The organism is Sunxiuqinia elliptica (genome assembly GCF_900113005.1).
GTDB lineage: Bacteria > Bacteroidota > Bacteroidia > Bacteroidales > Prolixibacteraceae > Sunxiuqinia > Sunxiuqinia elliptica.
This window is the reverse complement of the sequence record NZ_FONW01000005.1, coordinates 1-57,671: the sequence shown is the minus strand read 5'-3', so window position 1 is coordinate 57,671 and position 57,671 is coordinate 1. Positions and strand designations below refer to the sequence as shown.

Here is a 57,671-nt window from a genome sequence, read left to right as displayed (position 1 = left end):
TTTTTGCTTGGTGGCTTCCTCTGTGCTTTGCCATTCCTGAAAAAGAGGACAAAAACCTTTGGAAAAAATCAGGTTTCCTGAGGCAACATCAAACAGTCGATAACGGTAAGTTCCCCGATCGTATTCATCAATCAATTTGGTCTGAGAACCACCATACTGCTTTTCTTTTTTTAGCTGATGCATCACGACCTCCACCGTATCATGATTCCCAACAAGCAAATAATCAACCCTTAACGAATGATTTTCAAAATAGTTACTAAACTCATTATCGCCCCATGTCAAACAAGGCAAAAGCATAAATAAGACCCCCAATAATTGCCATTTCCCAATCATAACAAATTCATTAATTTTAGCCTTTAAATTTAACAACAAAAAAGTAGAATCAATTTGACATTTGTCCTATGAAACGAATAGAAGTCTTTCTTCTTCAGATTCACAAAAAAGAAGCATAAAGATTTATTGGAAATTTCAGCAAATGTAAACGACATAAATAATTATAGACGAATGAAATATTTACTACAACTCTTTGAAACAATTTTGAGGGATCTGAATGTCCCCGATGGCATTGGCACCCCTATTGCCATTTTTGCCGGCCTGATCGTTTTATTTTTAGTTTCGTTTGGAGCTCACTGGCTAACCCGGCAAATAATGGCCCGGATTGTTCATCAATTTGTTGAAAAAACGAAAACCCAATGGGACGACTTTCTGATTCAACGACGCGTATTTCGGGCACTGGCCCATATCAGCCCAGCCCTGATTATCTATTACACTTACGATTTTTCAGGAAACGAGTTCATCAGCAACCTTCTTTTAGGCTCCGTTCGAATCTACTTTGTCGGTATTTTCACCCTGTTTGCCGTCCGGTTTGCCAATGCTGCCAACGACATTTACCAAACCACTCCCTATGCTGTCAACCGCCCCATTAAAGGCTATATTCAGCTGCTCCAAATCCTGATCATCTGCATCGGTGTTATTTTTGTTATCGCTGTGCTCATTAATAAATCTCCACTTTATCTTATTGGAGGTTTAGGTGCAATTGCCGCTGTTTTGCTGTTGGTATTTAAAGATACCATTTTAAGTTTGGTTGCCAGCATCCAGCTATCAGCCAACAAAATGCTAAAACCTGGCGACTGGATTGCCATGCCAAGCCACAATGCCGATGGAACAGTTATCGACATCAGCCTGAACACCGTAAAAGTTCAGAACTGGGACAAAACGATTACCACCATTCCTACGTATGCCTTGGTTTCGGAGTCGTTTAACAACTGGGTTGGAATGGAAGAATCAGGCGGACGCCGAATTAAGCGCTCAGTAAATCTGGATATGCGCAGTGTTCGATTTTGTGACAAGCAAATGCTTGAAAGACTAAGTCATTTCTACATACTAAAAGATTATATTACCGAACGCGAAAAAGAAATTGAAGCACATAATAAGAAACTGAAAGTTGAAGAGGGCGATATTTTTAATGGCCGACGGCAAACCAACTTGGGAGTTTTCCGTCACTACCTGGAAAATTATCTCAAACAGCATCCAAAGATTCATCAGCATATGACCTTTTTGGTACGCCACCTTCAACCTTCAGAAAAAGGCTTACCTCTTGAATTTTATGTTTTCAGCAAAGATCAGGAATGGGCTAATTATGAATCCATTCAAGCAGACATAATGGATCATGTATTAGCAATTTTGCCGGAATTTGGCTTGCGGGTTTTCCAAAATCCAAGTGGTAATGACATCACTGAATTTATACAGCAAACATCTTTGGATTCAAAAAATAATCAATAACATATCGATTTTCAAATAGTATGTCATCCAATCATTGAGAATATTAAAAAAATAGCTTACTTTTGCCGATCAAAATTTTAAGACAACTATTTATAACCTTTTTAGATTGTTTACTTACAAATCATCACGAAAAACATGTTATTAAATACGGTTAATTAATAATTGTCGTTTTTTTGTATCTTTAACTTTTGATTTTAAAGTTGAAAAAAATTAACAAAAATGAATCAAGAACATACAGATCCGCTTCCACAGATCGACGAGTTGGATGAAAAAATCCTACGGTTGATTACTAAAAATGCACGAATTCCATTTCTGGAAGTAGCCCGGGAATGTGGCGTTTCGGGGGCAGCCATTCACCAACGAGTACAGCGACTTTTAAATTTAGGCGTTGTATCCGGAAGTGAATTTATTGTTAGCCCATCAAAATTGGGATACAATACTTGTGCTTACATGGGGTTATTCCTGGAAAAAGCCACGTACCACGTTCAGGTAGTCGAAGCTTTAAAAAAGATTCCGGAAATTGTAGAGTGTCATTACACTACTGGGTCGTATGCCATTTTTATCAAAATTCAAACCAAAACCAACAAGCATTTAAAACACATCATTGATGTGGATATGCAAGAGGTAGAGGGCATTGCCCGGACTGAAACTTTCATTTCTTTGGAGATGGAATTCAAACGCCAGGTTCCGATAAAATAATGTAATACCCAATAGCATAAATGCCTCCTTTTTGGGAGGCATTTTTTACACAAAAAAATGCGATCTGGAAAACCAAACCGCATTTTACCTCTAAAACAGTAAGCGAACGAGTCGCTATTCTTTATTTGATTAAATCAACACTTCGGCGAACAAATTTATCAAGCGCTTCGCCTTTTAGCATGCCGTTAGCCAGTAAAGCCAAATCGACAAGTTGCTTGGTTAGCTTGTTTTCTTTTCCAAACTCACCTAATCTTTCGCGCTTCTGTTGCTCCAACTCAGCAATTGACTTACTTAAATCTTCCAATTTCTCCTTGTCTGCTGCAGGAACTTCTTCTTCTTTTTTACCTTCTTTGGCTTTTTCCAAAGCTTCACGCTCTTGCTTTTGAGCATCCAAGTCAGTTTTGATTGTGGTCAAGGCATCACCCAACTTTTGGTCTTTGTCCTCAAGTACCTTTTTCACTAATGGATGCGCCGTATTAACCACCATATTCAAGCTGTCAGGCAGGTCGCCATACATGTTCATACCGCCTTGCAACTGGCCCATATCTTTCATCCGGCGCATAAACTCATTGCGAGTGATGACAATCGGCTGGCCGTTCTCTCCCAGGTTTTTGAAATCAACGATGTAGTTAATTCCATTCGTGTCTGGACAAACAGCTTGGAAAACCGGACTTAGTTCATCTTTTTCCTCCCAAGACATTTCATCTTGTTCGTCCTCTTTCTGAATCAGGTTTTCAATCACATCCGAGTCCACACGAACAAAGCGCTTATCAGTATACTTTTGCTCAAATTTGTTTAACAGCGGAGTAGCCAAAACATCATCCAAGATCAAGACATCATAGCCTTTATCCTTGGCTGTTTGTACAAAAGAGTATTGCTCATCCAAGTTGCTGGTGTATAAATAAACCAGGTTATTCTCCTTATTCGTCTGATTTTCTTTAATCAGTGTTTCATATTCCTCGAAAGTAAAATACTTACCATCAGTATTCTTAAACAAGAAGAAGTTCATGGCACGTTCTGCAAACTTTTCATCAGTAAGCATTCCGTACTCGATAAAAATCTTGAGATCATCCCACTTGCTCTCAAAGTCCTCACGGCTGTCTTTGAAAAGCTGATGCAAACGATCGGCCACTTTCTTCGTGACGTGGCTGCTGATCTTTTTCACATTTGAATCGCTTTGCAAGTAAGAACGAGAAACGTTCAATGGAATATCCGGTGAATCAATTACCCCATGCAACAAAGTCAAAAACTCAGGCACAATTCCCTCAACCGAGTCCGTAACAAAAACTTGGTTAGAATAAAGCTGAATCTTATTCTTTTGAACTTCAATACTGTTTTTCAATTTTGGAAAATACAGAATTCCAGTCAGGTTGAATGGATAATCAACGTTCAGGTGAATATTAAACAATGGCTCTTCGCTCATTGGATACAACTTCCGGTAAAATTCGGCGTAGTCTTCATCTTTCAAATCAACCGGTGTTTTCGTCCAAGCTGGATTGATATCGTTGATTTGATTCTCTTTTTCTGTTTCAACTTCCTGACCATCCTTCCACTCGGTTTCTTTCCCAAATACAACCGGAACAGGCAAGAACTTACAGTACTTATTCAAAATTTCAGCAATTCGTTCTTTATTCAAAAACTCTGCTGAATCTTCATTCACATGCATAATAATGTCTGTTCCAACACCATCACGCTCTGCATCTTCAATGCTGTATTCCGGACTTCCATCGCAAGACCACTTAACCGCCTGGGCTCCATCCTTGTGCGACTTAGTCACAATCTCAACCTTGCTTGAGATCATGAATGAAGAATAGAATCCTAAACCAAAATGGCCAATAATCGCATTGGCATCGTTTTCATATTTTTCCAGAAACTCGTTAGCTCCTGAGAAAGCAATCTGGTTAATGTATTTTTCAATTTCATCGGCTGTCATCCCGATTCCATTATCCGAAACAGTAATGGTCTTCTGATCCTCATCCAGAGTCACCCGAACTTTAGCATTCTCTGTAGAAGCCGAAGTTTCGCCACGACCAGCCAAAGTCTTCAGTTTTTGAGTTGCATCAACAGCATTGGAAACAATTTCACGAAGAAAGATATCGTGATCTGAGTATAAAAACTTTTTGATGATTGGGAATAAATTGTCACTGGAAACGCCAATTTTACCTTTTTGCATCGTACTTATATTTTTTAGTTTAACATCAATTTGATGTAGGCTTTTTTTCAAACCGCATGCCATTTCAGAACAATGACGAATTGTCATTCCACCTTCCATGCCTCCCCCCTTACGACACTAAAAAATGATTTTTTTCTGTTCTTATGTCAGTCGAATACTCTATTTTTACCATCGAAGTTGAAAATAGGAAAGAACTATGAGGCAGTTGGAAAATTACTTTAAAGCGTTTCGCGATCAAATTATCGGGATCGATCAGTCTTTTACCAGTCCGTTTGGGAAGAAAAAAATTGTCTATGGCGACTGGATTGCCAGTGGAAGGCTCTATCGCCCGATTGAGCAAAAACTACAGGACGAGTTTGGACCTTTTGTTGCCAATACACATACCGAAACCAGCGAAACCGGCGCCCTGATGACCACCGCCTACCAACTATCTCACCGAATCATTAAAGACCATGTTCATGCTGGACCTAATGACGTAATCATTACCGCAGGATTTGGGATGACCGCCGTGATTAATAAGTTTCAGCGTATTTTAGGGCTAAAGACCTATGGAAAATTATTGGACAAAAGCTGCCTTGAAGAACGAGAAAAGCCGGTTGTTTTCATCACCCATATGGAGCACCACTCCAACCACACCAGTTGGTACGAAACAATCGCTGATGTGGTCATTATTGAACCTGATGAGAACCTGCTTGTGAAGCCTGAAAACCTGCGCAAGAAGCTCGAAGACTATAAAGATCGTCCGTTCAAAATTGGCGCATTCACAGCTTGCTCCAATGTAACAGGAATACGAACACCATTCTACGAACTGGCCAAGATTATGCACGAATATGGTGGAGTTGCTTTCATTGACTTTGCAGCGTCTGCTCCCTATGACGAGATCAATATGCACCCCAAAGATCCAATGATGAAACTGGATGCAATTCTATTTTCACCTCACAAGTTTTTAGGAGGCCCCGGTTCTTCTGGAGTTTTGGTGTTTGATAAGTCGATGTATCACAACACCGTGCCCGACCATCCGGGAGGTGGAACCGTTGACTGGACCAATCCTTGGGGAAAATACAAATACGTTGATAATATCGAGGCTCGTGAAGATGGAGGGACTCCTGGATTTCTTCAATCGATAAAAACAGCTCTTTGCTTCCAATTAAAAGACCAAATGGGAATTGAAAATATCCGCAAACGCGAAGAGGAGCTACTCACTCTTGCGTTTGAAGGACTTGACACCATCCCGGAAGTCCAAATTCTGGCAAACAATGAACGCGATCGGCTTGGCGTAATCTCTTTTTACGTACCGGGCATTCACTACAACCTCTTGGTGCAATTGCTCAACGACTTATACGGCATTCAAGTTCGCGGGGGATGTGCCTGCGCCGGCACTTACGGGCACTTTCTACTGGAAGTAACCGCCGAACGATCCGATGAGATTACGGACCAAATCAGTCACGGAGACCTGTCGGAAAAACCAGGTTGGGTGCGTTGGTCGCTTCATCCAACCATGACTGACGAAGAAGTGCAGCTCTTTATCGATGCCCTCAAAGATATTATTGAACACTTTGAGACTTACTCAGCAGATTATGCTCCGGTTCCTCGAACCAATACCTTTAGCCATAAAGATGAAAAGAGTTTTCATATAAAAGCTCAGGAATGGTTTAAGTTATAAGCCAAGCAATACTCACCGAGTCTCCAGATAAGACGGGCTAATTCGCTATTCGGTGTAAGCTAGCTGATAAGCCATCATCAAAAGCATCCGGTGCATTTACATAGCGAACCACAAACTCTTGTAGTTCCTGAGGTTTTGCTGTCAGTAAAATGTGGTCCCCATTGTTTTCATATCGAATGTGGGTTCGATTTTGCTCAATAAGTTCCTCCAGCCAAGCACTGGAAAACCAACTTATTTTAGCATCGTCTCCATCCAATTCCAACTTGGCAAAAGTATGAACAGGCATAAGGTGTAAATCAAAAAAAGTCAAGTCATTCTCTTTTAAATACTCTTCCATGTAGAAGTCAAGAAAATAATGTCCTCCTAATTCGATTACACGAACTAAAAACTCTTGCTTGCTGAATTCCTGGCTATCCTTTTCTTTCATTCTTAAAATAAAAGCAGTGCTGTCTCGATTCTCCAAAACAGGTTTCCCGAAATAGTTAAAATCAAATTCCCAAGTTGTTGAGTCAGCATCTATCCACTCACCAACGAGCAGATCATTGGGGAATAAGTCTTCTTCCGTATACAGCGGATAAAATGAGAAGACTATACAACCAGATAAGAATAAAACCAGCAAACTAACGAGTACTACGCTTTTAGATTTCATGATTAATGATTTTTGGAATTACGATTTATACGATCAGAGTCTCCATATCAACCGAACTCAAGGAGAAATACTTCTCAAAACACGATCATCTTTGTCATTCGTTTTGATTAACGATTAGAAATCATCATTTTTATCGGTCAAATAAATTCAACATCACATGCAATTAAAATGGACTGCCTTAATTCTGGCAAGCGGGCTTCTAATGGCTTGTCAAAACCAATCGAACAAGCCAAACACAAAGCCAGAGACTACCAAGTCAACCACTAGCGAAGTTACCACCGAAAACACGAAAACACAAGCCCCCGACTATGAACACATGGTCCATTTTGCTGGAGGTAGTTATTTGATTGGAAGCGAAACCGGCCTTCCAAATGAAAAGCCGGTTCATGAGGTGACACTTAAGGCTTTTTACATCGATCAGTCTCCGGTAACGGTTGCTGCATTTCGCAAATTCATAAAATCAACGGGCTACAAAACCGAAGCAGAGAAATTTGGAGATTCCGGCGTATTTAACTTCAAAACGCAACAATGGGAACTGAAACCGGGAACAACTTGGGAATATCCCTTGGGCCCGGGAGAAGCTGCTGCAAATGACGAGCACCCCGTTACCCATGTTAGCTGGAACGATGCTCAGGCTTACGCCAAATGGGCTGGAAAACGGTTGCCAACCGAAGCAGAATGGGAAGTAGCTGCCCGCAGTGGAAAAAACAATGGTCAGCGCTTTAGTTGGGGCAACCAGCTATTAATTGACGGCGCCTACCAAGCCAATGTTTGGCAAGGCGAATCAATTGAGACCAACACCACTGAAGATGGATACCAGTTTACGTCTCCAGTTGGTGCTTTTGGTAAAAATGAAGCCGGATTGACTGATATGGGAGGTAATGTTTGGAATTGGTGCGAAGATACCTACGCCCCCTACCCGGGAAATCCAACTCCCTACAAACGCAACGAGCAAATCAAAGTTATACGCGGAGGCTCTTTCTTCTTCGATCAGAATAGGGAAAACAGCTACACCGTTTCCGGCCGCTCATTCAACTCACTCGAGACCTCACTCTTCAACACTGGGTTTCGCTGTGCGGCAGATGCCCCAGAGAAATAGCCACAACTAGCAAATCAACTGTTACCAAAAGAATTTGCTCTAAAATCTGATCATGATTTTCTCGCTTTTTCCTCAGCTAAGAAGGACGAGAGCGAGAAAATTTTGACGCCAGTAAGTCTGATCACCCCTTGAACTGTACAAGCCTATAAAAGGCTTCATTTTCATTTAGTTCAAAACAAATCTTTCGTTAGGCTGTTTTACTGAAATTGGAAAATATTTACCAAACAATTGATAAAAATACCTTTCTAACAAAATAATTACCAACACTTCACCAAAGCTGTATCATTTATTTTATAACTTAATAGCATTAATTTTAAAATTCTACTTATGAAAAGTTTTAAACCTTACCTAAGCTTAGCTAAAACGACTGTCGATTTCACTTTAGATGTTGTTCTATCGGGTAACAAAGACCAAACAATCACCAGTATTGAACAGCAAGAAGTAAAAAAGAACGAACAAGCTTACTGGGGAGTAATCATCACCTTATCTTCCGAAACACAAGTAGTCAATGGGCCAGATCTCCCCATCTTTTCGACAACTGTCGGAATTCCATTGGAAAAAGCTGACAAATATAAAACCATAAAATGTATCGTTCAGCAGAAAATGCAAGAAGAGAGACTTGGGCCTCCTGCAGATGAAGAAACTGATATTGACTTTATTGATGCAGATAATTGATAAAAACTAATTCCAACAGAAGTCGTTGTCTCAAGAGTCAATGACTTCTCCTTCTTTTTTGAGTTTTCTTGAGCTTTTTTGTACCTTTCATTGCGCTTAAACTTTATCTTAATCATCTGGTGTTATGCTTAAGAACTTGCAGTTTCTTTTGCTTATCTTACTTAGTTTATACTTTCAACCGAATAGAGCACAGCAACCGAGCAAAGCTGACTCCGTTGAAGTGAATCTGCTTTTGGAGCAAATCAACCACCTCCTGGAACGTAACTTAGACAGTGCACTGCTGCTAAGTAAACAAGTTCAAGCCCGAACTGCAAGCCTCCATCATCAAGAAGGATTATGGGAAACACAATTTTTACAAGGAAAAGCCTTTTTCAAACTAGGACAAAAAGACACGGCTTATTTCATACTCAATCAAGTTCTGCAAGAAAGCCAACAACAGAACAACCGATTGATTACCATTAAATCACATTCTGCCCTCGCTTATTCTTTTGAAAACGATTATAATTTTGAAGAAGCAATCAAACATCTACTTAAAGCTGAACGATTGCTAGACGACTTCGATCCTATTGATCTTAGATTCGGAATATTAAATACCTTGGGTACGCTTCATCGAAAAATGAAGAACTATTCCAGCTCACTAGCGTATTTTAACCAACTCGACAGCAACTACTTTTATCAACTAACCGACAAACAACACTTCATGCTTTCCATGAATAAAGGAAATGTATATGCCACCCAACGAAATTACTCGGAAGCGGAAGTCTTCTTCAATAAGGCCTATAACGAAATACAACTAATCAATAGTCCAAGGGATCACGCAACAATAACCTATAATCTTGGTGCTTTATATTATCGACAAAAACGTTACAAACAAGCAGAAGAATACATCACAAAATCGTTGGAGGCAAACATAAAGCTTGGTGACCAAATAAAAATTGAACGGTGCTACAGGGTTTTAGGAGCAATTAACTTAGATCAAGATAACTACAAGCAAGCTGAAGCCTATTTCTTACAAGCATTAGGAATCGCCCGCAAAGCCCAAAATTCGAAATCAGTACTTGGTAACTACAAAAATCTCTATTTGAACTATTGGCACATGGGCTACCAAGAACGAAGCGTCGACCATATGGAAAAAGCGCTACAATATTTCGAAAAATGGGCTCATCTTAACGACAGTATTTACCAACTGGAGACCGCTGAAAAAATTCTGGAGCTGGAAAAACAATACGAAACCGAAAAGAAAAACAACCAGATTACACTATTAGAAAAAGAGAATCAACTAAAAGAAGATCAAATCTACATTCAGCGAACACAGCGCAACTACCTGATTGTTTTTACGATTTTGGTCGTTGGTATTCTGGCCGTTTTCATTTATTTCTATTATTACTATAAAAAGGTCAATCGACTTCTACAGCTGCAGGGACAACGAATTTTGAGCCAGCGAAACAAGATTTCGACACAAAATGAGAAATTGCAAAAGTCAATCCATACCCAGAATAAGCTTTTCAGTATTATCGCGCACGATTTGCGAAGTCCGCTTGTTTCCATTTCCAATGTTTCCAAGCTTATCGGTTTTTACCTAGCTGATAACCGGATGGATGATTTGAAGCAAGTTACCCGAATGATGGATCAGAAAAATGACCAGGTGTTAGAACTGACAGACAACTTACTCAGTTGGGCCAAAAGCCAAACCGCAGGACTCAAGCCTTTTTATGAGTCGGTGAGCATCCGAGAAATTATTGAAGAGTGTTTTGACTTGTATATTTCCATTGCTGAATCGAAAGAAATCCACCTTAGCTGTCCTACCGAAGAAGATCAACAACTATGGGGAGACCGCAACATGGTCAAAACCATTTGCCGAAATTTGATAAACAATGCCATTAAGTTTACCCCCCGAGAAGGTTCGATCCAAGTAGAATTCAGGCAGATTGAAAATGAAGTTACCGTTTGTGTTAAAGACTCGGGCATTGGTGTTCCGAAAGACAAACAACACATTCTATTTTCGATTAACCGCGATAAGGTAACGCCCGGAACCGAAGGAGAAAAAAGTTCAGGCTTGGGCTTAACTGTCTGCCAGGAATTTGTTCATGCCATGGGAGGAACCATTTGGGTTGAAAGCAATTTGAAACAAGGAAGCACATTTTGCTTCAAACTACCTTCCGCTAATTCTCACCAAAATATCAGCAAGCAAGAACGTAAAACCCAAACATTGATTCCATCAATTAATTAGCGACTGTTCCAAGCACCAGACTACAGGAAGCTAAATTTTTCAGCATATTGAAGCATTTGAGAGCTTAAGTCTTTTGCATAAGCATACTCAACATCAACTACTTCGCCCTGATCATTTGTTTTTAAAGAGAAATCCGGATTTAAGAAGCCAGCATATGGCGCAATGTTCAATCGTTTAAAACGCTCAAGAATTTCCTGATGAAGATCAGCATCAACCTTTACGCCATAATTCTCAACCAAGGCGGCGGCTCCCTCCAAATCTCCTTCTGATTTGATTCGTTGCACTTCGGCCAACAATTGTCCAAATAAATCCCGCAACTTCACGTAATCATTGATTTTAATATAGGTTTTACCATCCTGCTCATTCCAATCAACAACCTGTTCTTCTTTTCCATGTTCCAAAGCCCAACGAGCAATCAATTGGCGATTGCGCATGTGCGATTCTTCAATCTCTTTTCCTGGCTCAATCCGTGTTAGCTGGGTCATCAAGCCATTGCGCATGTACGCATCATACTCTGCTTTTCCGGCCTCCATAGATGGCACCAGTCCTAAGTCTAACAACCGTTCATCCATCACATAATAAAGCGCAAATAAATCGGCGCGGGTTTCTTCAATGGTTGAATAGTAATTTTTCAGATCTTCCGGTTTTACGCCGGGCATCATTTTTCCGGAACCATGCCCTAAGCACTCATGCAAATCGGTATGTAAATTACCAGCCAGGTAACCATATTTACGGGCCCGTTCAACTTCCTCCTCTGAGGCGGCAAATTCTTCCAATAGGCCGTTCCCCAATGAATCCAGAAAGTATGATTTGGTTATATTTTCGATAGTCACTGATTTTGAGCCATACTCCTCCCGAATCCATTCAGCATTGGGCAAGTTAATTCCGATTGGTGTGTGCGGAAAGCAATCGCCGCCAAGCATCGCCACGTGAATCACTTTGGCACTAACTCCCTTCACTGTCTCTTTCTTGAAATTTTCAGCTACCGGCGAATGCTTTTCAAACCAGGCTGCATTTTCAGATAACACCGCAGCCCGCTGACTTCCTTCTTCATCTTTATAGTTCACGATTGACTCCCAGCTCCCTTTTATTCCAAGGGGGTCGCCATACACTTCAATAAAGCCATTGACAAAATCGACTGTTCCGTCTAATTCTTTCACCCAAGCAATGCTGTATTCATCAAAGGTTGCCAAATCACCACTTTGATAGTAAGCAATCAGCTTTTGAATACACTCTTGCTGCAACTCATTCTCGGCAAAGGGGTACGCTTTTTCCAACCAGAAAACGATTTGCCGAATTGCTTTTCCATACATTCCATCAGCATGCCACACCTTCTCTTTCAGCCTCCCATTTTCGCACACCAGCTGCGAATTCAAACCAAAAGAAGGTGCATTTTCGCCTGCTTCCTGATGCTTTTGCTTATAATAAGCTTCAGCCTGCTCCTGCTCAACTCCCTGGTAGTAATTCATTGCTGAAGCCTTTAGCAAATCAGATTGACTATCCAAGCTTACTCTTTTCAACTCCCGCTCCGGATTTGTAATCACATCAATCCAATCGTTCAAAGCTTCCTCTTCGTAATTCAGTCCGGTCAAGTCTGATTGCTCCATCAATTCCTTCAACTCTTCGGCAGAAAAGCCCGGAGCTATTTTGTCCATCGAATAATGATGGTGCAACCCGTTGGAGAACCAAACCCGCCTTAAGTAAACATGAAACTGCTGAAACAATTCGGACTCCCGGTTTCCGGAAAACGTTTTATAAATGGTTTCCAGAAAACGTCGGATTGGCAGGTTATAACGATTATTCTGATCCCAAAGAATGTCTCGTCCACAAAGTGCAGCCTGAGACAAATAGTAGATATATTGTTTCTGCTTCAGATCCAGTTTTTCAAAATCAGGCAGTTCGTATCGCAATATTTTTAGATCGGCAAATTTTTCAACAAATACTTCCATCATATTCCTTTCTTTTGTAGTTCATGATAGCGCTTTTCCAACAGTTCTGACCGCTTCAGCGATCGCCGGATCCAAGCCAACTTAATGGCTGCTTTTTCCTCCTCCGACAATTGCCAGTTAATCGTCTCCTCATTACGCATTTTCAGTGTCAGGTAGTGCAAAATAATTGCTGCGGAAACAGAAATATTAAAACTCTCCGTGAAGCCATACATCGGAATCTTCAAAAACTCATCGGCTTCCTCTTTAACAACATCGGAAATACCGGTCAGCTCTGTTCCGAAAAACAGGGCTGTCTTCCCTTTTGTCAGGTCAAAAGCTTCCAAGTCAGTATCGCCTTCATGCGGAGTGGTTGCAACAATTCGATACCCCTGATTTTTCAGGTGTTTGATTGCATCCAGCGAATTGCTTTCATTCTCGGTGTATTTATGCACATTCAACCACTTTGAAGCGCCCATAGCCACTTCGCGGTCCACTGTAAAGCTATTCCGGTTTTCAATAACATGCACATCCTGAACACCAAAGCAATCAACTGACCGCAACACAGCGCTCGCATTCTGTGGCTGGTAAATATCTTCCAGAACCACTGTTAAATAGCGAGTCCTCAAGTCCAGTACCCGATCAAAAAGATCATTTCGTTCAGGGGTCAAAAAATCAGCGAGGTATTCAATCAATGCATAATCCATAGTATCTCAAGCTAAAATCAGAACAGGTTTTGAAAAGCAGTGGGTAAAAATAGCGATTTTTTACCGAAAGTCGCTGAAAACCTTAGACTGACCTATGGATGAAAAGCTTACGAAGATGGCAGTCGATCGGCATGTTGCCAAACCTTCAAATCAATACAATCAATGCGGGTTTGCCCATCAACCATCTGAACCACAATTCCGGAATGCACCTTCCCCATCATACAATGTGCGGGTAAAAATTTAACGGTTTGTCCAATTGCCGGCAACTGTCCTTCAATCCGCCCTTGAAAAGACAAGATCATGCAAATTCCCAACTCAACCGGCTCTTCTCCTTTATTGATAAACTGACAAGGCCCAATTACCCAAACATCGAGTAATCCATTGGTCAATTCGAGAACACGGCCAAAGTGAATGATCGGACAGCCCAAAGGACGGTACCTGATTAGTTGGCCTTTTTCTAAATGGACTCCGGCAAAGTTGACCAAAGTCTCGCGACACGAAGGTTCCCCTCGAAGCGGATGCAAAACAAAGTCGGCCAGAGCCTGATCAATCAATCCTACTTTGGGAACTGCCCCTTTACAAATCCCATCTTGGTGATTTAGCATTTGTTCCAGCACTGCTCGCTTTGAGCGAAAACGCTCCTGCTTCAACACGGGACAATCCTGCACTCCTGCCTGGCTCATCTTTAATGCTTCGGCAAAATGAGCACAGTCTTTTTTGCCACAAGCTCCACAATTAAATCCAGGCAATAACTCCACAATACGCTTTTGTGTTTTCATCGTTACTCTCCTAAATATTCCTGAACTCCGTTTAAATGACGTATCACTCCGCGATGGAACTGCTGATGAACACGCGTTTCGCCAACACACAAGGTACAAATTGAGAATGGGGCATTATGCCTTAGGCGTTCTTCGTCATAACTAAATTCAGCCGCATCTTCGAAACAAGCTGCAAGCTCAGTTGCTCCTTTCCCCGTTAGGCCGTTGGCTTCAATAATCCGGCAAGAAGGATTCATCTCCAACACCCGCTCGCGAAAAATTTCACGCTCTGCCTGCGAAATCACGTCTCCTTTTGTAATAACAACTGTATTGGCAGTGCTCAAGAATGGCCCCACTTTTAAAGGCGTATTTGGGCCGGTTGTCGCATCAATAACACAGACTCCAAGGCTGTTACTTGTATATGGGGCACAACGATGACATAATCCGGCCGTTTCAATCACTAACATTTCCGCTTTATGTTTCTCTGCAAATTCAATCATTTCTCCGGTATTGAAAATTGTGTAGTGATCGGGACACATGTCTTTGGACAAACCCAACAAAGCGGGCACTCCGATGGAGAAAAAACGAATATGATCTTCTGTATATAAGCAGTCTATTTTTACGACTGCTACTTGATGCTGTTTTCGAACTTGCTTTATCGTGTTTAATAAGACAGCTGTTTTGCCAGCTCCGGGTGTGCCGGCTGCAATAATTACTTTCATGAAAAATAGTTCAGTTGATTAAAAAAAAGAAGATTGTCTATCCGATGATATTTTCGGTTACTGAAGCGACACTGCTTGCTTCAAGAGAAATTTCCTCACCATGCCGGACCTGTTCCCGAATGGTAAAAAGCTCCCGATCAACCTGATTTAAGTATACCGACAACCGTTTTTCATCTTCCGTTGTCGTTAAGATCTTCTCAACGCCACCTTTTCGCATTACCAACCGACGTTGCGTTAGCAAGGCTAAAACAGGATCGTGCGTAACAACCAAAATGATCTTCCCGTTTCCGGAAAGCAATTCCAATGCTTCATGCTTTTTGATTCCGGCATTCTCGATTTCATCAATTAGCACTACGGGCGAATCACTGATAAAAGCCACATCGGCCACCATCAATGAGCGACTTTGCCCACCACTCAGAACAGTCAAATTCATGTCTTTTCGGATAGGTTCGCCAGTTAATGAGTTGGCGTAATAGATCACCTTTTCACTCAATAGTGAATCTTTTCCCCGGCATTTTGCATGAAGCCTTAAAAACTCATCGACCGTCATATCGGCCAGAAAGTTCATGTTCTGTGACAACTGAGCTACCAACTTCTTCTTGGGATCGAATCGCAGGTCGGCATCTGGCACCTTGCCATTTAAAAGAATCTGCCGTGAGCTTGTTGTATCGCGTTGAGCCAACTGCTCAATATCCTCGATTAATGCACTTTTACCACTTCCGGTTGGTCCAACAATACCTATAATTTCCCCTGCGTCAATATGTATTTCCGAAAATCGTTCTGCAAGTCCGACCTTGTTTTTACCGGCCAGAATACTGATTGATTGTATCATGATTTTTTATTCTCAAAGGTATGGGGCACACCATTCGAGAAAAACCGCTGAAACACCTAAATGGGCACCTACGTCAAAACACGTAAGCTCTAAGTCTAAATGCTGAAATAGCCTTGCTTAATGGCATAAATCACGAGGTTAGCCGTATTTTTTGATTGTGTTTTTTGAAGCAAATTTTCCCGGTGCTTGTCAACCGTGCGCTTGCTAATTCCCAATTCTTCGGCAATCTGAGTATTGGAAAGTCCCTGACAAATATGAAAAAGAACTTCATTTTCCCGCTCGGTTAGCTCTTGCGCTTCTTTCTGCTCTTTGGGACGATTCAGCCGATTCAGGATGGCCTGTAGAATTTCCAGAGAAAAGTAGTTCTTCCCATTCATGACCTCTTCAATCGCCCTTTTCACTTCCGAAAAACTGGAATTTTTGAGTAGAAAGCCATCCGCCCCTGCTTCAATCATGCTCGCATAATAATTATCATCGGCATACATCGATAAGGCTATGATTTTCATATCCGGTCTGATTTTTAAAGCTCGCTCAGCGGTTTCAATGCCATTCATAACCGGCATTTCAATATCCAATAAAATCAAATTGACATCATACTGCTCCAAGCCCTGAAGCAGTTCCGCTCCATTTTCGGCCTCATAAATCATCGAAACCCCATCCATATTTTGAAGTAAGAAACGTAAGCCCTCACGAAAGAGGGCATGATCGTCAACCAAATAAATATTCCATTTCTTCATGATACGGGAATTAAAATATTGGCAAAGAAACCGTTCCCCGGACTGGTTTCAATCAACAGATAGCCATTTAACATTTTCACTCTGGACCGAATATTTTCAAGTCCCATTCCATTCTGGCTTCTTTCTATCGAGATTGATTTTTCATCAGCCCCCTTCCCGTCATCGCGATACCTTAGCTGAAAAAATTGATCAGTTTGCTGTAAGGAAATTTTCACCTTCGAAGCATTGGCATGTTTTACCGTGTTATTCATCAATTCTGAAGTAATCCGGTAAAGACTTATTTCAATCGTATCAGGATAACGTTTGCTGCCAATATTCGAATTGACCTGGCAGTCAATTTTTGAAGTCTGAAACAACTGGGTAGCCACCGTTTCAACCGCTTTTACCAAACCGTAATTTTTCAGCAAGTGTGGACTTAGATGATCGGAGATTTCACGCAGCGAAACAACGGCCTCGTCTGCCAACATGCATGAACGTTCAACAAACGTTCGATTTTGTCCATCAAGCTGGTTGGGATCAACAGCACTCATCGTCATTTTCACAGAAGAAAGAATGGGACCTAAACCATCGTGTAACTCGCGGGCAAAATTAGCCCGAGCCTTTTCTTCTCCCTGAATTACTGCTGAAAGCACTCTTTTTTCGCTCTCCTGCCTCAGTTGATCTATTTGGTCCTGCAGGTTAAAAATCTGCCGAATAAATATCACCCCGATAAATACCAATACCGAAATAAGAATTCCCAACCATGTATTCATGCTCTCCCGATCGAAAAGTTGAGACTCCCAAAACAAGGTTGAAAACTCAAAAAGGCGACGCACAGCCATAAGTACAAAGCCTGCAGAAATAAGGATCCAGGCTATATTGTATCGCGTACGTCGAATTAAACTCACCGCCAGAATGGTTGCCCCCAATTGGATGAGCATCGACAGTAATAAGGCGAATTTAAGCAGCATTGGTTTTTTGTGTAAAGTTAATCGATAAACAAACTCTTTTACAAACCAAAGTTCAAAACAAATTTTATAGAAACTAAAAAAACGGGGTATCTGCATGCTTTGCAAATACCCCGTCAAATAAAAGAAATTTGTAAAAACTAATTATTTATTCACATGAGACTCAATCAATTTTTTCCATTTTAAATAACCTTCTCCCATCAAATGTAGCCCATCATTTGTATAGTCGGGATTCAATTTAGCCCCGGAAGCATCGGTAAAATGACTAAAAAGGTCAATGTAAATAAGCTGCTTTTCGGAGGCAAGCTTTTTCAACTCCACATTTATTTCGGGAACCATCGCCCACCGCGAAGCATGTTTCTTAAAATTGTCAAAGGCATCGTTCACTGGCAATACACTTTGCAAATAAATCCGGGTTTTGGGGCTTTCAAGCTGAATTCGTTCAAGGATTAGACGAATGTTGCCAACAATTGAGTCAACTGAAATCCCTCGTGAAACATCATTAATTCCGATCAAAAGAAAAAGCTTGGCTGGTTTTCCTTTCACAATGGGATCCAGACGATCCAAAATTCCGCTTGTAATGTCGCCACTAATCCCCCTGTTTTTCACCCGGGGATTATCAAAAAGCTCAGCCCATTCGGCTCCATCAGTAATGCTGTTTCCCAGGAAAATAATATCTTTCTTGCTGGTTGGCAGGTTTTCAAACAAACTAGCCCGGCGCTCCCAGTAAATTGAATACTTTCGCTCTTGTGCCTGCGCTGTTTTCACCCAGGCAAAAACCATAAAAATGATTACTAATCGAATAACTCCTTGCTTCATTATTGTTTCGTTTTTAAGTAATGACATCAGATCAACTGGCCTTCTCTTCGATGTAACCAGAGTTCCAGGTAAAAGCGAAAAAAATGGTCGCTGCAATTCCAGAGGCCACCAAAATCAGGAAGCCCAAAGACCAACCATAGTGTGTGACCAGATAGCCAAGTCCCCATCCGGACAAGACGGTACTTAAGTAGGCAAACAAGCCCGTAAGCCCGATGGCAGTAGCCGCAGCTTTCTTCGTTGCCAGGTTTGCAGCAATGATTCCGACCAGTGCCTGAGGCCCGTAAATAAAGAAGCCCACAATGCAAAGTAGAATGCCATAAAAGAATGGACTTTCATGAGGCAATTTCCAGAAAAAGAAAACGGCTATTGAGCAGATCAACATGTAAATCAGTGCGGCACGTCCTCCGCGACCTTTAAACACTTTATCCATCATCCATCCACTAGAAAGCATTCCCAGAATCCCAAATCCTTCGTAACCAGCAACCAGCCAACCTGCTTTTTGCAAATCAACGCCTTTCATTTCTGTCAGGAAAGTTGGGCCCCAATCCAAAATAGCATACCGAATGGTGTATAAGAAAAAGTTCGCCAAACAAAGGAACCAAATAGCTGGATTACCAAAAACATGCTTGCGCACAAAACGTTTGAAATCGCCTTTCTTTTTCTCACCTTCCTCTTTCACTTCTGCTTCCTCATTCTTATATACATCAACAGAGGGTAAACCCAATGATTCTGGTTTGTCGCGATGCCGGTTCAGAATAAAAAGCACGCCCACAAAAGCCAAGGCTGCAGGAACAATAAAACAGTAACGCCAGTCATACACCACTAAAAAGCTGTTTAGCACCAACACCAAAGCTGCACCGATGGAGTGTGAAGTGTTCCATAAAGCAAATTTGACACCCCGTTCAGAGGGCGAAAACCAATTGGTTAAACTGTTGGCACAAGGAGGAAACCCCATTCCTTGAAACCAGCCATTCAGCAACCAGAAAACGCCAAAAGCCACCACACCACTGCTCAAGCCAAAAAGCAAACTCATGGAAGCGGAGAAGAACAAGCCCAACGCCATAAAATAGCGCGGATTGGTTTGATCTCCGAAAAAGCCATTTACAAACTTGGAAATTCCATACACCACACCATGCAAGGTCAGAAAAAGCCCTAAGTCGGCCTTCGAAATTCCCAAATCGGCTTCAATTGCAGGCATCGCAATTGAGATGTTCTTCCTAACGAAATAAAACATCACATAGCCAATCATCGTGGTGTACAACACCCGTGTCCGCCAATATTTGTATTTGGCATTCAACTCACTTTTATTCGTAATGGTTTGCTCTTTTTCAGGAGCAGGTTTAAGAAAACTCAATATATTCGTCATCGTCTTAATTTTAGTTTAATCTGGTTTAGTTGCTTTTGATCAGACAGCTGCATTACTGCATGGCCTCTGTTTCTGGCTCTTCCACGCAGGCCAGTAATTTTTTCACTTGCTGATATACATTTTGACCGGTAAAGCCAAATTTTTTATCCAACACCTGGTAAGGCGCAGAGTAGCCAAAAGAATTCAAGCCCCAAATGGTTCCCCGGTTTTTGACCAAGCCTTCCAGCGTAGTTGGCAAGCCGGCTGTTAAGCCGAATACCGGGCAATCGTCCAACATCACCGCTTGCTGATATTCTTTGGGTTGATTGCGAAAAATCCCTTCCGAAATAGCCGATACAATCCGAACCTTCACTCCATCTTTGCGCAACAGCTGAGCACCTTCAACCAAAGTTGCGACCTCAGAACCTGAAGCCACCAGCACCACCTCCGGATTCTCATCTTCATTAACAGTGTAAGCTCCCTTTTCAGCCTGACGGGCTTCTTTCTGACGGCTTGTTTTAGCCGGTAAGTCCACAATATTTTGACGCGACAACAAAAGGCCTGTTGGTGTTGAATTATTTTTCAGGGCCATTTCCCAAGCTACTGTTGTTTCCACTGCATCAGCCGGACGTAGCACCATCATGGAGTTTGCTCCATGGTGATTCTTCAGCTTTTCCAGCAAACGAATCTGCATTTCCTGCTCAACAGGCTCATGCGTTGGCCCATCTTCGCCAACCCGAAATGAATCATGAGTCCAGATAAACTTAACGGGCAGCTCCATCAAAGCAGCCATACGCAAAGCGGGTTTCATGTAATCGGAGAAAACAAAGAAAGTTCCGCACACGGGAATAACGCCGCCATGCAAAGCCATCCCAATGCACAAGCAAGCCATCGTTAACTCTGAAACTCCAGCCTCCAGAAAGGCTCCGCTAAAATCTTTTTTACTGAAACGATGTGTTTGTTTCAAAAAGCCATCGGTTTTATCCGAGTTGGATAAATCAGCCGATGAACAAATCATATTTTCAATATTTTGGGCAAAAGCACTCAATACAACAGATGAAGCCGCACGGGTAGATTGATTTGGTTTTTGCTGAACGGCCGCCCAATCCATGTTCGGCACATCACCTGAAAAGAAACGTTCCAATTTCGCGGCAAGCTCTGGATTTTCCTGAGCCCATTTGGCCTTATTGGCGTAACGTTCGGCCACTACTTCTTCCAATTCAATGTGACTTTGAGCATACAATTCCTGCACCTCAGGGAAAATGACAAATGGATTTTCCGGATCACCGCCCAAGTCCCGAATGGTCTCATCAAATGAAGCACCAGAAGCCGACAAAGGTTGTCCGTGCGTTGACACCTGGTTACCAAAATCTTTGCGTTCGGAAGTAACGGCGCCTTTCCCCATCACCGTCTTCCCAATGATCAGTGTTGGACGTTCGGTTTCAAACATCGCGTCTTTTAAAGCTTCGCGAATCGCTTTGACATCGTGCCCATCAATTTCAACAACAGCCCATCCCCAGGCTCGGTATTTCATCGCTACATTTTCAGTAGAAACCGTGTCAACCGTAGTTGAAAGCTGTACATTATTTGAATCGTAGAACATGACCAGATTATCCAACCCTAAATGTCCGGCAATCCGGCCTGCCCCTTGTGAAATTTCTTCTTGTATGCCGCCATCGGAGATGTAAGCATAAATGGTTTGGTCCATCACCTCGCCAAAGCGAGCCTTTAAAAACTTGGCAGCAATGGCAGCCCCTACAGCATAAGTATGTCCCTGCCCCAATGGACCCGAGGTATTTTCTACTCCACGGGCGATATCCAACTCCGGATGACCGGAAGTAACACTTCCCCACTGACGGAATGCCGCCAGTTCATCCATCGTATATTTTCCTGTTAATGCCAACACCGAATACAACATGGGAGACATATGACCAGGATCAAGAAAAAAACGATCCCGACCTTCCCATTCGGGATTATTAGGATCATAAATCAGAAATTCTGAAAACAAAACATTAATAAAATCAGCTCCTCCCATGGCACCCCCAGGATGTCCCGACTTGGCTTTTTCAACCATGGCAGCCGACAAAATACGGATATTATCCGCTGCTCTCTTCATTGTTTCAATCTCGTTCATTGTTGTTCCTATTTTCTTCTGTCCTTGCTTATTTTTCAATTCTTTTTGCATACTCCCTGCCGTTTGATCCATCTTATTCTCCTATTTCTTGTATTTCAAATACTCCTGATACCTTATCTGGTGAATGGCAGCATATTCTTTCCGCGGATAATACGTTTTTGAGAATCCCTGTCCCATGGTTTCCTGCGCCTCGTCAATGCTCACATGCACACCTGAAGCGACAGCTGCGAACATGGCAGCACCCAAGGCACACGACTCTTTGGCTTTCGTAATTTTCACCGGCAAGCCTAGTACATCAGCCATTGTCTGCATGACAAAGGCTGACTTTTGAGCAATTCCGCCTGCTCCAATCACCTCGTTAACGGCCATCCCATTTTCGACATAGCGCTCAACGATCGCTTTCAACCCATAAGTTGAAGCCTCTACCAAGGCTTTAAAAATGGCCGGAGCATTACTTCCCAAGTGTAAACCTGTCACACTTGCTTTCACCGACTCATCCGCATCCGGCGAGCGACGCCCGTTAATCCAGTCTGTCGCTAAAACCGTATGAGCATCAACTGGGAGCTTTTCAGCTTCAGCTGTCAGCCAGGGAATCATTTGTTCGCTCATTTCTTTCACCAAGCGCTCCCGCAATGGCTGATCCAACCAATCAGCCTGAGGCAATAACTGCTCAAAAGGCCCTATCAACAGGTCCTTAAACCATGCATACAAATCGCCAAAAGCAGGCTGTCCGGCTTCAAAACCAATCAGCCCAGGCACCACCGAACCATCCACCTGACCGCAAATTCCAGGGACGACCGAAGCGTCCACCTGATCCTTCTCGGCTACCAAAATATCGCAGGTTGATGTTCCCACAACGCTCACCATAACGCCGGGCTTTATTTGAGCGCCAACAGCTCCGACATGGCAATCGACAGCTCCAACAGCAACCTTTACATCCGTGGAAAGTCCAAGCCGTAATGCCCACTCCTCCGTTAAAGTTCCAATCGGAGTATCGCTGGTGTAAGTCTCCTGATAAGGGCGAAATAAAAACCCGGAGAAGTCGGGAGCCAATTTTCGCATAAATTCTTCGGAAGGAAGCCCTCCCCACTCTTTGTGCCACATGGCTTTATGCCCTCCGGCACAGCGACTATATCTTCGCTCGTTCGGATTACTGATTCCGCATAGCAAATTGGGCACCCAGTCACAATGTTCAACCCATGAAAAAGCCCGTTTGCGCACGCTTTCATCTTTGCGCAATAAATGGAGCACCTTTGACCAAACCCACTCCGAAGAGTAGCGCCCTCCACTGTATTTGTTGTAGTCAACCGGCCATTGTCGAACCAAGTCATTAATTTCGTCGGCTTCCTGCACGGCGGTATGATCTTTCCACAGTGCAAACATCGCATTGGGATTTTCACCAAACTCAGGCAGCAAAGCCAATGGGGTTCCGTCAACATTGGTCAAACAGACGGTGGAGCTTGTTGTAGCAAATGCAATTCCAACAACAGCAGCTCTTTGACTAGGCGTCGCTGCTTGCAACATCTCAACCACAGCCTCCTCGAAAGCGTCCAGGTAATCAGCAGGATGTTGGCGATACTGATTTATTTCCGAATCGCAATACTTTCCGTCCATCCATCGCGGATAAAACCGAGTGGCCGTTGCTTGAATTTCTCCGGAATGTGTATCAACCAAGACCACCCGGCAGGAATCAGATCCAAAGTCAGCTCCAATAACCCCTTTCATAACTTCTATTTATTATTTCGCGAAAGCTTTAACAGCTCTCCAAATGTTTCAATCGTTGGTGTCACCAAATTGGGTTTTGGGACTGCTTTTACGGCATCTTCTTCGGTTGCTTCACCCGACAATACAAGCACTCCAAAACTATTAGCCCGGTGTGCCATCAAGATATCGGTATAAATCCGGTCGCCAATCATGGCAACTTCTTCACTTTTTAAGTTGTGTAGTTCTAAAATACCATTGAGCATTTCAGGCTGAGGTTTGCCTAAGACAACATCCGGATCGCGCCCAACTGATTTTTCGATCGCTGCACAAATAGAGCCGCAATCAACCAAAACCACAGGTTCATCGGTCGGGCAAACATAGTCCGGATTGGTTGCCACATACAGTTTTTTCTGCGAAACCCACCAAGCTGCACGCGACAAACGATCGTACGCCAGGGTTAAATCGAAACCAACCACAACAGCATCCGGCTCTTCCTTCGGATCATTCGGAACGGACTCAAATCCGGCCAGTTCAAATTCCTCAATCATACTTGGTGTTCCTAAAATAAACAGGCGTTTCACTTCAGGATGATGCTTTTTCAGATAAGCAATGGTAGCTTGCGCTGTGGTGTACAATTCTTCCTTGGTAGCCACAACTCCCATCTTTCGCAAATGCTCCAAATAGTCAGCTGTACTTTTCGACGGATTATTCGTCAAAAATGAATAACCGATTCCCATCGCCCTCAGGTCAGCCAAAAATTGTTTGGTATAGGAAAACAGTGTATTCCCCTTATAAATAGTGCCATCCATGTCCAGAGCAACATGCTTGATCTTTTGCAAATGGGTGTACAAAGCCTGCTCATCCGGAAAGGATGATAAAAATACTTTATCGTCTAACATAGTTTTTATTCAAATATTTCGTTCAACCACTGATCCAGGGAACCCGTTCTTACGGCAATATCCAGAATCGTAAAACGGGACCGAATGTGTGATGCCCGGATAAATGAATTTTTCATGCGTTTGCGGGAAATACCAATTTGCTCAGGCTCTACCGGAGCACCAACAGCCAATAGTCTTTTTTTGACCTCTTCTGAAGGAACCAGTTGTTCAGTCAGACGTGCTTTTAACACCGGCCAGTTTGTTTTAAGCTTTTGCAGCTGATCGCTCAAAGCGTCTTTATCGATGTATTTATTCTGAGTTTGCGTCAAGGCTGTTTCCAGAAAGTCAGTATTTTCAAACTGCTCTTTTATCTTTTGCTCCCATTCCGGCCATTCACCCCATTGTTTGCAACAGGCTTCTACATCCAATAAATCCAATGGGGTTTGAAGCATTTTTTCGTACAAACGAGTAACAGCCAAAGTGGCAATTCCAACTTGGAACCCGTGCGATGGCGTTTCCCCTTCATGGGTATGATGCTCCATGTTCCACAAGTGACTGAACTGATGCTCAGCGCCGGATGCAGGGCGACTGGTTTGCGACCACTGCATGGCAAAACCACCTAAAATCAATCCTTCAACCAACGGTGTAATTGCTGTTAGCTGACCATTTTTAGCTCCTTCCGGATCGGCCAGTGCCTCTTTCAATCCATCCTGTACAATTGACCAAGCCCGTGGATCAATCGGTTCCACCCCCAACGCATCAGCAATAATCCAGTCGGCACCAGCGGTTACTTTTGCAAAAAGATCGGCATATCCTGAAGCGGTCATCAACGAAGGAGCCTGCCTGATGATTTCAACATCTGCCAAAACAGCCTGAGGAGCCGGACATGAAAAGGTTTGTTTAGCTCCCTGAAATGTAATGGAAGCACCAAAAGCTGTGTATCCATCCATAGACGCAGCTGTTGCCACACACATATATGGTCTGTCGGCGCGGGCTGCAGCCAGCTTGGTCAAGTCATTCAATGTGCCTGATCCAACCGCTACAGGAATAGCATCATGCTTTTTTAAAGACGCTTCCAGCTTCTCTACATTTCCAAATTCAGCATACGGCTTTGGCTCGTCATAAACGAATGGCTCCACTTCGGTCATTCCCTCTTTCTTCAGGCATTTAAATACCTTTTCGCCTGCAATCTTCCATGTGGTTTGATCGCATACCACAACAGCTCTCCGCCCGTCAAAATTGGTTTTGAATAAATCAGAAACCTGTTCTATTATCTTCTCGTCTATGATCAAAGCTCGCGTATCCCGAGCTGAATCCAGCGCTTCTTTTACATTCAGTTTCATTTGAAATATCTAATTTTTATTACATTGTTTTTGCATTGTTCGGAAGAGTAATAAAGCGGGTGAGGAAGGCACTTAGCAGATAAAGTCCGGCAAGCAGCCAAATCACTCCTTCACTTCCGATTAACTGATAAAAAACACCAACCAGCAATGGGCCTACAAACACCGGAAGTCCAGCCCCCAGGTTTAAAACAGCCATTGCGGCGCCTTTATCTTCTTTCACCAGCGATGGCACCAAAGCAGACAAGGGCACATAACCCGCCAGTAAGGCTCCCCACAAGGTTCCGGCAGCCATGACAATCCAGAAATTACTGTTGCCAAACACCGGGGAATAATAAAACAGCAGCGTACTTATTGCACAACCAACACCTCCAAACCAGATTACTGTATTGCGCCATCCAACGCGGTCGCCAACAAATCCGAAAATCAGGTTGAAAACAATATTACCTGTAAAAATGGTTCCCCAGATCTGCAACCATTCGGTTGTATTAAATCCATGTTCGGCCATGTACAAAGGCAAAAAGACCGGAAACGCAAATTGTGCGGTGGTATTAATCACCCGAACGATCCCTCCCAACAAAACTTTGGGTTCATCGCGCATGATGGTAATTCCCTTCATCAGGTCTTTCATTTTTGAATCAGCCCCCTTGCGCTCCAGTTTCGTGTACTTATTCAGCACCAAAGCAAATAGTGCCCCAATCAAAGCCCAGAACACGCTGGTCCATAAGGTAGAAATGTGACCAAATTCAATGATGGCCCAACTTGAGTAATAAGCCCCGAGGACATTCAGACCACCGGTAAAGACAAACCAGAACCATCCAACCGCTCGTCCCAGCTGTTCTTTCGGCGTGCTGTAGGTTATCCACACCAAAAAGGCGTAAGCAAACAAAGGATAGCCGAAACCACGAACAGCGTAAGTGACCAGCATCACAGGATAATTCAAATCAGGCATTCCCATCCCAACAAATCCAACGGTTCCTAACAGGTAAAGCAGCAGCCCGTAAAACATTGTTTTTCGGGCGCCATAGGTTTCTGCCAGCACACCTGAAAACCAGGACGAAATGGCAATTGTAATTCCGTATACTGTAAATAAAGCGGCTGAGGCTTCCAGGCTAAGTCCCCGATCAATTAAATAAGGACTCAGCCATCCCTGCTCAATCCCATCTCCCATCATAAAAATTAGCACACCAAGGTATCCCCACGACAAATGTTTGGGCAGACCAGCATGGCTAAAAAAGGCACTTGATTGTTTTTTCATCGTTTAGTTGTAGTTAGTTCGTATTTCATTCGATCTGATGTTCCGGGCTTGCAAGGCAAGGAAGCCTATTTTAGCAGCGGCCAGATCTCCGTTGGAAAATCAGACTCCACGATATCGGGGTTTGCTTTTAGCGATTCAAGATACGCTTGCTTTCGCTCCTCAGCTGTTTTCAGTTTATCATGAGTTGGTGAATAGGAAACCATGCATGGAATTCCTTTGGCGCGCAACTTGGCTACAATTTTCTCATTCGATTCATCAATGGTTCGCCCCACATAAGCAATCATGTTATTAGCCGGAACTCCTGAGATCATTAAATCATCAAACTCCTTAGCATTTCTGGAGAAAGCAGAGAACATGATCGATGGAAAACGATCGTAATAATATCTCGCCTGAGCACCTGTATGCACAGTTAGCATCACATGATTTTCAGCTTTATGCTTTTGAATCAGCTCAGCAATCATTCCTAAGGGAACATCTTTTTTATCCAGGTTAACAACCGTTTTCCCTTTACTCCACTCAATAACCTCTTCCAAGGTTGGAATATGGCAAGAAGTAAGCTTACCATCGCTATCTTTCAATCGGACATCTTGCAATTCAGCCCACGTATAATCAGCTAACCGCCCGGTTGCATTGGTTGTACGATCCAGCGTTGCATCATGCATCAACACTATAACACTGTCCTTCGTCAGGCGGGGATCAATTTCAAAGAAGGCAGGTATTTGATCCAATACGTTCTGAAAGCCTTCGATACTATTCTCAGGGAAGTTTTTTTCACGTCCACCACGATGGCCGCTTACAATAATGGAGCCATCCTCTTTATATCGGAAGAACTCTTGAATTTCTTTAGTTGAGTTAAACTCAAGATAGTTTCGCTTAGCCTGTTGCGCAGACATGGAACATCCTGAAAATAACAAGAATGCTACTGAAGCAAGCTTAAAAAGAAAAGTTTTACTGGTTATTATTTCCATATACCGTTATGTTTAGTTTTGATTTATTTTTACAAACTTCCAATTTAACAAATTAAATCAGATAACATTTAGCTAGTCGGTTAAAGGTTGTCACCTGCTCGTTCACCCATTCATTACTTTTGCCCAATTCCGAAGCCAAAATTGCAGCCACGCGCGGAGCCATCTCTATGGCAGCACGTGCATCCAAAAACAACGCACGCACCCGTCGGGCCAGTACATCTTCCACAGTTTGAGCCATTTCTTCACGCACAGCCCACAGCACATGAGACACCCTAAACGTGTAGTCCGGATGCAACAGTTCCTTGTTCGTGGCATCAGCCTGCTCCAGCAAGCGAAGCTGCTCCCGGTCGCTGCCGTAAACGTAATCCCAGCCTGACTCCGGATCCTGAACCGCATAGCCATGCAGTTTCATATCTGCCGTGACACAGGCCCGGCGTTCCAGGCCGCCAATACCAATGGCCCGGTCAACCACCTCTTCGGCCATTTCCCGGTAGGTAGTCCACTTGCCACCCGTAATGGTCAGCAGACCCGAATCCGACTGGTAAATCTTATGGCTGCGTGAGATCTCCTTGGTTTTCTGCCCTTCCCCTTTGGTGGGCGCTGCCAGCGGACGAAGCCCCGCAAAAACCGAAAGTACATCCGAACGTTTGGGCTGCATAGCCAGGTACTGTCCGGCCTGATCCAGGATAAAGTCAACTTCCTCTTCCAGGGCACAGGGCTCCAGCGAGGCCTGGTTTAATGGTGTATCCGTCGTACCCAACACCACCTTGTCGTGCCAGGGGACACCAAACAACACCCGTCCGTCACGCGTCTTCGGGATCATCAGTGCTGAGTCGCCGCCCAGGAACTTCCGGTCAACAACCAGGTGAACCCCCTGGCTTGGCCTTACTTTCTTATTGGCCTGGCGGCTGTCCATGCCCATTACATCATCAATGAAAACACCGGTGGCATTCACCACCACCCGGCTGCGAACCGTAAAGTCACGGCCATTCAGCAGATCCACGGCACGAACTCCGCAAACCCGCCCGCTGCCATCTTTCTCCAGACCGTCAACCCGGACATAGTTCAGGCAAACACCGCCGTAATCAAAGGCTGTCTGGGCCAGACTAATGGCCATTCTCGAATCATCAAACTGACCGTCATGGTAAACCACGCCACCCATCAGGCCATCCCGTTTTAAGCCCGGGATTTCCCTCGTGATCCGGGAACTGGAAAGCGGTAAAGAACGCCCCAGCCCCAGTTTGCCGGCCAGCAGGTCATAGCAGGTCAGACCAATGGTGTAGAACGAGCGTTCCCACCATTTGTAGTTCCCGATAATAAAGCGCATGTCCCGAACCAGGTGCGGCGCATTACGACGCATCCGGCCCCGCTCGCGCAAGGCTTCAATCACCAGTTTCACATCTCCCTGGGCCAGGTAACGAACTCCCCCGTGAACCAGCTTGGTACTCCGGCTCGAGGTCCCTTTCGAAAAGTCATCCTGCTCCAGCAACAACACCCGGTAACCTCTCGAGGCTGCATCTACAGCCACACCAAGACCGGTGGCGCCTCCGCCAATCACGATCACATCACTCTCATAACGACCGGAACCGATCTCTGCTGCTAACTCTTCTCTTTTCATAGTTCACTCTTTTTCCTGGGGAAGCTCCAAAAACGAAACCTATTCGATCTTAAAGTTTCCTTTTCTTTCTTTTTATTGAATAATTCGAAACAAACATACGTAAAAAGAAAATACGGTCCATCGTTTTTTATCTTTTTTTCGATAAAAATTACAAAACAACTGCTAATAATTACAATAAGAAACAAAACCATCCTTTCCGAAACCCACCAAACATCATTAAAAAACCTATATTTGCATAAACTATAATACTGAAACAACATGCTAAGTATCGCTGAAAGACACAAATACATCCTGGACATGCTCAACAAAAACGGCTTTATCAAGGTTTCGGATATTGCCCGGGAGCTGGATGTAACGCCTGTTACCATCCGAAAGGACCTGAAGTACCTGGAAGAAAAAAAGCTGCTTTACCGAACGCACGGAAGCGCCAGCCCGGTCAATCCGCACACAACGGATATCAACCTGCAGGAAAAGGAAAAAATGAGAACTTCCGAGAAAAGAAACATTGCCCTGGCTGCCTGCAGGCTCATTGAAGAAAATGATTCCATCATCATTGCTTCCGGATCTACGGCTCACACCTTTGCCCAGGAGCTGAATCCCAAAGGAAACCTGACTGTGGTCAGCGCCTCACTGAAAACATCCATCTTACTGAACAACATCCCCAACATCGAAGTGATTCAGCTGGGAGGAATTGTCCGCAAAAACTCCTTTTCCGTGGTGGGTGATTTTGCCGCCAAGATCTTTGATGACCTGACCTGCTCCAAGCTGTTTTTGGGCGTGGATGGCATTGACTTTGAAAACGGGATTACCAACTCCAACATTGAAGAAGCTCTTTTGAACAAGAAAATGATGAAAGCGGCGCTACGCACAATTATCCTGACCGATTCTTCCAAGTTTGGGAAAAGAGGGTTTGGACGTATTTGTAGCCTTGAGCAGGTGGACATGATTATCACCGACCCGGGCATTCCGCAGCATACGGCCAACGCCATCGAGGAAATGGGCATTGAACTGATCATCGTCTAATACAAAAAACGGTAACCCTTAATAATAAAGATTACCGCTCAACAAGATTCTACCTGGTCTTAATAAAGATCTTAGCACAAAACAAATAAAGCAAGCCCAGTAGGAGTGATTCCTGCAGGGCTTGCTTTATAATGCCACGACATTTAAACACGCTGACCTTTCCAGGTAAAATCAGCGATAGACTTCCGGTTAGGAAGCATCCAGCTGGCCAGCCAAGCAAACAAGACGCTGGCAACAATACTGACAAAACCATACAACAGAAAAGACAGATTCGTATGATTTTTAACCAGCACCAACACGAATAATCCACCAACAACACCTAAAAGAGCCGCATTTCCAGAAATTCGGGGGAAGAAAATTCCCATTACAAACAAAGCCGCCAATCCACCAGTCAGCAAACCTAGAAAGGTATTAAACTGATCCCAAAGGGACGCGATATTCCAAGTAGCCAACACCAAAGCCATCATAATTCCCAACACCCCAACAGTTATTCCAGACCAGCGTGCAACAGCCATATTTTTAGCAAGTGCAGCTTTTGGCACCATTACTTTATAGAAATCGGAGGTGATTACCGCAGCCACCGAATTGATGTTAGATGACAAGGTTGACATTGCCGCCGCAAAAATTGCAGCAATCAGTAATCCAGCAATACCTGCTGGCATTTCAGCCACAATAAACTGAGGAAAAACAGAATCGATATTCGGATTAACAATGGCCATTTGGTCTGGGTTGGATGTATAGAAAGCATACAAACCGGTTCCCAGCAGAAAGAAAATAATACTCACCGGAATACTCAAAAAACCATTCAACCAAATACTTCGGCCGGTCGCATGCTCATCTTTTGTTGTCATATAACGTTGAACCACACTTTGATCACTGGTATAAGAAATCAAGGTATTCGCCAAGCCTCCAATCATGACGACCCAAAACACAGGCTGCGAGAGGTCAAACCGAAAGTCAAACGTATGAAACTTTTGTTGCTCTGCAGTTATCTCCAGAAACCCGCTCAAACCTCCATCAACACCTGCCAACATAAAAGCAAGGGCAATGAATGCTCCGCCAACCAAAATAATTCCCTGAATGACATCACCCCACACGACCGCCTCAATTCCACCACTGGTACAATAAATAATGGTCACAACTCCCATCACAACAATTGCCAGGTAAATATTAAATCCGGTTACGGCATTCAATGCCAAAGAGGGCAGGAAAAGCACAATGGCAATTCGGCTCACCATAAAAAACACGAACAAACTAGAAGCCAGCCAACGCACAGCTCTATTAAAACGCGCTTCGAGATACTGGTAAGCGGTGTCAAAATTAAATCGACGAAAAAAGGGTAAGAAATAACGAATGACAACCGGAGCAATGAAAATGATGGCCATGTTAAACATGAACATTCGCCAATCGGTAGCATACGATTTTGCAGGAATTGCAATAAATGTAATCGCACTTAAAGTTGTTGCAAAGATGCTAATTCCGGCAGCCCACCAGGGAATACGTCCTCCCGCTTTAAAGAAATCATCGGTGCTGCTTTCCCGCTTCATAAAATAGAAACCAAGCAATAGCATGCCGATAAAATAAACGCCCAGCACCAAATAGTTGAGCCAACCAAAGACCGGGCTCACTGAAAATCGAACTTCATGAAGCTTAGGCGTTCGAGTAGCAGGCCTAATCTCGCCTCCGGGAATAAGCAGAGAACCGTTCAGCCAAACCGATGAGCTTACAGCTACCGGACTTCCCTGCCAAGTACCTCCCTCAAACCACGAATCAGTAACCGTATTGTAGATCAAAATCTGCTTATTAAACCCAGGATGAGTCATCCACAAGGAATCGCGCAGGACTTGCGCCTTTTTGTCTCCCGCCTCCATTTGACTAATTGCGTCCTCAACCTGATTGAAGGTAGTACCTGAATCACCGCCTAACAAAACAACATGCGAAGCCCCAACACGTGCAGCAACTCCCACGGCCAACGACAGAGATTCTCCTCCAGACAATCGGATGGGCTTCTTCTGCTCCCATTTACCATTGGAAGGACAAAAACGAAATACATCAGCATAGAAGGTCGTTCTAGAGGCCCCTGTTGGTTTTGCCCGACCTCCAAATACATGCAAACTCACTTCTTCTCCATCCATTTGAGCAATAGCCATTGCCCCCGTCACTGGATGAGGGAAATTGGGTAACTCCTGCCAGCCAGCTTCTTTATTGGATAGATCCAATGCCAGGAATTGGTCGAGGGCGCCTGACTCACTCTGTCCTCCCACAAGATAAACCCAATCTCCGATGACCGCTGCCGTTGCATTTTTAACAGCCACAGGAAGTTGTGGAAACCCTTGCCGTTCGAGCTGACCGTTTGACCAAGCGAGCAAAACTACTTGTTCACTTAAGCTTGAAGAACTTTGCCCCCCGATACACAAAACACCTTGTGCCAAACTAACAGACGCTCCTTCTGCAATTCCTTGCGAGAGCTTTTCTTCTTTCAGCAAGGTAAAATCACCATCACCCGATCGCTGAAACACATAAATGCCATCGGAAAAATATTTCTGTCCATTCTCCCATGGCTTTCCTTCCGGGAAAGCAGAACCGCCTGCAACAATCAACACATCGCCATGCACGCCCACAAAAGCTCCGGCCACACCTTCTTGTCCTACTTTTCCTCCAAGTTCTTCAAATAAATCAAAACTATTTTGCTCGACATGATTAATCTGCTCCCGCGCTTGAACAGCTTGCCCCAAACCAATAAACCAACAGGTCAAGGCTAAAATAAACTTCGACATCATATCCATTCGCAAGACTCCTTTTATCGTACTCATATTCTAGTCATATTTATCTAAGAGATGTTCTAATATTCGGGTTCTCAGATGTTCGGACAAATTGGAAATTAAAATCAAGAACCAAAACTTGGGATGCTCAGATTTTCAGATGTTCGGACAATCTTGAATCTCAAATCTTGAATTTCAAACAACTTCAAACTCCCAACGCCCCGCAACCTAAAACAATAGGAACCTGAAACTCCAGCCCCTTTAAACAACCTCAAACAGGACTTGAAAATAGAAATTGGAAATTCGGACTTTGAACCCCGGGACTCCGAACTTCTTCCCTGTCTGGTTCTGGCTTGGCCAGTTTAGTATCTAGTCTAAAAATCCAACAAAACACGGACTTTCAGATAATTTCAAAAACAATTATTACTTCAATTTTTCAAGCGTTTGCCACACCTGATAAAGTCCTCGGGGAACATGGAAACAACCTTTCCATTTACCACCTTTTAAAGGCAACAAAACCTCCCCCCGACGATTCAGATACCCAAACCATTCATCATTTTCAGGATCGGCAAAATGCGACCAGGTATAATCGTGAACTTTTTCAAACCACTGCAAACATTCTTTGCTTCCGGTATGCTGATAACCTTTGATCAAGCTAATAAGTGTTTCGATATGCACCCACCATAATTTCTGATCCCATTCCAACTGTTGTGTTGGATGACCTTTCACATCCAGGAAGTAAAAAATACCGCCAAATTTCTGATCCCAACCATAATTGAGCGTATCCAACACAATTTTCACAGCCTTCTGCATCAGCTTCTCATCCTTTTTCCGCTCAGCCAAGTCCATAATAAACCACATGGCCTCAATGGCATGTCCCGGATTTAGCAAACGCCCTTCAAAGGAATCCGAAAAATGCCCCTCAGGTGTCACATTTTCCAAAATCAATCCTGACTCTGGCTGATAAAATACCTCCATCACCTCATAGATTGCTTCATCGATGGTTTGACTCACCAAGTCCGAATCAAGGAGATGCTCAATTTCCAAAGACAGGTTACACAAGATCATTGGAAGCGAAAAGCCTTTCAACGGACGGGTATCAGGAACCAGTTTATCGTACTGTCCCTTGGGATTATTCTCCCGCGCCAGAATATTCATGAAAGTTTGCTTGGCAATAGCGGCATACTTATCATTCCCAGTCGCCTGATACAACTGACCAAAAGCCATAGTCGCAAAGCAATCTGAAAAAATGTTGTAAGGCTGCACCAACGGCTTTCCTACCCGGTTAAGCGAGAAGTACCAGTTCAGCTGTCCATCATGCCCATGCTCCATCAAAAAACGAGCTCCATGCTCAGCCATTTCCAACCACTCGGGCTTTTGCTCTACCCGATTGTACAAAGACGAGAACATCCAAACTTGCCGCGCCTGAAGCCAGACAAACTTATCGGTATCAAACACCTTGCCTTGCCGATCCAAACACGTAAAATAGCCCCCAAATGGCTCATCTTTTGAGTTCTTCTCCCAAAAAGGAATCACCTTGTCCAGCAATTCTTTTTGATATTGCTTTGCTAAACTTTCAAAATCCATGGCCATTGTTTTAATCTTGTATTTTTGAAAAAAACGGCTCCATTTCTAAAGCACGTACGTCAGTTTCAAATTGTTGATAAGCCTCATTGGTCATGTTTTTGACAGGCAAACGGAACGCTCCACAATCCAAGCCCACATACCTCATGTAAGCTTTACCAGTGGCGATGCCTCCATATTTGCCGAGCAGGCGAATCATATCAATTGATTGTTGCTGAAGCTTGCGCGCCTCAAGCAAATTTCCTTCATCGTAAGCTCTAATGAGCTCATGATAAAGAGGTGCAGCGTAATTGAACGTACTTCCAACTCCCCCTCGAGCGCCCAATACCAAAGCTGAAAGCAGATTTTCATCTCGTCCCCACAGCATGTCGTATTTCCCATCCTTGAAATTCAAACAAGTCAGAAAATCCATAAAATCCTCATGCGTGTACTTAATTCCAGCTAAATTTGGAATCATCCCATCAGCTGCCTGTATGAAATCAAACATGCTTACCTGGCATCCCGTCAAAACCGGAATGTGATAAAAATAAACCGGCAGGTTGGGAACTGCCTCAGAGATTTGCGCACAGAATTCAGCCAACTGCCCGCCAGTTGTCGGTTTAAAATAGAACGGAGCCAGAATTGCAATTGCATCCACTCCTGCTTCTTCTGATGCCTGCGCACTTTCGATACACTCCTGGTAAGAGGTACCTCCCACCAAATTGATCACTTTTAGTGCCTTGTGCTGCTTATTCTGCCGCGTCCAAGCTTCTGTTATTTGTTGCTTTTCCTTTTGCGAAAGCGACACGCCTTCACCTGTCGATCCATTAATAAAAGCTCCCACCACCCCATTCTTCTGTAAAAAAGAATAGTAATCAGGAATTAAATCTAAATTAACCGTTCCATCTGGAAGCATTGGAGCAAATGGCGCTGCAATAAGTCCCTCAATTTTAGTTATCATCTTTTTATCGTGTTAATCATTTATTTTTCTATCTCGGTTGAATACTCCAACCCTTCGACTTCCATCGCTGTCCCGTCTTTTTCCAGGATCGGCACAAACGTGAACATCCTTTTCCAAGTTTCTTTTTTCACGGGTATTTTCAGCAAAACTTCATTCCAGCCCTTTTTCAAGAGAATGGAACTTGGCTTTCTGAAAAAATAGTTTTCATCGGTGAATGGAATTTCTTCAGTATTGCTCTCCAAGCCCGGATTATTCCATTTTGGTGGAGCAACGAGCTCGCCGTTCAGCCAAACCTTCGGATGCGTGTTGTGCCACTCACCATCCTGCGGAAAAGGACCTCCTCGACGACCTCCTGAGCGTGACCAATCATGAAAGCCAATCCAGGCTCCCACGGTCTGCTCCTTGGGCGACCAAATTGCTGTGCGTGCATAATAAGTCCCTTCCTTTTTAGGAAAGTACGATGGATACCCAAAAAAATGATTCAGATGAATCGTCCCTCCAATAAAAGGTCCCCGCCATCCATACGCCACCGAATCAATCAGGTAATTGTCCTGCAAAGCCTTTTCAACAGAAAACTGCTCATCGACATTCCCCTGATTATTTATCGGCCCCAAAACTTCCCATTCAATAGAAGTCTGTCTCACATAAGGAAAAGGCTTTCCTTCGAAATATCGATCGCGATGCTGAATCAGGCGATCCTCAAATTCACAGAATTCATTAAACAGCGAGCTGCCTTTCTCCGGCAGTTTTGCCAAATATTTTTCTCCAAGTACCTGTTTCTGACCTGTCCACGAAGTTTCACTGTAGGTAAGTATGCCCGGATAAACAGGATTCTTTTTCAAAATAGCATACGCGTCATTTACATTGTTGTCGTTCCAGCAACAGAGGATTCCACCAAGACGCAACGAATCGCCGTGTTCTGCCCCGTTAATACGTTCGAAATACAACTGAGGAATTCCGGCCAATGGATCCAAGTGATTCAGGTAGTTTAAACGTGAATCCAAGTATGGATGTCCGGGTTTTGGATGCCCGCCTGATGACCAGAGCTGTGTGATAGAAACGGAATCTTCAGCGATGTGCTGCCCCGGGCGCCATACGATCAATTTTCGCTGATGATGTTGCGTTACACGCTCCACAAGAGCTGGCAGCAACGTTGGAGCTGGCTCTTCGTAATTGTGCCAGACTTCATCAGTTCCCAAATGAATATAGGGCATAACTTCTGCCGAAGCCAAGCTGCACAATTCATCAATCAAATCAATCAACACCGGTTGCACTTGAGGATCGCTCATCGCCTCAAATCCAAAAGCCTTTCGAAAAGCAGCACTATGTCCCGGAATGTCAAACTCTGGAATCAGCGTGATTTTTCGCTCCAAGCAATAAGCCACAAGTTCTTTAAAATCATCCTGCGTGTAGTATTTACCCTTTTGGCGAGTCATGCTTTCCGCCGCATTCAATTGCGGATATTTTTTGCTTTCCAAACGCCACCCGGGGTTCTCAGTCACGTGAAAATGAAAAACGTTAAACTTATAGGCCGCCAGCACATCAATTTGCTCTTTCAGCATATCTATGCTCTGAAAATTCCGCCCTACATCCTGCATGAATCCACGTACCGCAAAAGCCGGCCAATCAACAAGGGTACATCCCTTTAAATAACGCCTCCCATTTAGCTCGAAAGCAAGCTGTTTGATGGTTTGCAACCCGCGAAAAATTCCCGTTTCAGTCGTAGCCTCTAAAATGACAGAATCAGATGAGACAGTCAATGCATAAGCCTCTTCACTGTGTCGCTGAACCTGTGGTAGATTGGAAACAATTCGCTGGACAAAGCAGGTTGTACTATCTTCCAGGTTAAACAGCTGCTCATTCCATTCCACTTGCTGAGGCATGGGAATTAAGGCCGGTGTATAATCACTTTGAGTACGACAAGACAGAAGCACTCCTATAGCCAGCAATACAATCAGAGCTTGGTAATATTTTCGGATATTTTTCAAAATTCAGGCTTTAGTTTTTTCACGTGATCGCTAGGTATCAAAAGATCGTAAAATAAGATGGCTCTATAAACCTAACGAACAATTGCGTTTATTACTCTTGAATGATATCAGCCACAGGGACCTTCTGAAAATAAAGCGCTTTCACCCCTTCATACAAAATACCAACAGTCTTTTCATCAACCATGGTCATGCAAGAATAACCATAGCCTCCTTCCTCATTCAACTCCAATTGATTTTCATCAGGCCAAGTCATTCCATCATCCAAACTCGCTTTGATGGTCATGTTGGTACGCTTATGTTTGTTGTTCGGGTTTGAAAAGAACAATGCCCGTTTGTTTTCTCCTTTGATTTCGATATCTGCAGCAATAATACTGGCCATACAATTAGACTCCTGCAGAGCTGAATTTGAAGTTGGATGAAGCTCCCAGCTTGTTCCTAAATCAGTTGACACGGCAACGGCTCGACCGTTTGTTTCCGACTTGTCTTTCCGGTTTTGATCATCGCGCATGTTTAACATCAGACTGCCATCCGATAATTGCACCACCTGCGCTTCGGTTGTATTCGCTTTGGCGCCAGTTCCAATTTCCCAGCTTTCACCAGCATCTTTACTGAAAACAATGGTCGAATGGCAGGTATACTGTCCTCCATCAAGTGCTTTTTCTCCAATATCAGCCTTAAACTGTGCAGGAAAAACCAAGGTTCCATCTTCCAGGGTAATTCCTCTTCCGGGCCCTTGTAGCAGTAATTGCCAAGCGGGATCTTTTACCTGCTCGGTAATATTTATTGGCTCTGACCAAGTCAGCCCATCATCGGTACTTTTAGCGACCATGAATTGTCCGGTAAGCTCCGGGCTTAAGCCCGGCTTTGAAGCCCACCACAGCATGTCTTTCTCGGTGGCTCCGCTCATCCAAAGGGCAGCTACCCAAATTGTCCCCGTGACATGATCATACAACACACTGGGATCGCCAATACCATTGAGTCGCTCCGAACGGCCACCCCATTTTCCCATGTTCATAATCACACGCATGGGCTCCCAGCTTTCACCACCATCGGTACTACGGCTCATACCGATGTCGATGTCTTCCTGTAAATCTTTGCTATTGTTGTAACGATTGTCGTAAACAGCAATCAAAGTTCCCACGTTCGTTGTTACCAACCCGGGAATACGATAGGTATCGCACTGGTCCTGCCCTGCCGCACGAAGCACTTTTGCTGGCCGATAGGCAAACGGATGATCAACGGCAATTTCCAGTTGTTTTCGGTCCAATTTTAGAATTGCTTTTTCAATAGAAAAGCGTTGAACCAGAGCCGCATTATCCTTCAAAACAAACTGAAAAGACAATGAATGACTTCCCTCGGTGAGTGTTTCTGCTCCTTCAATTTCAATTTTCTCATCGGTAATAAGTGTTGCTTTCCCAAACTCTTTTTGAGTGGTATCCTGCGATGATTCGGCAGTCCAAGACACATCAATTGATTTAACAAAGTCGGTTTGACTTCCTTCGGAAAGGATTAAGGTTATTTTTTGTAGATCGTAAGTCATCGCCTGCTCCAGATCCAGGTGAATTTGAAAAACATCCTGATTTTCTTTTTCAATAAATAAGGGGACCTTCTTTTGTTGAATTAGCATTTCATCCACTCCTTCAAGTTCCGTTTGAAGTGCCCCGGAACAACCAGGCAAACTGGCCATCAACACACACCATAAAATAAGCAGGTAATTTCTCATGTCAATCAAAATTTTAAATTGGTCAGGTATTCCTTTTTCTAAGCAAAGAACTCTATAAACGTAAAGTGAAGTTATAGCCAAAGTTCATTTCAAACTCCGGCTATAACAAACTAATTTATGAAAAACTGCTGAACAACGATTGGTTCGCAGCACATTATTTGTAACCTTCGGTCTGAGTCAACTCAGAATCATTCGCCAACATTCCTTGTGAAATTGAATAATAGATTTTGTAAGCCTCAGCTGCGTTTAAAGTGGGCACTTCATCAAACACGATTCCATCACCAGCTCTCACCAGGTCCCACCATCTTTTACCTTCTCCTACAAACTCTTTCAATCGCTCATTCAGGATGGCTTGGGTATTTTCCTCTTGTGTCCCATTCGAATAGGAGTAAGCTGCAAAATCTGCCCCGTAAGCCCGTTCCCGAACGGCATTAATCTCTGCCGAAGGATCTTCATTCAGGTTATTTTTTGCTTCGGCTAATAGCAACAATACGTCGGCATAACGATACAAAGGCACATTGTTGTAGTTCTTTCTCAAGCCATCATCACCAACAATTCCCAAAAACTTATTCAAAACAGCTCCCTTGTAACGCTCATCACCGGCAACATACGGAAAATGCTCAGCTCCATCGTCGTACAAGCGAATGAAGGTATTTCTACGGGCATCTTTGGGATCATCCAATGCCAACAGCAGCTTATCCGATGGGCCAAAACGACTTGCACCATTCACAACCAAATCACCAACCGAATTGCCTGAATCGTCAAACAGCCCGGCCAAATCAACCGCGCGCCCTGTAAACGAAGCATAGAAGTTACCGGCTTGATCTTGCTGATAGTCAAAAGTGAAAATAAACTCTTCGTTATTCTCATTGTCTTGTCCCCAAAGTGAAGCGTAATCCACCAAATTAAAACCAGCAATTTGATTCAATGCGCTTTTGGCTTCAGTAAAATCAGCACTTCCACCACCAAGCACCTTGCCCGACCACAAATACACATCTCCTTTCAGAGTGAGCGTAGCCGCTTTCGACCAATAGGTATTTTTGCCAAGCCACATGCTGTTATCATTCCCAAAATATTCCAACGACTTTGCAAGATCATTCTTTACCTGCTGCATCACTTCAGCTTTTGGAGCCCGACCTTTCTTCAAAGCTTCCAAATCGATTTCCAGCAAAGGTTCTGTGCTAATTGGCACATCTCCCCAAGCTTTAAGCATTGTATAGTAAATCTGAGCCCGTAAGCCATACACTTGCCCAAGCATATGGTTTTTGTCTGCTTCATCGGCAAACGCCACACCTGGTGCATTTTTAATGAAATCGTTGATGTAGTGAAGTAGACCATAGAAATTGGCCCAGTTATTAAAATGGACAATTGAAGTGCTGATGTTATTCTCAATCAGATCGATTCCAGAAGGTGATTCAATGGTATTGCCTCCCCATACATCAGCGCGTAGTTCACCCATTTGCCACAAGGTATTGGCATAACCCCTATAACTGGCATAAATTCCTACATGTGCTGCTCGTGCAGCTTCTTCGGTATCCCAAAAGCCATTGTAGGTCAGATCACTTTCAGGCTGCATGTCCAGCTCGCAAGCTCCTAGCAGGACAATACTTATTAGTAATAAGATATATTTCTTCATGTGTTTAAAAATTAGAGCCAAGACATAAGAATCAGGACACTAGATGAGACATCTCAATCATCATTGTATGTGTCAAATTTCTTTGTCATGGGTGTTTCATATTCCATATCTCTCTTAAAAGGTAACATTTACGCCAAAGGTAAATGTGCGAGGCAAAGGAAATCTTCCCGAGTCAATTCCGTTGCTTGACTCTTCGGGTGAACTTCCTGAAAACCCATTGAAATAAGCCAGGTTAGCACCTGTTACATAAAGTCTCATATTTTGGAAGTAGTTATTGACCAGCTTTCCATTCAGATCATAACTCAAGGTAACTTCCCGTAAAGCCAGGTAATCTCCCTTTTCCCACATTCTGGAACTGCTATTGTCCATGGAACCTTGGTCTCCTCCTGCTGCCAAGTGGTTTCGCTGACGATCAACCAAAGTAAAGATTGGAACATTGGACGTTGGATTCTCCGGAGTCCATGAATCGCGAATTTCCAGTGGTCCGTTTTGGTTTCCCTGCGTTTGTGCAATTCCTTTTACCCGACGACCATTGATGATATAATGTCCAACGGCAAAGTCGGTTTTTACAAACAAGTTGAAGTTTTTATAGCTCAAATCAGAGGTCACACCTCCTGTAAAATCGGGAGTTCTACGGCCAATTACCACCCGATCCAGGTAGTTGATTACGTTATCTCCATTCATGTCTTTCCAGCGGGTATCTCCGAGGAAGCGCGTATCTTTTTGCGTTGCAAACTCGACCACACGGCCAGCATGTTCATCAATGTCGGCTTGGGTTTGATAAACACCATCAAACACATAACCTGTAATTACATCGTAACCGACACGTTCTCCTTCTTGCAAACCGCCAACATACTTGGTTTCTCCAGTTGCAGGATCATAAATTTCAGTTCCTCCCTGACGATTTTTATCCACCCCATTTTCAGGCAAATCTTGTGCGAAATTACGCACCCGGTAATAAGTCAATCCGAGGTTCCATTTCCAGTCATCCGTGTCAATCACACCTGCATCCAGCTGCAACTCCAACCCTTTATTGCGGAGCGTTCCGTTATTGGTGGTAATGGATGAAAAACCGGTCCAAAGTGGCAAGGTCAAATCTGCCAGCTTATCTTCCACATCGCGAACGAAGTAATCCGCAATCAAAATCAAGCGGTTATTCAACAGGCCAACATCCAATCCCATATTCAAGGTTGTTGAGCGTTCCCATTTTAGGTCGAGCAAAGGCAAGCCATTGTTTGCATAACCCGCTTGTGTGTCGTAAATTGATGTTTTGCCATACCTTCCAAAAACGCCAAAGTTGCTTAGTACATCAATGTTACCGTTAACCCCATAACTCAAACGAGGTTTAATTTTGGTAATCGTATTTTTAATTGCCGACTGCTGGAAGAAATCTTCGTTGTGTACGTTCCATCCCACGGATACTCCAGGGAAAAAGCCATATTTATTATTTCCCAGACGAGAAGTTCCATCGTAACGGAAAGTCAGACCCAACAGGTACTTGTAATCGTAATCGTAGTTGGCCTGCCCAAACAAAGAAGCAATCTCATACCCCGTACGGTAAGAAGAAGGCACACCGCTAGCTTCCGATCCTACATTCATGGTATAAATCAAATCGGTTGGCGAAAGCCTCGTAGCCGCCTTCATTTCAAAATAATTCTCTTCAAAATATTCTGCTCCAAGCAATGCACTCACATTGTGGTGCTTATTAATCTTCTTCCTGAAGTTGATCATTGCCGTCAACTGGTTACGCAAAGTTCGCTTGTGACTGGCAGATGATATTCTTTCGGTATTCAATCGTCCCGAATTCAAATAGGCCTTATTGAAAGCTTCGTTGGAATTGTTGATCGAAAAATGACTTCCACGAACTGTTGCTGTAAAGTCTTTCAGAAAATTGTAGTCAAGCTGAACTGAACCTGTTAACCGTTGCTCTAAATTGTAGCGAATAAACTTATCTCGGTAATAAAGAGGGTTTCCAAATCCCAGGTAAGTGCCTGGCTGGTACTCGCTCGACAAGCTCCCATCCGGATTATTATTATAGATGCGTGACGTTGGAGCCAGACCAGCTGTCCGTTGAAATAAGTTGTATTCACTGTCAAAAGGCAAGTTCTGACTTGAGTGTGCATAAATCAGGTTAGAGCTAACTTTCAATGCGTCCGATAGTTTATAAGAAGCATTGAACGTACCTGAATAACGTTTAAACGAAGATCCAAAAACCAAGCCTTTATCATCCAGGAAACCAAGTCCCAGGTAATAGGTTCCTCTATCGTTTCCGCCGTCAAAAGACAAACTATAATCCTGAGCATAGCTATCCTGATAAAACAGCTCATTCATCTTATTGGCTTGAAACAACAAGCTTGTTCCCGGATTTACAGGATCATCAATGGTCTGCCAACCATCAAAATTCAGCAAGTACTTGTTATCATCAGACAATACCATCGTGGTATAAATCGAGTTTGTGGTATTGTTACCCGTTGCTGCAGCGTGTGCCCCGGTTAAAAACTGATTTAACCAAGCATAGCCCATCACATCCTGAGCCTGCTTAACGGCCAAGCGGTTAAACTTCACATAGTCAGCAGCTCCCAGATACTCCATCGGATCTTCGCGACGTTCATTGCTTGTAAACTTCGCCCGAAAAGTAATGTTCGATTTGCCAACTTTGCCTTTTTTAGTTGTCACCAAGATAACACCATTTGCTGCACGAGCCCCGTAAATTGCTGTTGATGCAGCATCTTTCAATACTTCCATCGATTCAATATCGTCAGCATTTAAAGCATAGAACGATCCGGGGACACCATCAATTAAAACCAGCGGACTTCCTGTGCCTGAAAAGCTTGTACCTCCACGAACCACCAGACTAGGTGTCGATCCGGGCTGGCCAGTTGTTTGCGTCACCTTCAGTCCGGCAATTGTTCCTTGCAAGGCAGTTGCCGCATTAGAGCGAGGAGCACTTTCCAACACTTTGGTATCCAACTTTGCAATTGAGGTCGTCATCTCTGCGCGAGACTGCGTGGTATAACCTGTAACCACCACCTCATTTAAAGCTGTAGTTTTCACTTTCATCGCTACATTAACGATTGCAGCACCATTCAATTGAATAAACTGGTGTTCGAAACCAATCATTGAAAATTCAAGCTGCTTGCTCCCTTCCGGAACAGCCAGCGAGTAATTACCTTCAAAATCGGTAATTGTTCCTGTTGAAGTGCCCGAAACAAGAATTGTTGCTCCTGGCAGAGGATCACCGGTTGCCGCCTCTACTACCCGACCGGTAACTGTTTGCTGTGCAAACGCATAACTGCTCACCATAACCAAAGCCAGCAGCCAACCAAACGAAAATAAAGTTCGAATTTTGTTCTTCATAAGTAATGCGTGTTAAGTTTTCTCAATTGCCTTATGTATGACATAAGACGATTCAAAAGTAGAGATTTGTTTTTTTATTCCAAAATATTTCTGAAATTTGTGTCTTAAGTAATACATATTCATCCCATTCAGTATGAGCACAGAAGATCTAAGTACATTACTACAGGCAGTTGATACACGGAGTTTAGTTGATAAAGTAGAAATGAACCTGATTGAATTCTTTATTAAAAAAGAGTTGCAACCCGGTGATTCAATTCCTAAAGAGATGGAGTTGGTTAATACCATGGGCGTAAGCAGAACGGTCATCCGTGAATCGCTAAACCGCCTAAAAACCATGGGAATTATCGAATCGAAAAAGCACAAAGGGACGATTATCAAAAGCCCGGATTTATCGGTATTGCTTCAAAAATCAATGATTCCGCACATCCTTGACAACAGCACCTTGAAAGATATTTTTGAGCTCAGACTGGTGCTTGAGATTGGAATGGGAGATTTAATTTTCAGGAGAATAACCCCCAAAGATATTGAGGAGTTAGAGGCCATTGTTGATGAAGAACCGGAATTCAGCGAAGATATTCTTTTCGACATCAGTCATGAAATCAAATTTCATGGGAAGCTTTATGAAATTACAGGCAATGAGACCCTGCGTAACTTCCAGCAAATTTTGCTTCCGGTATTCAACTATGTCTACGATAGCGGCCTCATTCACAAACCAATTGAAAATAAGCGATACATATCTCACAAAGGAATTGTGGACACCCTGAAAAACGGCTCACCAGACGAGTTCCGTATGGCGATGCGTAAGCATCTGGAAAACCACTTTCAACGAATTTTTACTCTGGAACAACATGGGAAGAAAGACTCTGTAAGCACAGATTCTAAATAAAATGCTTGCTTAATTAAGAAAAAGCCCGGAATAGATCATGATATTCCGGGCTAATCATTTAGCTCCACTTGGTTTTTACCTTGTAGAAACTATTTATAATACCGCTTGAGAGAATCCATCAGGTTAGCCAATTCGGCAAATGGCTTGTCGTTGTGTTTTTGGTACACCTGGCTGTGTATATCTTCCAGCTCAACCAAAGCAGGCAATACCTTTTTCCATTTGTTTTCGCTGGTTGCAGCAAAAAACATGGTCGTTTCATCGTTAAAACGTTTCACCGAAAGGGCCAGTACTTCTTTTCCCTTATCAGTTAGTTCCAGCAGCTTGGCTCGTTTATCTGCTTCATCAGGCACTTCGTAAAGCAAACCGTTGTTTTTCAATCGCCGGATCGTATCCATCCCGGTTGTATATTCCAGATGGTAGGTGTTTATTAAATCCGTTTTCCGCGCCCGCTCCAGCTGGTCGATCGTTCGTAAAAATAAAAATTCGAGGCGCGTATTGATCACTGATTCCTTTAAAGCCTTGCGTGTGTAAAATTCATGGTAGCGCGCAATTCTGGAAACAAGCTCCAAAAAACGGGCTTTGTCATTTAAATCATTCAGAAATGGAGTCGATGAACTTTCACTCTCCTGCCTTATTCGGGGACTCAGTCCCTTATTCAAATCGGGCTCATCCTCCAACCGATTAATTGTCCACTGCGCAAATCCTAAGAGGTTTAGGTGTTTTTCTTCTTGTTCGTACTCTTCATATAAATCAATTAACTGCTTTAGAAAATCGTATTTGCTCCTCATTCGCCCGAAATTTTTGTAAAAATATAAAAGATTGCTTACTTTTACATCGGATGCGATATTTTTATGTCGTATCCGTTTTTTATTGTGATTTTATTTTGATTAAAGAAACACTTTTTTGATCAGACCGAAGAACAATTGATCATGTTAAAACACGCATTAATCATACCCAAAACACCCATTAAGGTGCTACCCATTGCTGTGGGGTAGTTCCTTGTTTTTCATTTTAGCCGTATCCGGTTAACAGCACGTTCATTTTTCAAGATTCATTTATTCTTTTTAATAATTTAATCTTATACACTTATGGATAATCAAATAATAATTACTGAATTAGACTTTGTACGCTTAAGTAAACTAGTTCATTCCACCCAAAACGATAAAAGCGTTGAAATTCGAAACCTGAAATTCCTGAGCGAAGAATTAGGACGGGCTCAACGAGTCGAGTCCAAGAAAATGGAAGCTGACTATGTTACTATGAACTCAGAAGTTGAAATTCTTGATCCGGACACCAAAAGAACCATGGTGTTGAAACTGGTTTATCCTCAGGATTCAGACTTCAAAAAAGGGCGCATTTCTATTTTGTCGCCTTTGGGAATTGCACTACTGGGCTACAAAGTCAACAGTACCATCTCATTTGAAGTTCCGAAAGGAACCAAAAAAATGAAGATTACCAAAATCATCTATCAGCCTGAAGCAAATGGTGAATACACCACTTAGATATCCCTTCATTCTCATGAAGTGTCTTATTTATTAATCATTTAAATTTTTTAAACATGGCAAAGAAAGGTAATGATCTGAAAACTCCCCAAAAGAGTATCAAAGAAAAAAGGCATGAGAAAAAGCTGAAAAAAGCAGAGGAGAAAGTAGCTAAACGCAAAAAGAAATAGTAGCTATGCTGATATCAACTATCGACTTCGACAAAATTACGCAACAGCTTAGAACAATTGAGCAAGCTTACTATACCAAATTTGAGTTTATTAATATGCTAAGAGAAAAGCTTGGCAAAGCTCAAAAGGTTCCTCCTCAGGAGATTCCTTCAGATGTGGTAACGATGAACTCGGTTGTACAGCTCAAGCAAGTCAATACCACAACGGTATTGAATATGAAGTTGGTTTATCCCGAATGGGAAAATATCAGAGAACATAAACTATCTATTTTCTCCGCCTTGGGGATTGCTGTTTTTTTAAGTAGGATTGGTGATGAAGTGACTTACAGCACCTGGAAAAAAGATAATCAGATTAAAATTCTTGATATCCCATTTCAGCCTGAAGCCAACGGACACTTTACTGTAAAAACAGCATAAAAAAATGAAAAGCATGAACTCGAGAAATCGGGTTCATGCTTTTTTATCCATTAGAGTATTGCTTTCTTTCTATTGTACGACCTTTGGACGGGTGACTGTATTTTCTTTTACAGCGTTTAACTTTTCACTCAAGCGCTGTACGATTTCAGGATTGGCTGCTGCCAGGTTATTGGTTTCCCCCAAATCGGCTTTCAGATTGTACAATTGAGGAACCGTATCATTACCCGTTTCAATATCAACACTAGCACTATACCGAGCTCTTTTTGAAGGAACAATGTATTTCCAGTCACCCTCGACAATTGACAAGGTACCTGCCTGTTGCATGACGTATTCGCGTCCATCCTGATCTTGTCCCAACCAGCTATCCAACTCATAAAAACTATCTGGTCCTGCATTATCCGGGATGGGTTGATTGGTTAAGCCAGCTAAAACCCCCATCAGGTCAATCTGGCTAACTGCTGCGTCTGATATTCCGGGCTTAATTTTTTCAGGCCAGCGAATAATGAACGGCAAACGGGTTCCGGCTTCAAATGCACTGTATTTTCCACCACGCAAAGGTCCTGCCGGCTTATGGTCTCCCAAACGTTCAACAGCTTGATCCTGGTATCCATCATCGACCACCGGACCATTATCGCTGGATAAGATAACCATGGTATTTTCATCCAGGCCAAGTCGCTTCAGTGTATTTAGAATTTCACCAACCGACCAGTCGAACTCCGCAATTGCATCGCCTCTTGGCCCCATATCCGTTGCTCCAACGAAGCGAGGATTGGGAACACGCGGAACATGCACATCGTTGGTTCCGAAATACAAGAAAAATGGTTTTCCGGTCACTTTCGGATCGTTACGCTCAATGAACTCCACAGCCTTGCTGGTAATTGAATCAGCAAAATTCTCATCTGTCCACAAGGCAGACTTTCCTCCACGCATGTAACCAATCCGGCTTATTCCATTCACTATGGCCATATCATGTCCATGACTTGGATGCATCTTCAACAACTCCGGATGTGTTCTGCCCAGAGGCTCTCCTTCAAAAGGCGTGGTATAGCTCACCTCAATCGGATCTTCGGGATCGAGGTTAACCACATGCCCGTCCTGAATATACACACAAGGTACCCGGTCGGCCGTTGCAGCCATAAAATAAGTATAACCAAAACCAATATCGTTAGGGTTTGGCGTGATAAAACCATTCCAATCCTGATTATTAAAGCCTCCTTCTCCTAAACCAAGGTGCCATTTCCCAACCATCGCCGTGTTGTAACCAGCATCCTGCATCAGGCTTCCCACGGTATACTGCTCTTTACGAATAATCATCGGAGCATCGCCACGGGCAATACCTGTATCATTTCTGCGGAAGGGATACTGGCCCGTCAGCATACCATAACGCGAAGGCGTACAGGTTGCAGCACAAGCATAAGCATTGGTAAAACGAAGACCTTGGGCAGCCAGTTGATCAACATGAGGAGTTTTTACAGCCGTTGCACCGTAGCACCCCACATCGCCATAACCAATATCATCGGCATAAATAACAACCACGTTGGGTTTTTCCGGCACTTTTTCACTACATCCAACCAAGCCGGCCAAAGCCATGGGGATTGACGTTTTTAATACATTTCCAAGTTTCATTCGTTTAAATTATTCATTTTTTAATGGTAACTCATGGAACTCGCATCAAATCAATCATCCGTATCTATGTTACTAATTTGAACATGCTCGTTTCATAAGTGTAATTGTTAGTAGTAATTATCAATCGTTAGTTTATTGAATAATCAGGATTCAGCTGATCAGGCACCGGAGCATTTGTATCCGTCCGCCATTGCTCAAGGATCGTCAATAGTTCCTTACATTTTTCAGGATACTTCTCTGCTAAATTATCCTTTTCCCCAATATCTTCTTTCAAGTTATATAATTCTAGATCATTGTTCTCAAAATACTGAATCAGCTTCCAGTCTCCAATCCGAACGGCTGATCCCGGCCTTGTTCGAAATAAAGGATCCTGTGTTGACTGATCGTTGAGGCCGTAAGCTTCAAGATAAACGGGGAAATGCCAAAAAAGCGGGCGCTCAAGCTCTTTTTCTTCGCCTGTTAACAAAGGTAACAAACTTTGGCCATCCAAGATCTGATTGTCAGCGGACTTGGCTCCTGCGACTTCAAGTAAGGTTGGGTAAAAATCCAAGTTAGAAACAGGCACATCTGTTTGCGCCCCTTCCTCAACTTTCCCTGCCCAATAAACAAACATGGGCTCCCTGATTCCACCTTCGTAATAAGCTCCTTTACCTGACCGAAGCGGCCATTGCTTGGTTATGCCATAGTGACCTCCATTGTCAGAAGTAAATAAAATCAAGGTATTACCCATCTGCCCATTTTCTCGTAAAGCTTTTAGCAATTGTCCAATTTGAATATCCAGGTTTTCAACCATTGTTGCGTAAGCGGCATTATCCTGTCCATTCCAGGCTTTTTTATTTTCGTAATTCGCCAACAAGTGCTTTACCGGTTGAATAGGCGTATGAACCGCATAAGGAGCGTAGTACAAAAAGAAGGGTGCTTGATGCTCCAGAGAAACAAACTCCACCACCTTTTTGCCAATAAGATTCGTCAGGTATTCTCCATTCGTTTCAGCCTCCAAATTCACATTTCGATAAGGTGGATAGTAACTGCCGGGATTCCCAGCATGGCTCCCGCCAATATTTACCAGAAATCCTTGCGTCAAAGGATCATCTCCTAAATGCCACTTCCCGGCTGAGCAAGTCAGGTAGCCGGCACTGCGCAAGGCTTCGGCTAAAGTGTACGCTTCATCTGCCAAGGTTGTTGTATTGGCCGTAGGAATTAGTTTCCGGTCTTTGCTCTTGCCTCGTTCCGAAGTGCCAACCGTATAAATGCCATGCCTCGATGCCCACTGCCCAGTCATTAAACAAGCCCGGCTGGGGGCGCAATTGGCCGCCGCCGCATAGGCATTGGTAAACACCATCGATTTAGCTGCCAAGCTATCCAAGTTGGGCGTTTCGTAATATTCAGATCCCATAAAACCGACATCGCGCCAACCCATATCATCAACATTTATCAATACGATATTGGGTAAACGATCTGACTTTGGGTTGCCAGCTACAGCACTTGAAGCCAATCCAGCCAACACAGCACAGCCTGTAAGAGCAACTTTCATTGTTATGATTTTATATTTTTTTAGAATCAAGAGTCAAGAATCAAGACTTCGAATGATCAGGTATCCAGACAACTCAAAAGTCTGTTCGAAAGCTTTCGACGGTTCATACCTGCCAATCTTGGCTCCTGATTCTTGGCTCTAAATTTCAAACTTCAACTCTTTAACTTTGAATTTACTGAATGGCTATTTCATCGACAAACAGCCAGGCTTTTCCACCTTTTCCGGAATGCCACACTGGAACTTTCCCGTAACTTTTAACTGTCACTTTCAAAAAGCGAGCGTTGATATCCTCTTGCTGAAGAGCAATCCTTCGGATGGATTTTTGCCCTGCACTTTTCAAAGGCTCTACCATTTTTCGCACCGGCTTACTGTACTGTTTTCCATCAGCTGACCAAGCAACTTCAATGTATTCCGGGAAGAAAATCCATGATTCTGCATCCTGAATAGAACCAACTGAGATTTCATTAATGACTTCTGTTTTTCCCATATCAATTGTCGCAACAAGGTCATTTCCTTCGAAGCCCAACCAAAATCCATCACTAAAAAAGCGGGTTCCGGTTTCGCCATCAACCAGCGATGCTGCACCATTGGCCTTATACTTCGCATGCGGAGCCGACTCAATTGTTACCTTCTTACCATTCGCTTTGTGCTTTATCTGCAATCGCTTGGTTGGAATGTCTTCCGGACTGGCATACTCCCAATTCAAATAGTCATTCTTTAATTCCTCTACTTTCTCTGGATACTGAGTTGCCAGGTTGGTCATCTCCGTAGAATCCATTTTCAGGTTCACCAGGAACAACAAATCTTTGTCAAAGTCCAACTTTGTTTCATTCGATGGATCCTGTGGATAACCGATCAACTTCCAATCGCCTTTCCGGACGGCCCAACCAGGACCACTTTTCCAGAAGAAAAGCTGATGAGGTGATTCTTTCTTCTTTTCAATCACCCGTGAAAGGCTGTGTCCTTCAACGCCTTCAGGCAGCTCTTTAATTCCACAATACTCAGCAATGGTTGGCAACCAATCGATGTTGAAAGCCATTTGATGGCGCTCTTCGTTTTGAGGAAGGCGACCGGGCCAACTGATAATTGCCGGAACACGGATTCCTCCTTCAAACAAGGAGAATTTACAGCCACGGAATGGGCCTGCACTACCACCACCGCCAAAGGTTCTCACCTCGGTCGAGTGTCCATGATCGGACTGGAAGATGATGATGGTGTTGTCCCGCATTTTCAACTCTTCAAGCTTGTTTATCAACTGTCCGATATGGTCATCAACCGTTGAAACAAAAGCGGCATAGTCCCTCCGGGGCATGTCCAAATCTTTATAATGCTCCCGCCACTTTGCCTTGGGCTGCAGCGGATAATGCGGCATGTTGATCGCATAATACATAAAGAATGGCTCATCCTGATGATTTTCAATATAATCTTTGGCTTTCTGCTCCATCAGGTCGCCAAAATATTCTCCTTCACGGTAAACTTCCTTGCCGTTCTCCCAAAGGTCATGACGGTTTGGGCCATTCCAGTAAAAGAAGTGCGAATAGTTATCGATACATCCGCCCATGTGTCCAAATGAATAGTCGAAACCTTGTCCCAAAGGCATGGTTTCCGGCGTATAACCAACGTGCCATTTACCAATGTGGGCTGTTGCATAGCCAGCCTGTTTCATGACTTCGGCGATGGTAACCCGGTCGGTTGGCATGCCCGAACTCCCTTCCTGCGAAGAAGCATTGCCCGGCAAGCCAGCAGCATGCGGATTCATTCCCGTGAGCATGGATGCTCTTGAAGGCGAACAAACAGGTGCCGCCACATAAAACTGTGTAAATTTAATACCGGTTTTCGCCAACTTATCCATGTTAGGAGTTGTCAAATCTTTCGCTCCATAACAGTTGACATCGATACTTCCCTGATCATCAGTTAAAATAACGATGACATTGGGCTTCTTCTTATTAGCAGGAGCAGCTACTGCTGCTACACCCGTACAAAGCAATAATCCTGCTGATAATACTGAATGGTTCATGTTTTTGTTGTATTTATTATCGTTTGTAGCAATCGACCTCACAGCATTCTTCAAATCCTTTCCAGTCAATTCCCATTCAAATTCATTTTATAGTAGCTTATTCTGATTTCAGGCTGTCAGACATTTGAAGTAATCTATTTAACTTTAAGGATTTAGTAAAATGCCTCACCGGTGAACGATGGAACTAATCACCTAACTGTTTAATCTTAAACTTTTCAAGTTCTGCCGGCTCATGTTCCTGCTCAAAAATACGTTCAATTTGCTGAACGATTTCCGGATGTTGGTCAGCAACATCATTCAACTCCTGAATATCTTCTTCCAAATTGTACAGATGGACCTGCATGCTATCCTTGAAAATATTCCGACGGATGCCTTTCCATTTTCCCATTCGAACAGCTTGCTGACCGCCCGATGCGGGAAACTCCCAATACAGAAAATCATGCTTAGCTTGATCAGTTTTACCCATTACCTCGGGTAAAAAGCTAATTCCATCAACAGGATCTTTGAGCTCAGCGCCAGTTAATTCGCTAAAGGTTGGCAAAACATCATAAAAGGCAGAAATATGATCGGTTTCAGAACCAGCCTCAATTTTCCCCGGCCACTGAATGATCATCGGAACACGTAGCCCTCCTTCGGTGGCAAAAGCTTTTCCCCAGCCTCGTTCGCTTTTGAAGGGGCCGCCGCTATCAAACCAAGGCGAATCGGTTCCTCCATTAAAGGTTGGTCCATTGTCGCTGGTGAATACAATCACTGTATTTTCATAAATTCCTTCTTCTTTTAGGGTAGCCACCAATTCGCCAACCTGCTCATCCAAATAAGAAACCATAGCGGCATAGGCAGCTTTGGGATTTAGGTGCGGGAAATAGCCTTGATTTCCGGTATAAGGCTCTTCGTCGCCAAACTTTTTCACATAGTAGTCAACCCAACGCTTAGGCGCCTGCAAAGGCACGTGCGGAATTGGGCTTGCATAATATAAAAAGAAAGGCTTTTCCTTATTTTCCTTGACAAAACGAATGGCTTCTTTTTGCATCAAATCAGCCGAATAATCGGTTAACCAGAAATCTTCATAGGATGCCGGATCGTATTTATCAACGTCTTTGGCTAATTTTTTGTGCGGTGCAACTAGGCGGTTGTCCAGCGGTTCTTTAATTGTATCGCGCCACAAATGCAGAGGAAAATAGGTATGGGCCTGACGTTGGCAGTTGTAGCCATAGAAAAAGTCGAACCCTTGTTTATTGGCAACTCCTTCAGTAAATGGAGCCCCCAATCCCCACTTTCCGATAACGGCCGTTTTGTAACCAACCTGTTGTAATACGGTGCCTAGCGTTTGGGTTCCTGCCTTTAACGGACGTTGGCCTTCCAGCCGTGGATCTTTGGCCATCGCCTCAAAGTCCCAGGTTGGCCCACGGTCAGCCCACTCATCATTGCCTCGAATTTGAGCATGTCCACTATGCAAGCCCGTCAGCAAAACGCAGCGTGAAGGAGCACACACTGGCGCTCCAGAATAATGCTGGGTGAAGCGCATCCCCCGTTTGGCCAAAGCATCAATATTGGGCGTTTCAATTTTTTGTTGCCCATAACAGCCTAAATCGCCATAACCCAAATCATCTGCCAAGATATAAATGATGTTGGGAGTTTGTGATGAACTAGTTTCGGATTGACTCCCTGGTGTGCAGGAAGGTGCAAGCATCAAACTTGCCATAGAAGCTGAAACCAGCCCCGGAATCTTTTTTCTTAGTGTATTCATGAGTAGTGTTTTATCAGGTTGCTGCCTCCTTGAGCGAATTATTCCAATGATTCTCGTTCCCAGTGGCACCATCTTCAAGGCTTAAAGCTACAAAAAAACGAATAGAATCAGCGGAGAAGAGCAATACAGGTCTTATGCTTCACCCCTGCTTTATTCTGAAGATTCAATTTAAACAGAATAGATCATTCTTTTTTCACACTTCAGACTGCCAAACTTTTAGAATACATTATTTTCAATGCAAGTCCACCAACGTCCTCACCAAAGATCAAACACAATGGATCAAATAACGATAAAAGCTTAACGAATGATTCGTCCATAGAGACGGCACAAAAAAAGCCAATCCGAACAGTCAAAAGATGAGGAATAATTCCTCTCCTCGCTGAAAAGATTGGCTTTTTTAGTTGAAAGAAGTCAGAGAAGATTAGGAAATACCTAACGCCCCCTAATCTTCCAATATCTCGTTATATTTAGTGGTAAGTTCCTCTACTTTTGCCACTTCTTCTTTTGCAACATTAACCTTTTGACCAATATCGTTGGCCAAATTGTAAAGTTGCACATCGGCATCAAAACCTGTTTCATTCTTCACTCCCCATGGCACCATTTTAGGCCCTTTCTGCGGAAGGATTAACGACCAGTCGCCGTTACGGTATGCCGTGGTCCTCATTCCCTGAACAACCAGGTCTTCACGTCCTTTCTCCGTCTTTCCTAATAAGGCAGGAAGGATATTTTCGCTATCTTTTGTTTCAATTTGAATCCCCAATAATGAAGCAAAAGATGCCAGGAAATCCATTTGGCAAACCATGGCATCAGAAACACCAGGTTTTACCTGTCCTGGCCAGCGCACAATAAATGGAACACGCGTACCACCATCATACAAGCTGTATTTTCCGCTGCGTAAAGGTCCGGCAGGCGTGTGATTTCCCATTAAGGTTTCGGATTCATCGTGATAACCGTCATCGGCAACCGGCCCATTATCGCTCGAAAATATGACAATCGTGTTTTCGTCAAGCCCATTTTCTTTCAGCGTCTTCATAAACTCTCCAATGCACCAATCTGCTTCAACAATGACATCTCCTCTTGGTCCGAGTCCCGACTTTCCGGCAAACCGAGGATGAGGAACACGGGGAGCATGAGGCTGATGCAAAGCATAATAGAGGAAGAAAGGTTCGTCTTTATTTAGCTCAACAAATTTTTGAGCACGCACCAGAAAAGTATCTGCCATGTTCTCATCAATCCATCGGGCACTTTCGCCTCCCTTCATAAAACCAATCCGACCAATACCATTCACAATCGAATTATCGTGGCCATGACTTGATTTCATCTTGATCAACTCCGGATTCTCGGGAACAGATGGTTCTCCTTCAAAATTTTCCCTGTAACTAACTTCAATCGGATCATTTTGATCCAAGCCAACCACGTGGCCTTTTTCCAGAAAAACAGTTGGAACACGGTCATTTGTAGCAGCCATGATGAAGTCGTAGTCGAACCCCACTTGCCGGGGCCCAGGCTTAACTTCTTCATTCCAGTTAATACTACCCTCGCCTAAACCCAAATGCCATTTACCGACAATCCCCGTCCGGTATCCGGCCTCTTTCAGCATCGATGGAAGGGTTACACTGCCCGGCTCAATTAACAATGGAGCATCGCCAGGGAGTACCTGAGCGCGCTTATTGCGCCACGGATATTGCCCGGTTAACATTCCATACCGACTGGGCGTGCAGGTAGCAGAAGTACAGTAGCCCTGCGTGAACCTTACTCCCTCGCCTGCCAGCTTATCAATATTGGGCGTTTTTAGTTCTGTTGCACCATAACAACTGACATCACCGTAACCCAAATCATCCGCATAGATAATAACGATATTGGGCGTTTTTCGCGAACTAGTTTCGGATTGACTTCCCGGCGTGCAGGAAGACGCAAGCATCAAACTTGCCATAGAAGCTGAAACCAGCCCCGGAATTTTTTTTCTTAGTGTATTCATGAGTAGCGTTTTATTTAACGTATTTGAAGCAAATATATATAAACAGTAAATTAAAGTGTCGTTTTTTCACATTTCTAAGAATATAAAAACAAGAGGAGTTTAAAATAATCCTCGCTACTAGGAATATTATTGACTATTACTAGTTTTTATCTTCTCAACTTAAACACTGTTGCATATTTATTGGGACGTTCACCAGGAACCGAAAGAATAAGCTTTTCTGATCCTTGTTGAAATTTAATGGTTTGATCTCCACCAATCATCTTGATTGAGTTTATTTTCCCCGGCTTTTGCTCGGAGTTCAAACCTAATGATGGGAGCTCAATATCACCTTTTTCAGGATTCAGCACAATTACATACAAAGCCTTGTTGTTGGTCACAAATCGAACTTCATCATGTCCATAAGCTGGGCTAGTTACTGTTCTTTCATTGAAATTGGCCGTTTTCTTTTGTTCTTGCAAGGCTGCTAGGTCTGTTTCATCGGTACCGTCATCTTCTCGTTTCAGGTACGAATCGATATTATCGCCATAAATCAGCCAAGGCTTACTCGCATAAATGGCTTCACTGTTCAGGTTAACCCAAGCGCCAATATCATCCAACATCACCTTTTGTTCTGCCGGAATGGTTCCATCAGCCAAGAGTTCGACATTAAGCAACAAGTTTCCGTTTTTACTCATGTAATCGGCCAGCAATTCAATTATGGTTCTGGCGTTTTGCTTGTACTCCATCCGGTCTGTATCTTCTTTGTAGAACCAGGTACGAAGCGTAGTAATTCCCTGCCAGGGGTAAGGCAAAACTTCACTGGCTCCTCCCCGCTCAATATCCTTAACAGTTGACGGCTCGTTCGAGAATTTTCCGGCAATAACAGCGTCAATTGTTCCGTTTTGCTGAAGCTTGTGATTAAAGAAATTCTGGCAAACCTGCTTGCCATACTCTTTGTAAGGGAATCCATAACCATCAAACCAAAGCATGTCAACATCGTATTTTGTTACCAATTCGGTGTGACGAAGCACCCAGTTTTGCTTGACGCTTTCGATATACTCAGGAGTTCTTTGCCCTGGTGGTAATCCATACAGATCAGCTGGATTCAGGCCTTCCCACCACTTTCCTTTTCCATCTTCAA

Annotated in this window: 43 protein-coding genes (1 of these 43 running past the window's edge); 10 read left to right on the top strand and 33 right to left on the bottom strand. The window is 43.4% G+C overall.

Annotation, left to right across the window (positions count from 1 at the left end; all coding sequences use genetic code 11):
• On the bottom strand, positions 1–333 hold the start of the coding sequence (locus BM156_RS11185; RefSeq protein WP_093919962.1) for a M64 family metallopeptidase. The gene continues 951 nt to the left of window position 1, outside the view; only the first 333 of its 1,284 coding nucleotides appear in the window; it begins with the start codon at positions 331–333; its stop codon lies off the left edge, out of view.
• Positions 334–504: 171 nt separating this feature from the next.
• Between BM156_RS11185 and BM156_RS11180 the strand changes: the two genes are divergently transcribed.
• Positions 505–1,782 carry a mechanosensitive ion channel family protein gene (locus tag BM156_RS11180; protein ID WP_093919961.1) on the top strand — a complete coding sequence of 426 codons (1,278 nt, stop codon included), beginning with the start codon at positions 505–507 and terminating at the stop codon, positions 1,780–1,782.
• 219 nt (positions 1,783–2,001) lie between these two features.
• Entirely contained in the window at positions 2,002–2,481 is a 480-nt protein-coding gene (locus tag BM156_RS11175) for an Lrp/AsnC family transcriptional regulator (RefSeq protein ID WP_093919960.1), read from the top strand.
• Between the two features lie 121 nt (positions 2,482–2,602).
• Here the strand turns inward: BM156_RS11175 and htpG are convergent, their stop codons facing one another.
• On the bottom strand, positions 2,603–4,654 hold the full coding sequence (gene htpG / locus BM156_RS11170; RefSeq protein WP_093920128.1) for a molecular chaperone HtpG: 2,052 nt from the start codon (positions 4,652–4,654) through the stop codon (positions 2,603–2,605).
• Positions 4,655–4,850: 196 nt separating this feature from the next.
• Here htpG and BM156_RS11165 point away from each other — a divergent pair, with 196 nt between their 5' ends.
• Positions 4,851–6,317, top strand: coding sequence for an aminotransferase class V-fold PLP-dependent enzyme (locus BM156_RS11165; protein ID WP_093919959.1), 1,467 nt, complete (start codon positions 4,851–4,853; stop codon positions 6,315–6,317).
• Positions 6,318–6,354: 37 nt separating this feature from the next.
• Here BM156_RS11165 and BM156_RS11160 read toward each other — a convergent pair whose 3' ends face one another.
• Entirely contained in the window at positions 6,355–6,966 is a 612-nt protein-coding gene (locus BM156_RS11160) for a hypothetical protein (RefSeq protein WP_093919958.1), read from the bottom strand.
• A gap of 157 nt (positions 6,967–7,123) precedes the next feature.
• On the opposite strand from BM156_RS11160, the gene BM156_RS11155 reads away from it, so the two are divergent.
• The 3 genes from BM156_RS11155 to BM156_RS11145 all read left to right on the top strand — a co-directional run bounded on the left by BM156_RS11155 (position 7,124) and on the right by BM156_RS11145 (position 10,970).
• A complete protein-coding gene (locus tag BM156_RS11155) occupies positions 7,124–8,065 on the top strand; it encodes a formylglycine-generating enzyme family protein (protein ID WP_093919957.1) in 942 nt (313 codons plus the stop codon).
• Positions 8,066–8,392: 327 nt separating this feature from the next.
• Entirely contained in the window at positions 8,393–8,740 is a 348-nt protein-coding gene (locus BM156_RS11150) for a hypothetical protein (RefSeq protein ID WP_093919956.1), read from the top strand.
• Between the two features lie 124 nt (positions 8,741–8,864).
• Positions 8,865–10,970: a tetratricopeptide repeat-containing sensor histidine kinase gene (locus BM156_RS11145; RefSeq protein WP_093919955.1), complete on the top strand. Its 2,106-nt coding sequence runs from the start codon at positions 8,865–8,867 to the stop codon at positions 10,968–10,970.
• Positions 10,971–10,990: 20 nt separating this feature from the next.
• On the opposite strand, the gene BM156_RS11140 is transcribed toward BM156_RS11145, so the two are convergent.
• The 16 genes from BM156_RS11140 to BM156_RS11065 form a co-directional block, all read right to left on the bottom strand.
• Positions 10,991–12,922, bottom strand: coding sequence for a dipeptidyl-peptidase 3 family protein (locus tag BM156_RS11140; RefSeq protein WP_093919954.1), 1,932 nt, complete (start codon positions 12,920–12,922; stop codon positions 10,991–10,993).
• A complete protein-coding gene (locus BM156_RS11135; protein ID WP_093919953.1) occupies positions 12,919–13,602 on the bottom strand; it encodes a TrmH family RNA methyltransferase in 684 nt (227 codons plus the stop codon). The genes BM156_RS11140 and BM156_RS11135 overlap by 4 nt, the downstream gene beginning before the upstream one ends.
• 107 nt (positions 13,603–13,709) lie before the next feature.
• A complete protein-coding gene (locus tag BM156_RS11130) occupies positions 13,710–14,381 on the bottom strand; it encodes a (Fe-S)-binding protein (RefSeq protein WP_093919952.1) in 672 nt (223 codons plus the stop codon).
• A 2-nt stretch (positions 14,382–14,383) separates the two neighbouring features.
• Complete coding sequence (locus BM156_RS11125; RefSeq protein WP_093919951.1) at positions 14,384–15,082, bottom strand: GTP-binding protein; 699 nt, start codon at positions 15,080–15,082, stop codon at positions 14,384–14,386.
• Positions 15,083–15,119: 37 nt separating this feature from the next.
• Positions 15,120–15,914: an ATP-binding cassette domain-containing protein gene (locus tag BM156_RS11120; RefSeq protein ID WP_212733495.1), complete on the bottom strand. Its 795-nt coding sequence runs from the start codon at positions 15,912–15,914 to the stop codon at positions 15,120–15,122.
• A 95-nt stretch (positions 15,915–16,009) separates the two neighbouring features.
• Positions 16,010–16,651 (bottom strand): response regulator transcription factor, encoded by a 642-nt coding sequence (locus tag BM156_RS11115; RefSeq protein WP_093919949.1) that lies wholly within the window; start codon positions 16,649–16,651, stop codon positions 16,010–16,012.
• A complete protein-coding gene (locus tag BM156_RS11110; RefSeq protein WP_170846942.1) occupies positions 16,648–17,601 on the bottom strand; it encodes a sensor histidine kinase in 954 nt (317 codons plus the stop codon). Before BM156_RS11110 ends, BM156_RS11115 begins: the two co-directional genes overlap by 4 nt.
• 141 nt (positions 17,602–17,742) lie before the next feature.
• Positions 17,743–18,417: a GDSL-type esterase/lipase family protein gene (locus tag BM156_RS11105; protein ID WP_093919947.1), complete on the bottom strand. Its 675-nt coding sequence runs from the start codon at positions 18,415–18,417 to the stop codon at positions 17,743–17,745.
• Between the two features lie 31 nt (positions 18,418–18,448).
• On the bottom strand, positions 18,449–19,783 hold the full coding sequence (locus BM156_RS11100) for an MFS transporter (RefSeq protein WP_093919946.1): 1,335 nt from the start codon (positions 19,781–19,783) through the stop codon (positions 18,449–18,451).
• A gap of 52 nt (positions 19,784–19,835) precedes the next feature.
• Positions 19,836–21,947, bottom strand: coding sequence for a transketolase family protein (locus tag BM156_RS11095; RefSeq protein WP_244525736.1), 2,112 nt, complete (start codon positions 21,945–21,947; stop codon positions 19,836–19,838).
• A gap of 30 nt (positions 21,948–21,977) precedes the next feature.
• Positions 21,978–23,621 (bottom strand): ribulokinase, encoded by a 1,644-nt coding sequence (locus BM156_RS11090; RefSeq protein WP_170846941.1) that lies wholly within the window; start codon positions 23,619–23,621, stop codon positions 21,978–21,980.
• A gap of 5 nt (positions 23,622–23,626) precedes the next feature.
• Positions 23,627–24,499: an HAD-IIA family hydrolase gene (locus tag BM156_RS11085; protein WP_093919944.1), complete on the bottom strand. Its 873-nt coding sequence runs from the start codon at positions 24,497–24,499 to the stop codon at positions 23,627–23,629.
• Between the two features lie 5 nt (positions 24,500–24,504).
• Positions 24,505–25,821, bottom strand: a complete 1,317-nt coding sequence (locus tag BM156_RS11080) for a sn-glycerol-1-phosphate dehydrogenase (protein WP_093919943.1) — start codon at positions 25,819–25,821, stop codon at positions 24,505–24,507.
• Between the two features lie 19 nt (positions 25,822–25,840).
• Complete coding sequence (locus BM156_RS11075) at positions 25,841–27,076, bottom strand: MFS transporter (RefSeq protein WP_212733494.1); 1,236 nt, start codon at positions 27,074–27,076, stop codon at positions 25,841–25,843.
• Positions 27,077–27,141: 65 nt separating this feature from the next.
• Entirely contained in the window at positions 27,142–28,044 is a 903-nt protein-coding gene (locus BM156_RS11070; protein WP_093919942.1) for a glycerophosphodiester phosphodiesterase family protein, read from the bottom strand.
• Positions 28,045–28,096: 52 nt separating this feature from the next.
• A complete protein-coding gene (locus BM156_RS11065) occupies positions 28,097–29,662 on the bottom strand; it encodes a glycerol-3-phosphate dehydrogenase/oxidase (protein ID WP_093919941.1) in 1,566 nt (521 codons plus the stop codon).
• 258 nt (positions 29,663–29,920) lie between these two features.
• On the opposite strand from BM156_RS11065, the gene BM156_RS11055 reads away from it, so the two are divergent.
• A complete protein-coding gene (locus BM156_RS11055; RefSeq protein WP_093919939.1) occupies positions 29,921–30,685 on the top strand; it encodes a DeoR/GlpR family DNA-binding transcription regulator in 765 nt (254 codons plus the stop codon).
• Positions 30,686–30,828: 143 nt separating this feature from the next.
• Here BM156_RS11055 and BM156_RS11050 read toward each other — a convergent pair whose 3' ends face one another.
• From BM156_RS11050 to BM156_RS11020, 7 genes are all read right to left on the bottom strand, one after another.
• Positions 30,829–33,498, bottom strand: a complete 2,670-nt coding sequence (locus BM156_RS11050; RefSeq protein ID WP_212733493.1) for a sodium:solute symporter family protein — start codon at positions 33,496–33,498, stop codon at positions 30,829–30,831.
• Positions 33,499–33,870: 372 nt separating this feature from the next.
• Positions 33,871–35,034, bottom strand: coding sequence for a n-acyl-d-glucosamine 2-epimerase (locus BM156_RS11045; protein ID WP_093920124.1), 1,164 nt, complete (start codon positions 35,032–35,034; stop codon positions 33,871–33,873).
• Positions 35,035–35,044: 10 nt separating this feature from the next.
• Positions 35,045–35,971 (bottom strand): dihydrodipicolinate synthase family protein, encoded by a 927-nt coding sequence (locus BM156_RS11040; RefSeq protein WP_093919938.1) that lies wholly within the window; start codon positions 35,969–35,971, stop codon positions 35,045–35,047.
• A 20-nt stretch (positions 35,972–35,991) separates the two neighbouring features.
• Positions 35,992–37,959: a family 20 glycosylhydrolase gene (locus BM156_RS11035; RefSeq protein ID WP_093919937.1), complete on the bottom strand. Its 1,968-nt coding sequence runs from the start codon at positions 37,957–37,959 to the stop codon at positions 35,992–35,994.
• A 91-nt stretch (positions 37,960–38,050) separates the two neighbouring features.
• Positions 38,051–39,682: a sialidase family protein gene (locus BM156_RS11030; protein WP_244525735.1), complete on the bottom strand. Its 1,632-nt coding sequence runs from the start codon at positions 39,680–39,682 to the stop codon at positions 38,051–38,053.
• 154 nt (positions 39,683–39,836) lie between these two features.
• A complete protein-coding gene (locus BM156_RS11025; protein ID WP_093919936.1) occupies positions 39,837–41,318 on the bottom strand; it encodes a RagB/SusD family nutrient uptake outer membrane protein in 1,482 nt (493 codons plus the stop codon).
• A gap of 114 nt (positions 41,319–41,432) precedes the next feature.
• Positions 41,433–44,675 carry a SusC/RagA family TonB-linked outer membrane protein gene (locus tag BM156_RS11020; RefSeq protein ID WP_093919935.1) on the bottom strand — a complete coding sequence of 1,081 codons (3,243 nt, stop codon included), beginning with the start codon at positions 44,673–44,675 and terminating at the stop codon, positions 41,433–41,435.
• A gap of 133 nt (positions 44,676–44,808) precedes the next feature.
• Here BM156_RS11020 and BM156_RS11015 point away from each other — a divergent pair, with 133 nt between their 5' ends.
• Entirely contained in the window at positions 44,809–45,561 is a 753-nt protein-coding gene (locus BM156_RS11015; protein ID WP_093919934.1) for a FadR/GntR family transcriptional regulator, read from the top strand.
• 89 nt (positions 45,562–45,650) lie between these two features.
• Here BM156_RS11015 and BM156_RS11010 read toward each other — a convergent pair whose 3' ends face one another.
• Positions 45,651–46,349, bottom strand: coding sequence for a MarR family winged helix-turn-helix transcriptional regulator (locus BM156_RS11010; RefSeq protein WP_093919933.1), 699 nt, complete (start codon positions 46,347–46,349; stop codon positions 45,651–45,653).
• A gap of 300 nt (positions 46,350–46,649) precedes the next feature.
• Here BM156_RS11010 and rnk point away from each other — a divergent pair, with 300 nt between their 5' ends.
• Both rnk and BM156_RS11000 read left to right on the top strand, forming a co-directional pair.
• Positions 46,650–47,063: a nucleoside diphosphate kinase regulator gene (gene rnk, locus BM156_RS11005; protein WP_093919932.1), complete on the top strand. Its 414-nt coding sequence runs from the start codon at positions 46,650–46,652 to the stop codon at positions 47,061–47,063.
• A 175-nt stretch (positions 47,064–47,238) separates the two neighbouring features.
• Positions 47,239–47,649, top strand: coding sequence for a GreA/GreB family elongation factor (locus BM156_RS11000; protein ID WP_093919931.1), 411 nt, complete (start codon positions 47,239–47,241; stop codon positions 47,647–47,649).
• 69 nt (positions 47,650–47,718) lie between these two features.
• Here BM156_RS11000 and BM156_RS10995 read toward each other — a convergent pair whose 3' ends face one another.
• From BM156_RS10995 to BM156_RS10970, 6 genes are all read right to left on the bottom strand, one after another.
• Positions 47,719–49,275 (bottom strand): sulfatase family protein, encoded by a 1,557-nt coding sequence (locus BM156_RS10995; protein ID WP_093919930.1) that lies wholly within the window; start codon positions 49,273–49,275, stop codon positions 47,719–47,721.
• 127 nt (positions 49,276–49,402) lie between these two features.
• A complete protein-coding gene (locus BM156_RS10990) occupies positions 49,403–50,809 on the bottom strand; it encodes a sulfatase (protein WP_093919929.1) in 1,407 nt (468 codons plus the stop codon).
• A gap of 172 nt (positions 50,810–50,981) precedes the next feature.
• Positions 50,982–52,826, bottom strand: coding sequence for a sulfatase family protein (locus tag BM156_RS10985; RefSeq protein WP_093920122.1), 1,845 nt, complete (start codon positions 52,824–52,826; stop codon positions 50,982–50,984).
• 184 nt (positions 52,827–53,010) lie between these two features.
• Positions 53,011–54,573, bottom strand: a complete 1,563-nt coding sequence (locus BM156_RS10980; protein WP_212733492.1) for an arylsulfatase — start codon at positions 54,571–54,573, stop codon at positions 53,011–53,013.
• 442 nt (positions 54,574–55,015) lie between these two features.
• A complete protein-coding gene (locus BM156_RS10975; protein ID WP_093919928.1) occupies positions 55,016–56,551 on the bottom strand; it encodes a sulfatase family protein in 1,536 nt (511 codons plus the stop codon).
• A gap of 146 nt (positions 56,552–56,697) precedes the next feature.
• Positions 56,698–57,671: alpha-L-fucosidase (locus BM156_RS10970; protein WP_170846940.1), on the bottom strand; the 974-nt coding region annotated here is incomplete at its 5' end.

Bases quoted from the DNA above. Each gene is read 5' to 3' on its own strand.
- BM156_RS11075 (WP_212733494.1), bottom strand. From the start codon at position 27,076: ATGAAAAAACAATCAAGTGCCTTTTTTAGCCATGCTGGTCTGCCCAAA.
- BM156_RS11115 (WP_093919949.1), bottom strand. From the start codon at position 16,651: ATGAAGAAATGGAATATTTATTTGGTTGACGATCATGCCCTCTTTCGT.
- BM156_RS11090 (WP_170846941.1), bottom strand. From the start codon at position 23,621: ATGAAAGGGGTTATTGGAGCTGACTTTGGATCTGATTCCTGCCGGGTG.
- BM156_RS11150 (WP_093919956.1), top strand. From the start codon at position 8,393: ATGAAAAGTTTTAAACCTTACCTAAGCTTAGCTAAAACGACTGTCGAT.
- BM156_RS11160 (WP_093919958.1), bottom strand. From the start codon at position 6,966: ATGAAATCTAAAAGCGTAGTACTCGTTAGTTTGCTGGTTTTATTCTTA.
- BM156_RS11000 (WP_093919931.1), top strand. From the start codon at position 47,239: ATGCTGATATCAACTATCGACTTCGACAAAATTACGCAACAGCTTAGA.
- BM156_RS11120 (WP_212733495.1), bottom strand. From the start codon at position 15,914: ATGATACAATCAATCAGTATTCTGGCCGGTAAAAACAAGGTCGGACTT.
- BM156_RS10975 (WP_093919928.1), bottom strand. From the start codon at position 56,551: ATGAATACACTAAGAAAAAAAATTCCGGGGCTGGTTTCAGCTTCTATG.
- BM156_RS11080 (WP_093919943.1), bottom strand. From the start codon at position 25,821: ATGAAACTGAATGTAAAAGAAGCGCTGGATTCAGCTCGGGATACGCGA.
- BM156_RS11100 (WP_093919946.1), bottom strand. From the start codon at position 19,783: ATGACGAATATATTGAGTTTTCTTAAACCTGCTCCTGAAAAAGAGCAA.
- rnk (WP_093919932.1), top strand. From the start codon at position 46,650: ATGGATAATCAAATAATAATTACTGAATTAGACTTTGTACGCTTAAGT.
- BM156_RS11015 (WP_093919934.1), top strand. From the start codon at position 44,809: ATGAGCACAGAAGATCTAAGTACATTACTACAGGCAGTTGATACACGG.
- BM156_RS11045 (WP_093920124.1), bottom strand. From the start codon at position 35,034: ATGGATTTTGAAAGTTTAGCAAAGCAATATCAAAAAGAATTGCTGGAC.
- BM156_RS10980 (WP_212733492.1), bottom strand. From the start codon at position 54,573: ATGAATACACTAAGAAAAAAGATTCCGGGGCTGGTTTCAGCTTCTATG.
- BM156_RS11110 (WP_170846942.1), bottom strand. From the start codon at position 17,601: ATGCTGCTTAAATTCGCCTTATTACTGTCGATGCTCATCCAATTGGGG.
- BM156_RS11025 (WP_093919936.1), bottom strand. From the start codon at position 41,318: ATGAAGAAATATATCTTATTACTAATAAGTATTGTCCTGCTAGGAGCT.
- BM156_RS11070 (WP_093919942.1), bottom strand. From the start codon at position 28,044: ATGGAAATAATAACCAGTAAAACTTTTCTTTTTAAGCTTGCTTCAGTA.
- BM156_RS11030 (WP_244525735.1), bottom strand. From the start codon at position 39,682: ATGAGAAATTACCTGCTTATTTTATGGTGTGTGTTGATGGCCAGTTTG.
- BM156_RS11105 (WP_093919947.1), bottom strand. From the start codon at position 18,417: ATGAAGCAAGGAGTTATTCGATTAGTAATCATTTTTATGGTTTTTGCC.
- BM156_RS11020 (WP_093919935.1), bottom strand. From the start codon at position 44,675: ATGAAGAACAAAATTCGAACTTTATTTTCGTTTGGTTGGCTGCTGGCT.
- BM156_RS11180 (WP_093919961.1), top strand. From the start codon at position 505: ATGAAATATTTACTACAACTCTTTGAAACAATTTTGAGGGATCTGAAT.
- BM156_RS11055 (WP_093919939.1), top strand. From the start codon at position 29,921: ATGCTAAGTATCGCTGAAAGACACAAATACATCCTGGACATGCTCAAC.
- BM156_RS11065 (WP_093919941.1), bottom strand. From the start codon at position 29,662: ATGAAAAGAGAAGAGTTAGCAGCAGAGATCGGTTCCGGTCGTTATGAG.
- BM156_RS11010 (WP_093919933.1), bottom strand. From the start codon at position 46,349: ATGAGGAGCAAATACGATTTTCTAAAGCAGTTAATTGATTTATATGAA.
- BM156_RS11095 (WP_244525736.1), bottom strand. From the start codon at position 21,947: ATGCAAAAAGAATTGAAAAATAAGCAAGGACAGAAGAAAATAGGAACA.
- htpG (WP_093920128.1), bottom strand. From the start codon at position 4,654: ATGCAAAAAGGTAAAATTGGCGTTTCCAGTGACAATTTATTCCCAATC.
- BM156_RS10990 (WP_093919929.1), bottom strand. From the start codon at position 50,809: ATGAAAGTTGCTCTTACAGGCTGTGCTGTGTTGGCTGGATTGGCTTCA.
- BM156_RS11085 (WP_093919944.1), bottom strand. From the start codon at position 24,499: ATGTTAGACGATAAAGTATTTTTATCATCCTTTCCGGATGAGCAGGCT.
- BM156_RS11050 (WP_212733493.1), bottom strand. From the start codon at position 33,498: ATGAGTACGATAAAAGGAGTCTTGCGAATGGATATGATGTCGAAGTTT.
- BM156_RS11155 (WP_093919957.1), top strand. From the start codon at position 7,124: ATGCAATTAAAATGGACTGCCTTAATTCTGGCAAGCGGGCTTCTAATG.
- BM156_RS11040 (WP_093919938.1), bottom strand. From the start codon at position 35,971: ATGATAACTAAAATTGAGGGACTTATTGCAGCGCCATTTGCTCCAATG.
- BM156_RS11130 (WP_093919952.1), bottom strand. From the start codon at position 14,381: ATGAAAACACAAAAGCGTATTGTGGAGTTATTGCCTGGATTTAATTGT.
- BM156_RS11165 (WP_093919959.1), top strand. From the start codon at position 4,851: ATGAGGCAGTTGGAAAATTACTTTAAAGCGTTTCGCGATCAAATTATC.
- BM156_RS10985 (WP_093920122.1), bottom strand. From the start codon at position 52,826: ATGAACCATTCAGTATTATCAGCAGGATTATTGCTTTGTACGGGTGTA.
- BM156_RS11135 (WP_093919953.1), bottom strand. From the start codon at position 13,602: ATGGATTATGCATTGATTGAATACCTCGCTGATTTTTTGACCCCTGAA.
- BM156_RS11175 (WP_093919960.1), top strand. From the start codon at position 2,002: ATGAATCAAGAACATACAGATCCGCTTCCACAGATCGACGAGTTGGAT.
- BM156_RS11125 (WP_093919951.1), bottom strand. From the start codon at position 15,082: ATGAAAGTAATTATTGCAGCCGGCACACCCGGAGCTGGCAAAACAGCT.
- BM156_RS10995 (WP_093919930.1), bottom strand. From the start codon at position 49,275: ATGAAACTTGGAAATGTATTAAAAACGTCAATCCCCATGGCTTTGGCC.
- BM156_RS11145 (WP_093919955.1), top strand. From the start codon at position 8,865: ATGCTTAAGAACTTGCAGTTTCTTTTGCTTATCTTACTTAGTTTATAC.
- BM156_RS11140 (WP_093919954.1), bottom strand. From the start codon at position 12,922: ATGATGGAAGTATTTGTTGAAAAATTTGCCGATCTAAAAATATTGCGA.